Annotated in this window: 59 protein-coding genes (1 of these 59 cut by a window edge); 35 read left to right on the top strand and 24 right to left on the bottom strand. The window is 68.8% G+C overall.

The genetic code is table 11. The features are described from left to right. Window positions 1–118 carry the 3' portion of a glutathione S-transferase family protein gene (locus CJZ98_RS08090; RefSeq protein WP_390625505.1) on the top strand. Its footprint begins 1172 nt before the window's first position, so only the last 118 of its 1290 coding nucleotides appear in the window; its start codon lies off the left edge, out of view; its stop codon occupies window positions 116–118. Window positions 119–246: 128 nt separating this feature from the next. Then, window positions 247–984 (top strand): DedA family protein, encoded by a 738-nt coding sequence (locus tag CJZ98_RS08085; RefSeq protein WP_232756330.1) that lies wholly within the window; start codon window positions 247–249, stop codon window positions 982–984. Between the two features lie 82 nt (window positions 985–1066). On the opposite strand, the gene CJZ98_RS18765 is transcribed toward CJZ98_RS08085, so the two are convergent. Next, on the bottom strand, window positions 1067–1240 hold the full coding sequence (locus CJZ98_RS18765) for a hypothetical protein (RefSeq protein WP_198537580.1): 174 nt from the start codon (window positions 1238–1240) through the stop codon (window positions 1067–1069). Between the two features lie 102 nt (window positions 1241–1342). Between CJZ98_RS18765 and CJZ98_RS08080 the strand changes: the two genes are divergently transcribed. Continuing rightward, the gene (locus tag CJZ98_RS08080) at window positions 1343–1711 is read left to right on the top strand and encodes a hypothetical protein (protein WP_094590187.1); all 369 of its coding nucleotides are present in this window, start codon (window positions 1343–1345) and stop codon (window positions 1709–1711) included. Between the two features lie 83 nt (window positions 1712–1794). Next, window positions 1795–2322: a DUF2808 domain-containing protein gene (locus tag CJZ98_RS08075; protein ID WP_232756329.1), complete on the top strand. Its 528-nt coding sequence runs from the start codon at window positions 1795–1797 to the stop codon at window positions 2320–2322. Here CJZ98_RS08075 and CJZ98_RS08070 read toward each other — a convergent pair. Together CJZ98_RS08070 and CJZ98_RS08065 are read right to left on the bottom strand one after the other, a co-directional pair. Next, on the bottom strand, window positions 2301–3920 hold the full coding sequence (locus tag CJZ98_RS08070; protein WP_094590185.1) for a permease: 1620 nt from the start codon (window positions 3918–3920) through the stop codon (window positions 2301–2303). The two genes, CJZ98_RS08075 and CJZ98_RS08070, sit on opposite strands and share 22 nt — an antisense overlap. A 205-nt stretch (window positions 3921–4125) precedes the next feature. Further along, window positions 4126–4986: a class I SAM-dependent methyltransferase gene (locus CJZ98_RS08065; RefSeq protein ID WP_232756328.1), complete on the bottom strand. Its 861-nt coding sequence runs from the start codon at window positions 4984–4986 to the stop codon at window positions 4126–4128. 218 nt (window positions 4987–5204) lie between these two features. On the opposite strand from CJZ98_RS08065, the gene CJZ98_RS08060 reads away from it, so the two are divergent. Continuing rightward, window positions 5205–5543, top strand: a complete 339-nt coding sequence (locus tag CJZ98_RS08060; RefSeq protein ID WP_094590183.1) for a hypothetical protein — start codon at window positions 5205–5207, stop codon at window positions 5541–5543. 184 nt (window positions 5544–5727) lie between these two features. Here CJZ98_RS08060 and CJZ98_RS08055 read toward each other — a convergent pair whose 3' ends face one another. Further along, window positions 5728–6345 carry an SgcJ/EcaC family oxidoreductase gene (locus CJZ98_RS08055; protein WP_094590181.1) on the bottom strand — a complete coding sequence of 206 codons (618 nt, stop codon included), beginning with the start codon at window positions 6343–6345 and terminating at the stop codon, window positions 5728–5730. Between the two features lie 149 nt (window positions 6346–6494). Here CJZ98_RS08055 and CJZ98_RS08050 point away from each other — a divergent pair, with 149 nt between their 5' ends. The 3 genes from CJZ98_RS08050 to CJZ98_RS08040 all read left to right on the top strand — a co-directional run bounded on the left by CJZ98_RS08050 (window position 6495) and on the right by CJZ98_RS08040 (window position 8172). Continuing rightward, window positions 6495–7160 carry a ParB-like protein gene (locus CJZ98_RS08050; RefSeq protein ID WP_094590179.1) on the top strand — a complete coding sequence of 222 codons (666 nt, stop codon included), beginning with the start codon at window positions 6495–6497 and terminating at the stop codon, window positions 7158–7160. 65 nt (window positions 7161–7225) lie between these two features. Then, a complete protein-coding gene (locus CJZ98_RS08045) occupies window positions 7226–7582 on the top strand; it encodes a PilZ domain-containing protein (RefSeq protein ID WP_094590177.1) in 357 nt (118 codons plus the stop codon). A 101-nt stretch (window positions 7583–7683) separates the two neighbouring features. After that, window positions 7684–8172: a universal stress protein gene (locus CJZ98_RS08040; protein ID WP_094590175.1), complete on the top strand. Its 489-nt coding sequence runs from the start codon at window positions 7684–7686 to the stop codon at window positions 8170–8172. On the opposite strand, the gene def is transcribed toward CJZ98_RS08040, so the two are convergent. Both def and CJZ98_RS08030 read right to left on the bottom strand, forming a co-directional pair. Then, window positions 8169–8696, bottom strand: a complete 528-nt coding sequence (def, locus tag CJZ98_RS08035; RefSeq protein ID WP_094590173.1) for a peptide deformylase — start codon at window positions 8694–8696, stop codon at window positions 8169–8171. The genes CJZ98_RS08040 and def overlap by 4 nt on opposite strands. A gap of 53 nt (window positions 8697–8749) precedes the next feature. Then, window positions 8750–10264, bottom strand: a complete 1515-nt coding sequence (locus CJZ98_RS08030) for a peptide ligase PGM1-related protein (RefSeq protein ID WP_094590171.1) — start codon at window positions 10262–10264, stop codon at window positions 8750–8752. Window positions 10265–10536: 272 nt separating this feature from the next. Here CJZ98_RS08030 and CJZ98_RS08025 point away from each other — a divergent pair, with 272 nt between their 5' ends. Continuing rightward, the gene (locus CJZ98_RS08025) at window positions 10537–11133 is read left to right on the top strand and encodes a succinate dehydrogenase (protein ID WP_232756331.1); all 597 of its coding nucleotides are present in this window, start codon (window positions 10537–10539) and stop codon (window positions 11131–11133) included. After that, window positions 11123–13033, top strand: coding sequence for a fumarate reductase/succinate dehydrogenase flavoprotein subunit (locus CJZ98_RS08020; protein ID WP_094590169.1), 1911 nt, complete (start codon window positions 11123–11125; stop codon window positions 13031–13033). Before CJZ98_RS08025 ends, CJZ98_RS08020 begins: the two co-directional genes overlap by 11 nt. On the opposite strand, the gene CJZ98_RS08015 is transcribed toward CJZ98_RS08020, so the two are convergent. After that, window positions 13024–14859, bottom strand: a complete 1836-nt coding sequence (locus CJZ98_RS08015; protein WP_198537578.1) for a putative bifunctional diguanylate cyclase/phosphodiesterase — start codon at window positions 14857–14859, stop codon at window positions 13024–13026. The genes CJZ98_RS08020 and CJZ98_RS08015 overlap by 10 nt on opposite strands. Continuing rightward, a complete protein-coding gene (locus tag CJZ98_RS08010; protein WP_094590165.1) occupies window positions 14852–15247 on the bottom strand; it encodes a PAS domain S-box protein in 396 nt (131 codons plus the stop codon). The genes CJZ98_RS08015 and CJZ98_RS08010 overlap by 8 nt, the downstream gene beginning before the upstream one ends. Window positions 15248–15407: 160 nt before the next feature. Between CJZ98_RS08010 and CJZ98_RS08005 the strand changes: the two genes are divergently transcribed. Both CJZ98_RS08005 and CJZ98_RS08000 read left to right on the top strand, forming a co-directional pair. Next, the gene (locus CJZ98_RS08005; protein WP_094590163.1) at window positions 15408–16151 is read left to right on the top strand and encodes a succinate dehydrogenase/fumarate reductase iron-sulfur subunit; all 744 of its coding nucleotides are present in this window, start codon (window positions 15408–15410) and stop codon (window positions 16149–16151) included. 166 nt (window positions 16152–16317) lie between these two features. Next, window positions 16318–17850: a bifunctional orotidine-5'-phosphate decarboxylase/orotate phosphoribosyltransferase gene (locus tag CJZ98_RS08000; protein WP_094590161.1), complete on the top strand. Its 1533-nt coding sequence runs from the start codon at window positions 16318–16320 to the stop codon at window positions 17848–17850. Here CJZ98_RS08000 and CJZ98_RS19520 read toward each other — a convergent pair. After that, window positions 17780–18103 carry an FIST N-terminal domain-containing protein gene (locus CJZ98_RS19520; RefSeq protein WP_108723289.1) on the bottom strand — a complete coding sequence of 108 codons (324 nt, stop codon included), beginning with the start codon at window positions 18101–18103 and terminating at the stop codon, window positions 17780–17782. The two genes, CJZ98_RS08000 and CJZ98_RS19520, sit on opposite strands and share 71 nt — an antisense overlap. A 200-nt stretch (window positions 18104–18303) precedes the next feature. Here CJZ98_RS19520 and CJZ98_RS07995 point away from each other — a divergent pair, with 200 nt between their 5' ends. Next, window positions 18304–19626 carry a cation:proton antiporter domain-containing protein gene (locus CJZ98_RS07995; RefSeq protein ID WP_232756327.1) on the top strand — a complete coding sequence of 441 codons (1323 nt, stop codon included), beginning with the start codon at window positions 18304–18306 and terminating at the stop codon, window positions 19624–19626. A gap of 3 nt (window positions 19627–19629) precedes the next feature. On the opposite strand, the gene pyrC is transcribed toward CJZ98_RS07995, so the two are convergent. Further along, window positions 19630–20787 (bottom strand): dihydroorotase, encoded by a 1158-nt coding sequence (pyrC, locus tag CJZ98_RS07990; protein WP_094590157.1) that lies wholly within the window; start codon window positions 20785–20787, stop codon window positions 19630–19632. Continuing rightward, on the bottom strand, window positions 20784–21389 hold the full coding sequence (locus CJZ98_RS07985) for a YqhA family protein (protein WP_315855787.1): 606 nt from the start codon (window positions 21387–21389) through the stop codon (window positions 20784–20786). The genes pyrC and CJZ98_RS07985 overlap by 4 nt, the downstream gene beginning before the upstream one ends. Before the next feature lie 55 nt (window positions 21390–21444). Here CJZ98_RS07985 and CJZ98_RS07980 point away from each other — a divergent pair, with 55 nt between their 5' ends. From CJZ98_RS07980 to cpcA, 8 genes are all read left to right on the top strand, one after another. Beyond that, complete coding sequence (locus CJZ98_RS07980; protein WP_094590155.1) at window positions 21445–21711, top strand: DUF167 domain-containing protein; 267 nt, start codon at window positions 21445–21447, stop codon at window positions 21709–21711. A gap of 65 nt (window positions 21712–21776) precedes the next feature. Beyond that, window positions 21777–22478 carry a GAP family protein gene (locus tag CJZ98_RS07975; RefSeq protein WP_094590153.1) on the top strand — a complete coding sequence of 234 codons (702 nt, stop codon included), beginning with the start codon at window positions 21777–21779 and terminating at the stop codon, window positions 22476–22478. A 78-nt stretch (window positions 22479–22556) separates the two neighbouring features. After that, a complete protein-coding gene (locus tag CJZ98_RS07970; RefSeq protein ID WP_198537585.1) occupies window positions 22557–23609 on the top strand; it encodes an amino acid ABC transporter substrate-binding protein in 1053 nt (350 codons plus the stop codon). Further along, complete coding sequence (locus CJZ98_RS07965) at window positions 23609–24601, top strand: ABC transporter permease subunit (protein WP_094590149.1); 993 nt, start codon at window positions 23609–23611, stop codon at window positions 24599–24601. Before CJZ98_RS07970 ends, CJZ98_RS07965 begins: the two co-directional genes overlap by 1 nt. A 16-nt stretch (window positions 24602–24617) precedes the next feature. Continuing rightward, entirely contained in the window at window positions 24618–25895 is a 1278-nt protein-coding gene (locus CJZ98_RS07960) for an amino acid ABC transporter permease (protein WP_232756326.1), read from the top strand. A gap of 10 nt (window positions 25896–25905) precedes the next feature. Then, on the top strand, window positions 25906–26670 hold the full coding sequence (locus CJZ98_RS07955; protein ID WP_094590145.1) for an amino acid ABC transporter ATP-binding protein: 765 nt from the start codon (window positions 25906–25908) through the stop codon (window positions 26668–26670). Window positions 26671–27085: 415 nt separating this feature from the next. Next, the gene (locus tag CJZ98_RS07950; protein WP_094590143.1) at window positions 27086–27607 is read left to right on the top strand and encodes a phycocyanin subunit beta; all 522 of its coding nucleotides are present in this window, start codon (window positions 27086–27088) and stop codon (window positions 27605–27607) included. A gap of 41 nt (window positions 27608–27648) precedes the next feature. Beyond that, window positions 27649–28140 (top strand): phycocyanin subunit alpha, encoded by a 492-nt coding sequence (gene cpcA / locus CJZ98_RS07945; RefSeq protein ID WP_094590141.1) that lies wholly within the window; start codon window positions 27649–27651, stop codon window positions 28138–28140. 83 nt (window positions 28141–28223) lie between these two features. Here the strand turns inward: cpcA and CJZ98_RS07940 are convergent, their stop codons facing one another. Beyond that, on the bottom strand, window positions 28224–29612 hold the full coding sequence (locus CJZ98_RS07940) for a chromate transporter (protein WP_232756325.1): 1389 nt from the start codon (window positions 29610–29612) through the stop codon (window positions 28224–28226). Between the two features lie 268 nt (window positions 29613–29880). Between CJZ98_RS07940 and CJZ98_RS18250 the strand changes: the two genes are divergently transcribed. Then, a complete protein-coding gene (locus tag CJZ98_RS18250) occupies window positions 29881–30051 on the top strand; it encodes a hypothetical protein (protein WP_157910919.1) in 171 nt (56 codons plus the stop codon). A gap of 69 nt (window positions 30052–30120) precedes the next feature. On the opposite strand, the gene metX is transcribed toward CJZ98_RS18250, so the two are convergent. The 5 genes from metX to CJZ98_RS18245 all read right to left on the bottom strand — a co-directional run bounded on the left by metX (window position 30121) and on the right by CJZ98_RS18245 (window position 33989). Further along, window positions 30121–31233, bottom strand: coding sequence for a homoserine O-acetyltransferase MetX (gene metX / locus CJZ98_RS07935; protein ID WP_094590137.1), 1113 nt, complete (start codon window positions 31231–31233; stop codon window positions 30121–30123). After that, the gene (locus CJZ98_RS07930) at window positions 31230–32522 is read right to left on the bottom strand and encodes a bifunctional o-acetylhomoserine/o-acetylserine sulfhydrylase (protein ID WP_094590135.1); all 1293 of its coding nucleotides are present in this window, start codon (window positions 32520–32522) and stop codon (window positions 31230–31232) included. The genes metX and CJZ98_RS07930 overlap by 4 nt, the downstream gene beginning before the upstream one ends. A gap of 85 nt (window positions 32523–32607) precedes the next feature. Then, entirely contained in the window at window positions 32608–33195 is a 588-nt protein-coding gene (locus tag CJZ98_RS07925; protein WP_094590133.1) for a beta-class carbonic anhydrase, read from the bottom strand. A 42-nt stretch (window positions 33196–33237) separates the two neighbouring features. Next, window positions 33238–33756, bottom strand: a complete 519-nt coding sequence (locus CJZ98_RS07920) for a rhodanese-like domain-containing protein (RefSeq protein WP_157910918.1) — start codon at window positions 33754–33756, stop codon at window positions 33238–33240. After that, a complete protein-coding gene (locus CJZ98_RS18245) occupies window positions 33753–33989 on the bottom strand; it encodes a hypothetical protein (protein WP_157910917.1) in 237 nt (78 codons plus the stop codon). The genes CJZ98_RS07920 and CJZ98_RS18245 overlap by 4 nt, the downstream gene beginning before the upstream one ends. Before the next feature lie 422 nt (window positions 33990–34411). Between CJZ98_RS18245 and CJZ98_RS07915 the strand changes: the two genes are divergently transcribed. Further along, window positions 34412–34840, top strand: coding sequence for a rhodanese-like domain-containing protein (locus CJZ98_RS07915; RefSeq protein ID WP_157910916.1), 429 nt, complete (start codon window positions 34412–34414; stop codon window positions 34838–34840). A gap of 7 nt (window positions 34841–34847) precedes the next feature. Here the strand turns inward: CJZ98_RS07915 and CJZ98_RS07910 are convergent, their stop codons facing one another. After that, window positions 34848–35639, bottom strand: coding sequence for a class II glutamine amidotransferase (locus tag CJZ98_RS07910; protein ID WP_094590127.1), 792 nt, complete (start codon window positions 35637–35639; stop codon window positions 34848–34850). A gap of 197 nt (window positions 35640–35836) precedes the next feature. Further along, window positions 35837–36901, bottom strand: coding sequence for a sulfate ABC transporter substrate-binding protein (locus tag CJZ98_RS07905; protein ID WP_232756324.1), 1065 nt, complete (start codon window positions 36899–36901; stop codon window positions 35837–35839). 148 nt (window positions 36902–37049) lie between these two features. Here CJZ98_RS07905 and CJZ98_RS07900 point away from each other — a divergent pair, with 148 nt between their 5' ends. The 4 genes from CJZ98_RS07900 (at window position 37050) to CJZ98_RS07885 (ending at window position 39740) form a co-directional block, all read left to right on the top strand. Further along, window positions 37050–37481 (top strand): RrF2 family transcriptional regulator, encoded by a 432-nt coding sequence (locus CJZ98_RS07900; protein ID WP_094590123.1) that lies wholly within the window; start codon window positions 37050–37052, stop codon window positions 37479–37481. 227 nt (window positions 37482–37708) lie between these two features. Continuing rightward, window positions 37709–38281 carry a Crp/Fnr family transcriptional regulator gene (locus CJZ98_RS07895; protein WP_094590121.1) on the top strand — a complete coding sequence of 191 codons (573 nt, stop codon included), beginning with the start codon at window positions 37709–37711 and terminating at the stop codon, window positions 38279–38281. Between the two features lie 58 nt (window positions 38282–38339). Continuing rightward, window positions 38340–38567, top strand: a complete 228-nt coding sequence (locus CJZ98_RS07890; RefSeq protein WP_094590119.1) for a hypothetical protein — start codon at window positions 38340–38342, stop codon at window positions 38565–38567. 210 nt (window positions 38568–38777) lie between these two features. Beyond that, window positions 38778–39740, top strand: a complete 963-nt coding sequence (locus tag CJZ98_RS07885) for a sulfurtransferase (protein WP_232756323.1) — start codon at window positions 38778–38780, stop codon at window positions 39738–39740. 163 nt (window positions 39741–39903) lie between these two features. Here CJZ98_RS07885 and CJZ98_RS07880 read toward each other — a convergent pair whose 3' ends face one another. Then, window positions 39904–40578, bottom strand: a complete 675-nt coding sequence (locus tag CJZ98_RS07880; RefSeq protein WP_094590115.1) for a cadmium resistance transporter — start codon at window positions 40576–40578, stop codon at window positions 39904–39906. Between the two features lie 129 nt (window positions 40579–40707). On the opposite strand from CJZ98_RS07880, the gene CJZ98_RS07875 reads away from it, so the two are divergent. Continuing rightward, on the top strand, window positions 40708–41910 hold the full coding sequence (locus CJZ98_RS07875; protein ID WP_094590113.1) for an ABC transporter substrate-binding protein: 1203 nt from the start codon (window positions 40708–40710) through the stop codon (window positions 41908–41910). On the opposite strand, the gene CJZ98_RS07870 is transcribed toward CJZ98_RS07875, so the two are convergent. Continuing rightward, entirely contained in the window at window positions 41904–42353 is a 450-nt protein-coding gene (locus tag CJZ98_RS07870) for an RrF2 family transcriptional regulator (protein WP_157910915.1), read from the bottom strand. The genes CJZ98_RS07875 and CJZ98_RS07870 overlap by 7 nt on opposite strands. Before the next feature lie 193 nt (window positions 42354–42546). On the opposite strand from CJZ98_RS07870, the gene cysT reads away from it, so the two are divergent. Next, window positions 42547–43404, top strand: coding sequence for a sulfate ABC transporter permease subunit CysT (gene cysT / locus CJZ98_RS07865; protein ID WP_094590109.1), 858 nt, complete (start codon window positions 42547–42549; stop codon window positions 43402–43404). A gap of 94 nt (window positions 43405–43498) precedes the next feature. Beyond that, a complete protein-coding gene (gene cysW / locus CJZ98_RS07860; RefSeq protein WP_094590107.1) occupies window positions 43499–44398 on the top strand; it encodes a sulfate ABC transporter permease subunit CysW in 900 nt (299 codons plus the stop codon). 706 nt (window positions 44399–45104) lie between these two features. Here the strand turns inward: cysW and CJZ98_RS07855 are convergent. Both CJZ98_RS07855 and CJZ98_RS07850 read right to left on the bottom strand, forming a co-directional pair. Further along, window positions 45105–46877: an iron uptake porin gene (locus tag CJZ98_RS07855; RefSeq protein ID WP_094590105.1), complete on the bottom strand. Its 1773-nt coding sequence runs from the start codon at window positions 46875–46877 to the stop codon at window positions 45105–45107. 302 nt (window positions 46878–47179) lie between these two features. After that, complete coding sequence (locus CJZ98_RS07850) at window positions 47180–48097, bottom strand: prohibitin family protein (protein WP_094590104.1); 918 nt, start codon at window positions 48095–48097, stop codon at window positions 47180–47182. Between the two features lie 207 nt (window positions 48098–48304). Between CJZ98_RS07850 and CJZ98_RS07845 the strand changes: the two genes are divergently transcribed. The 4 genes from CJZ98_RS07845 to CJZ98_RS07830 all read left to right on the top strand — a co-directional run bounded on the left by CJZ98_RS07845 (window position 48305) and on the right by CJZ98_RS07830 (window position 51269). Next, a complete protein-coding gene (locus CJZ98_RS07845) occupies window positions 48305–49075 on the top strand; it encodes a cadmium resistance transporter (RefSeq protein ID WP_094590199.1) in 771 nt (256 codons plus the stop codon). A 94-nt stretch (window positions 49076–49169) separates the two neighbouring features. Then, entirely contained in the window at window positions 49170–50003 is an 834-nt protein-coding gene (locus tag CJZ98_RS07840) for a hypothetical protein (protein ID WP_094590102.1), read from the top strand. A gap of 21 nt (window positions 50004–50024) precedes the next feature. Beyond that, on the top strand, window positions 50025–50495 hold the full coding sequence (locus tag CJZ98_RS07835; RefSeq protein WP_094590101.1) for a YidH family protein: 471 nt from the start codon (window positions 50025–50027) through the stop codon (window positions 50493–50495). A 6-nt stretch (window positions 50496–50501) separates the two neighbouring features. Beyond that, complete coding sequence (locus CJZ98_RS07830; protein ID WP_094590100.1) at window positions 50502–51269, top strand: TerC family protein; 768 nt, start codon at window positions 50502–50504, stop codon at window positions 51267–51269. Here CJZ98_RS07830 and CJZ98_RS18240 read toward each other — a convergent pair. After that, a complete protein-coding gene (locus CJZ98_RS18240) occupies window positions 51236–51700 on the bottom strand; it encodes a hypothetical protein (RefSeq protein ID WP_157910914.1) in 465 nt (154 codons plus the stop codon). The two genes, CJZ98_RS07830 and CJZ98_RS18240, sit on opposite strands and share 34 nt — an antisense overlap. Before the next feature lie 121 nt (window positions 51701–51821). On the opposite strand from CJZ98_RS18240, the gene CJZ98_RS07820 reads away from it, so the two are divergent. Continuing rightward, the gene (locus CJZ98_RS07820) at window positions 51822–53366 is read left to right on the top strand and encodes an SLC13 family permease (protein WP_157910913.1); all 1545 of its coding nucleotides are present in this window, start codon (window positions 51822–51824) and stop codon (window positions 53364–53366) included. Window positions 53367–53458 lie beyond the last annotated feature (92 nt).

The raw sequence follows: 53458 nt of genomic DNA, 5'->3' as shown, positions 1-53458 counted from the left end.
GGAGACCACCGCCGCCCTCGATGGCCCGGCCCCCGGTCCGGCGATTCCCAGCCGCCACCGCCGCGACCAGGACCCCACCCCCTTCCGCGCCGCCCGCACCGCCAGCCTCCCCGCCTGATCCCGGGGCGGCCCAGCGGCCTGCCATGCTCCGGGATTGGCTTTCCTCCCTCGCCGCTCTGCGTTCCATTCGCTCTGGGTCCCATCGCTGCCGCCCTCCTCGCCCAGCTGCCCGCCCAGCTCGCCGTCGTGGCGCTCAGCGGGGCCCATGCTCCCCTGGCCTCGCTTGACGGCTTCAGCACCGCGGACCTCCAGGCCTTGGTTGGCCGCTGGGGCTATCTGGTGGTGTTCCTGGGCATGCTGCTGGAGAACGCCGGCCTGCCCCTGCCCGGTGAGACGCTCACCCTGCTGGGGGGCTACGCCGCCGGTAGCGGCCAGCTCAACCTGTTCGGCGTGATGGCCGCGGCGGCCGGTGGTGCCGTGCTCGGCGACAACCTGGGCTACTGGGTCGGGCGCCGGGCCGGCTGGGGCCTGCTGCTGCGGGTGGGCCGCTGGCTCGGGCAGGGGCCGGAGCAGATGGAGCGGCTGCGGTCCGGCTTTCTGCGCCGAGCCGGACTCTCGGTGCTGCTGGGGCGCTTCGTGGCGGTGCTGCGGGTGTTGGCCGGTCCCATGGCCGGTGCAGTGGGCATGCCCTACCGCCGCTTCGTGCTCTGCAACCTGGCCGGTGCCGTGCTCTGGTCGGCCTCGATGGTGAGCCTGGCCTGGTTGGGGGGGCGCTGGATCCCGATCGAGCGCATGCTCAGCGGGGTGATCCAGTTCGGCCTCGGCGCGCTGCTGCTGCTGGCCGTGGTGGTGCTGCTGCCGAGGTTGCTCTCCACCTGGGAGGGCCGACTTCTGGAGCGCAGTGAGCAGGCCGGACCCCCCGATGGCGGAGGCGATGCAGGCCCAGGGTCATCGGTCCACCACGACCAGCCCCGTCACCCCTGAGCCTGCTGGTTCGGCTGGCGGGTTCTTGGCTTAGGGCGTTCAGCTGAAGGCGTTCGGCCTGGTCTGCTGGGGTTGTGCTGGTTCAGCGGTTGGAGAGCCCCTCGCGCTTGCTCATCAGGTAGCGCACCAGTTCCTGCTGCAGGGCCAGCAGCTCGCGGGTGCAGCCGCGGAAGGCGGCCCGGTGGCGGATCTCGTCGTGGCGGGTGTGCAGGTCGCGCAGCATCAGTTCGATGGCATCGAGTTCAGCCCTGTTCATGGCCCCGGCCGGCGTTGGCGGAACCCTATCAACTCAGCGGCAGCCCCTCCTGTCTGCTCCAGGCAGCGTGGCTAGCTTTCGCGCAACGGCACCCAACCCGCCATGATCCGTTCCGATCGCTGCGCCGGTCTGTTGGTCCGCGCCGCCGGTGGCGGCCTCGCCCTGGTGCTGCTGGGGGCGCCGGCCTTGGCCCAGCAGGCTTGCAAGCCCGTCGATTCGCAGCAGCAACAGCGCTTTGACGCCTTCCTCAGCTCCCCCACCGAGCGAGAGGAGCTGGCGGCCAGCTGCGCCCGCCTGCAGGTGCGTGATCAGATCCTGGCCCAGCCCCCCGGCACCGCCCTGCGCTCCCCAGGCTTCCGCCGCTGGGTGCTGGACCGCATCGCGATCACCACCAACGGCACCCTCTGCCAGGCCGATCTCGATCGCCTGGCGGACACCTACATCCAGGCCGTGGGCAGGAGCTGCCGGTGACCGAAGCGCCGCTCGGGACGGGCAGATCCATCGGGGCTGCGGGGCCGGTTCGGGCCTTTGGCGCGGCCAGAGCGGCCGCCCTGGTGCTCGCTGCCCTGGTCTCGGCCCCCCTGGTGCTCGCGCCGGCCCCAGGGCGTGCGGTGGAGCTCGGCGGCCAGACCTGGTTCGCCTCGCCCCCCTGGAAGGTCGTGTTCCGCAGCTACAGCACCACGGTGGGTGACATGGGCGCCGAGTATTACTTCACGGTGGTTCTGCCGGCCGCCGCCGGGGTGGGACTGGCCGGCCTGCAGCTCGAGCAGACCCGTGGGGTGGATCGGAGCTTCGGCTTCGATGCGGGGCGTACCCGCGCCTTCCTGGGCTTACCCCGTCGTGAGGGGCCGGCTATCCCCGTGGAGGGGCTGTTCGATGAGAACACCCGCATCTTCCGGGCCCGGTTCCCCCAGCCGCCCCAGCCCGGCCAGACCATCACCCTGGTGCTGCGGCCCTGGCGCAATCCCCTCCAGAGCGACACCTACATGTTTGCGGTGCAGGCGATCCCTGCCGGTGTCAATCCGGTGCCCTCGGCCCTGGGCTTCGCCACGATGCCGATCTACGAGGTCTTCTCGCGCTGAAGGGCCGCCGCCAGGAACACCAGCGCCATCAGCAGATAGCCGAGGGCCCAGCTGCCGCCACTGCCCCAGCCCAGCTGCAGCACCGTGTCGGCCTGGGTGAACCGCCAGGCGTGGATCACCCCCAGCCAGGCCGCCGCCGCCGCCAGGCCCGCGCAGAGGGCCGCGGCCAGAAAGCGACGCTCGATCACATACACGAGCATGCCGGCCAGCAGCATGGCGGTGATGATCTGGCCCTGCTCCAGGGCAAAGGCCCCGCTGGCCCACACGTCGGCCCGCTGCAGGGGCGCCAGCAGCGCCGGACCGAAGGGCTGGCTGGCACTGCCTGCGCCGCCAGTCCGCAGGCCCGCCTTGAGCAGCAGGGCGCCCCAGCCTGCCAGGCCCGGCAGCAGCCCCAGCACAACGGCCGGAGCATGGGAGCGGGGTGTGGCCTGGAAGGCCTGGGCGGCGATCACCAGGCCGATGTAGAGCACGATTGCCATGCCGGCCTCGATCGGCACCAGCTGCCCCACCAGGCCGAACAGCCCCAGCAGGCAGAGGCCGCCCATCAGCAGTCCGTTGAGCCAGGAGTAGCCGATACGGGCCCCCATCGCCTTCCAGGCGGGATGGCCGATGTAGAGGGTGGTGGGGAAACAGGAGCCCAGGGCGGCGGCGGCGATCGTGCCCAGGCCGTTGATCAGCAGCGAACTCTTCACCGGGTAGGCGTCGCCGGCGGCCTCGGCGCTCTCGATGTTCTGCAGCGACCCGAGCACGTTGAACAGTCCCATCGGCACGATCACCCCCAGCCAGGGCACGAGCTGGGAGCGGGCCTCCCACAGGCTGGCCAACTGCAGCGCCGGCAGGTGCAGGCCCACCTGGCTGGCGTTGGCGCTCCAGCTTGCCGCGTCGATCCGGATCAGGCCGCTGCCCCAGGCCAGGGGGATGCCCACCAGCACAGCCAGCAGGCCGCCGGGGATCGGCAGGCGCAGGCGGCCGTAGTAGGTCACCAGGATCACCGCAAGCACCGCCAGGCCCACCACCGGCTGGGCGTAGGTGCGCAGCAGGAAGCCCAGGGCGATGTAGCCGAGGGCGATGCCGGCCAGGGTGGAGAGCAGGGCGGCCCGTGGCAGCCAGCGCCGCAGCCAGTGGGCCCACCAGGCGCCGCCCGCCTCGATCAACCCCGAGCCCAGGCAGGCCATCAGGCCCGCCTCCCAGGAGAGGCGCACGGCAGCGGCCTCTCCGAGGCCCTGGTCCAGGGCGGTGAGCTTCACCGGCAGCATCACCAGGAACACGTAGGCGAACAGGCTCACCGTGTTGATGCCGTAGGGCAGGGCGGTGCGGTCGTCGCGCTGCTCGCGCCGCGCGAGGCGATGGGCCTGCACGGCGTAGGCCAGGTTGCCCACCGCCAGGCTGATGCCGGTGGCCGGCAGGATGCTGCCGAAGATCAGTTCGTCGGGGTAGCCGAGCACGCCGCGGCAGAGGCTCAGGATCAGCAGGATCTGGATCAGGTTGTCGAGGCCGAGGCCCAGCAGGCCATCGATGTCGCCTGGGACGAACCAGCGGGGCCGGGCGCCTGGGCCGGGCCCCGGGCCGGGGACCAGGCTGGGGGAATGGGGAGGCATGGGGTCAGCTTGCTGGCGTGGGGTCCGGTCTGCCACTTCGCTGGGACGATGGGGCAGCCGCGGTCCTGAAGCCGTCCTGCTGTGCTGTCCGCCTGCCGCTACCAGCTGCAGGTCCATGCCCATGGCCTCTAGCGGATCGGCGTGGCCACCGACTGGACGGCCAAGCCCTGATCGGGCGGTGTTCCCCTGGGCCGGGCCGGCTGGCTTACGGGCTGGGCTCGAGCAGTAGCAGGGCCTCGGCCCCATGGCGACCGTTCCAGAGCCAGTGGCTCTGCCAGCCCGCCGCCGCCGCCAGCTGGCGGAACTGCTCCCGCTCGGCTGGAAAGTCGCTGGCGCTGAGGTGGTCGCCGACCAGCTGCCGCTCGGCGGCGGGCAGCTCCTGCCACTGGCTGGCGATGCGTTGCAGGTAGCGCTGGATGTAGGCCTGCCGATCCTCACCGTCGCCCCGGAACACGTCGGCCACCAGCAGGCAGCCATCGGGGGCCAGGCAGGGGCGCAAGGCCTCCAGAACGCGCTGCTTGTTGGAGTCGTCCAGGTGGTGCAGGGCGAACAGGCAGCTCACCAGGCTGAGGGGTTCGGGGCCAGGGCCGGGCGGATCCGATTCCCGTTGGGCCCGCCTCGCCTCGCTCCAATCCAGCAGGTCGGAGTCGATCCACTGGCAGGGGAAGGGGCTGCCCTCCATCCGGGCTGCGGCCAGGGGCAGCACCGCCGCGGTGGCATCGACGCCGATCAGGCCCGCCAGCGGCAGTCGCCGCAGGATCGGGGCCAGCAGACCGAGGTCGCCGCAGCCCAGATCCGCCATCCAGCCCAGGGGCGCTCCGCCGCCGCGTTCCAGCAGCAGGGCTTCCAGGGCCCGGGTCAGGGCCCGGTGTTCCATCAGATCCAGATCCACCACGTGGCGATAGGCCTGCCAGCTGCGGGTGAACAGCTCCAGGCTGCCCCGGGAGACGTTGCTGGCGGCGGGGGCGGTGAGCTCAGGGTCCTGGTCAGGGTCTGCGGCGCTGCGCTGGCTCGGTTGGCGGGTGGTTGCCTGGCTTGCGGCTGCCTGGTCGTTCGGAGTTGTCATGCCGCCTGCCACGGTCCGCGCGTCCATCCTGCCCGCCTGGAAAGGTCACCAGGGGAGGCCGCCGCGATCCAGGGGCAGGCCCATTGAAACGATTTGCACGGCCAGGCCCTGCCCAACCCTGGAGATCTCCTTACCATTCCCCAACGCGCAAGGCCGGCCAGGCGGGCCCGCATCACCCCCGGAAGCTGCCGCCTTCCCCAGGAACCTGCGACCAGTCCATGGGCAGTCCGATCAGCCTCGAAACCTTCCTGGCCCGGGCCATCGCCCGCTTCGGGAACCGCTACGACTACGGCGCCATCGTTTACAAGAGCTTCAAGACCCCGGTGACGATCCGCTGCACCATCCATCCGGTGCGCGATATCAAGATCACCCCGGAGAAGCATCTGCAGACCACGGGCGGCTGCAAATTCTGTCTGCGGGAGCGGCGGCTCCAGATCCTGGAGCGCGGCTTTGCGGCCGAGGCCGCCCCGGACCATCAGCTTGGCGAGCGCCCGGCTGCGGAGCTGCGTCCCACCACCCTCTCGGAATCCCTGCTCGATGCGGTGCGGCCGTCCTGAGCCTGGTGCGAGAGCTGCCCTGGCCCAGGGCCAGGCGCATGTGCGCGGGCTCATAGCCGATGGCATCAACTCGCGCTGGGGGCTGGCACGCCACTCCAGCCGGGAGCCCGCCTGCTGGCAAGGTCAGGACTTACGGATCTGCGTCCACTGACCGCCCCACCGGCTGGGTGACTCCCCACCCGGCTCAGGCCGCTGCAGGCGGCATCAGCGACGAGTGGTGGTGCTGGATGTGCCAGCCCGTCCCGTCGAAGGTGTAGACGAAGGAGTAGCGCGCCGCCACCCGCCGGGGCTCCTGGCCCGCCGGGTGGAGCAGGAAGCTGTAGGTGCCGGCATCGAGGGCCTCGTTGCAGCCCAGCCGCACCGTGCGGCTGTCGATCCGGCCTTCGGGGACCTGGGCCAGGAACTGCACGAAGTAGTCGGCGATGGCGGCGTGGTCGGCCCGGGGGATGGGCGAGAGGGTGGGCAGCAGCAGGGCATCGTCGCCGTAGAGGGCCGCCACCTGCTCTGGATCGCCGCTGGCCAGGGCTGCGTTCCAGCGATCGAACAGGCCGGCCACCTCGGCCGCATCGATCGGGGCACAGATGGCGCTGGCTGGCTCGGTCGGCTCCTGGCTGGCCTGGGCGGCCAAGGCCGCCGATCCAGCGGGCGCCAGCAGCAGCCCCAGGCCCAGAACCAGGCCGAGCAGCACGCCCTGGAGCCGCTGCCGCCACGCCCGCTGCCCCAGGCGTTGTTGCGGCCCCGCTTGCGCTGGCCCGGGCTGCCGACCGACGGTGGCTGAGCGGGGGGGAATGGGGGCTGCCATGGGCGCCGCGTTGTCCTCACTGGAAACACGCTTAGCCAGGCCCGGCCAGTGTTGCCACGGCCCCTCCAGGCGGCCCCTTGCTGCGGCCCAACGCCGTGCCCCATCGCCCTGCCCGTTGCCGGCTGCGGCTGCCGCCCTACCTTCCAACCATGGCCCTGCGACTTCCCCCCTACGAGCCCCTGCCGCCGCCGCCATCGGGCGAGACCGGGCTGCTGGAGGTTCCCCTGGCCCGGCTGCGGCCCACCCAGCTGTGTGTGGGGATGGCGGAGATCCGCAGCCGCCAGATCGACTTCGCCAAGGACACCCCCGAGCAGCGCCGCCAGTACCTGCGCAAGAAGCCCACTCCCCTGGTGCGCAGCGCCAGCGGCGAGTTCTGGATCGTGGATCGGCACCACCGGCTGCGGGGGCTGATGGAGCTGGACCCGCAGGCCACCTGCTTCGGTTACGTGGCCCTGCAGCTGGAGGTGAGCGAGCGGGAGCAGGTGCTGGAGCAGCTCCACCGCCGCGGCTGGCTCTACCTGTACGACGGTCGTGGGCTGGGGCCCTTGCCCCCCACCGCCCTGCCGGACTATCTCACCGGCACCCAGGACGACCCCTACCGCAGCCTGATCTGGAAGCTGAAGCGGGAGGGGGTTGTGGCGGCCGCCCCCCTGATCCCCTTCCATGAGTTCCGATGGGGTGCCTGGCTGCGCAGCCGCCAGTTGCCCCACTTCGGCTCCGATCGGCTGGAGGCCGCCTTGCCGGCCGCTCGGGCCCTGGCCCGCTCCGCCGCCGCCTCCCACCTGGCGGGCTGGCAGGGGATGCGGCGCCCGTGAATCCTGCCGTCTCACTCCAATTCAGTTAGGACTATCAGGACACAACCGCTTGCCCCGCCGCCCGCATGAAGCCGATCATCAGCCGCCGGGTCCATCCGCGCCATGAGGTGCCGAGCATGGTGGGGGCCGTGCGGGTGGAGCTGTTGCTGCCCGAGGCCCATCACCACGGCACCCTCTGGGATGTGGCCCGTGAGGGAACCTGTGTGCTGATCCACGGCGATCCGGGACTGGAGCTGGGTCAGTCCCTGGAGCTGCGCTTCCGCCACGATGTGGTGATCGAACCGATCTGTCTGCAGGCCGAGCTGCTCTGGCAGAAGCTCACCGGCGTGAACACCTTCGCCGGCTTCCGCTTCCTGGGGGGGGCCCTGCCGGAGGGCACCTTCCTCGACGATTACATGCGCATGAACTGGGCTGATCAGTAGGCCGATCACGCCTCCCGGCGTTCGCCCTATCGCCCACCTGCTCGAGGTGCTGGGCGCATGGGGCGACCGTTCCTAGCCTCGGGCCAGCAGCCCCCCAGGCCATGGCCAGCCCCCTGCCCTTTCGCCACCTGCTCGTTCCCATCGACGGTTCCGAGCTCTCGGATGCCGCCGTGCAGCAGGCTGTGGCCCTCGCTGAGGCCCTCGCGGCGCGGATCACCTTCTTCCACGCCCAGGAGAGCTTTTACGGGCGTCCGGACATGGCGATCTTCGGAGAGGGGCTGGCCGTGGACCCCAAGGTGGGCGAGCAGTTCGCCAAGGCCAGCGCCGTCTGGACCGAGGAGCTGCTGACCAAGGCCAGGGCCGTGGCCACAGCGGTGGGGCTGGAGTCCGACGCGGCGACCAGTGTGGATCCGGTGGTGTACGAGGCGATCCTGCGGGTGGCCAGCGAGCGCGCCTGCGACCTGATCGTGATGGCCTCCCATGGCCGCCGCGGCCTGGCTGGCCTGCTGCTGGGCAGTGAGACCCAGCGGGTGCTCACCCATGCGCCGATCCCGGTGCTCGTGGTGCCGGGCAGGCCGCAGCAGGGCTAGGGGATCAGGCCCGCTGCCTGCAGTTCCTCGGTGTAGCCGAGTTGCCGGGGATCCTCCAGTCGGTCGGGAAACAGCAGGCCGTCGAGGTGGTCGCACTCGTGCTGCACCACCCGGGCGTGGAAGCCTTCCGCCTCCACCTCCACCCGGCAGCCCCGGGGATCGAGGGCCGTGTAACGGATGTGCTCCCAGCGGGGCACTGCGCCGCGCAGTCCCGGCACGCTCAGGCAGCCTTCCCAGCCCAGTCCCCTGCCCTTGCCCAGGGGGGTGATCAGAGGGTTGATCAGCACCGTTTCCGGGATCGGTGGCGCCTCGGGGTAGCGCGGATTGCGGGTGATGCCGAAGATCACCACCCGCAGGGGCACCCCGATCTGGGGCGCCGCCAGTCCGGCACCATGGCGCGCGGCCATGGTGTCGCGCAGGTCGCTGATCAGCGCGGCGATGGCCGGTGCCGTGGGATCACCCACAGGGCTGGCCACCTCCCGCAGGCGGGGATCCCCCAGACGCAGCACCTCGCGCACCGCCATCGCCGTGATTGCCGTGGTGTTGACAGTCTCCCTGCCTCTGCCCGCGCCTGGCGTCAGCCCTGGCCCTGCAGGCCTGCGGCCCGGGCGATCAGCTGTTCTGCGGTGGCCTCGTACACAGCTCTGGCCTGGCCGTCGCTGCCTCCCACGCAGGTCATGCCGAGCTTGCCGTATTCCGACAGGCAGCCCAGCAGGTGGAAGACGCTGCCGCGCAGGCGTGCCGGGTCGTAGTGGAGGCCGGCGTCGGCCACGATGTCGATCAGATCCAATGGCAGCAGGCCCCGCAGGCGCTCATCGCAGAGGTTGTCGGTGGCCACGTAGTGCAGCGGCTGCCCCGTGGGCGAGAGGAACAGGCCGGTGGCGGGATCCAGTTCGCCGGTGGTGATGGCCCTCAGGGCCATCGTGGGATGGGTGGTGCCGCCCTGGCGCAGATTCACCTCGATCGCCTGCAGGTCCCAGTGGCCGTCGATGTGGCGGGCGATGAAGTCCACCGCGTAGCGCTCCAGGGCCCCCTCGGCTGCCAGGGCCTCGCCCACGGCCCGGCCGTGGCGCATCAGTTCCAGGCGGTAGGGCTCCTCGGCTGGGAAGCGGCAGCCCAGGTAGGTCTGGCCGCTGGGCCCCCCGAGGATCTGCTCGTGGGTGGAGAGCACCTCCACCGTGCCCGGGCGCCCGCCACCACCCGGGTGGATCGTGCCCTGCACGCTCGGCGAGCTGAGGGCATCGCCGCCTTCCAGCCAGGCCTCCACCAGGGCGCCCTGGTGGGTCACCAGCTCGCGCCACTGGGGCGGGGGCATCGCCAGATCCTCCAGGGCCTGGCGGATGCGGCCGCGACGCTGGGCGGCGCTGAGCCCATCCAGCAGCAGCGCCTCCAGATCCAGGGGGGCGTTGCCCTCGCCGCTGAAGCCCTCGTTGAGCTTGACCACGCAGCGCCGCAGGTGGGGGTGCGCCTCCCACAGCTCCGCCGTCACCTCGGCCAGGTCGTCGAGGTTGTGCACCAGGCCGCTGCCCGGTGGATGGGGCACGCCGCAGCGGGTGAACAGCTCCCGGCTGCCGGCCTTGCTGCCCCAGTAGTTCAGGGCCGGATCGGTGCCCAGTAGGGGTACCTGCAGCCGCTCGGAGAGCTGCTTCTCCAGCTCGGTCACCACGTAGCAGGCGATGAAGCTGCGCCCGGGCCGCAGCAACTCCTGGATCCGCGCCAGCAGCCGGGGACGTTCCAGCAGCTTGGCGGTGAGGGGCCGGTTGGAGGCGTCGTCGGCATCGAAGAGGTGCAGGCGACGGCGGGCGTGGGAGGTGGGCACGCCGGGCAGCAGCTCCAGAACCGCATCCACCACCAGCTCGGGCAGCAGCTTGCTGGTCACGTAGACGGCCCGCACGCCGGGATCCCGTAGCCGCACCAGCGAAAACAGCTGGCGCTCCTCGTAGTGGTGGGCGCCGGTCACCAGCTCCATCTGGGCCCGGTCCATCGTCAGCGAGGGCACCACCAGCAGGTCGAAGTCGGTGCCGTTGCGGCCCTGCTCGTCGCCCCAGTCCGGCAGCAGCTGGGCCTGGAGGTCGCGGAAACTGAGGGCCATGGCCGGTGGCCACCAACTGGCCCCATCCTGCTGGCTGTGGGGGCCGGGATCCAGCGGGTTGGACTCCGTAGGATTAGGGCCTGACAGTGGATGGTTGCGGCGTGCAGGTCACTCGCCCCTTGGCCACTGCCCAAGTCGCCACTGCCCAAGTCGCCACTTCCCAAGTCGACCCTGCCCAACGTGCCCCCGACAGGGACGCCAGCGGCCCGATCGCGCGTCCCATCGCCGCGCGCCACGCCTCTGGCTGGGTCGCTGCAACGGGCTTGAGCCTGGTGCTGTTTCTGGTGGCGCACCTGCTGGGGGTGGCCCTGGCACCCATGGATCCGGTGCGCTTTGAGGCCTACGCCGCTGCCCTGCACGCCAGCCCCTGGCTGCCGCTGGTGGAGCTCGCCCTGGTGGCGGCGGCCCTCACCCACCTGGCGCTGGCGCTGGCCAAGGTCCTCGCCAACCGTCGCGCCAAGATCGGTGGCGAGCCCCTTCCCCCCGGCTCGCCCGGCTTGGTGAGTCGCCGCGGCGACCCCGTGGCGGCGCTGGCGGCCCGCAGCGCCCCCCTTACCGGCGCATTGCTGCTGGCCTTTCTGGCCGTGCATCTGGCCCAGCTGCGCTGGCTGCGTCCGGCCGCCGGCCAGGAGCTGACGGCCCTGCAGGCGGCCCTGGCCTCCCCCGCCGCCCTGGCGCTTTACCTGGCGGCGGCGTTGGCGCTCGGGCTGCACCTGTTCCATGGGGCGGAGGCCGCCCACCGCAGCCTGGGGCTGCTGGATCCCGCCAACGGCGCCCGGATCCGCCGCTGGGGCCGGGTGCTGGCCGTTGCCCTCGGCGCCGGCTTCGCCCTGGTGCCCCTGCTGCTGGTGCTGGGCCATGACACTTGATCCCCGCATTCCCGCGGGGCCGGTGGCCCAGGCCTGGACGCACTGCCGCGAGGGGCTGCCGCTGATCAGTCCACTGCGCAAGCGGCAGTTCACCCTGGTGGTGGTGGGCAGCGGTCTGGCCGGGGCTTCGGCGGCCGCCGCCCTGGCGGAGCAGGGCTACCGGGTGCGGCTGGTGACCTATCACGACAGCCCGCGCCGGGCCCACTCGGTGGCGGCCCAGGGCGGCATCAATGCCGCCAAGAACTCCGCCAACGACGGCGACAGCATTGCCCGTCTGTTCGCCGACACCGTGCGCGGCGGTGACTTCCGCGCCCGTGAGGCCGGCTGTCACCGGCTGGCCGAGATCAGCTCCGCGATCATCAATCAGGCGGTGGCGCAGGGAGTTCCCTTCGCCCGGGAGTACGGCGGCACCCTGGCCACCCGCAGCTTCGGGGGCTCCCTGGTGAGCCGCACCTTCTACGCCCGCGGCCAGACCGGCCAGCAGCTGCTCTATGGGGCCTACCAGGCCCTGATGCGCCAGGTTGCCGCCGGGCGGGTGCAGCTGCTCTGCCGCCGCGACATGGTGGAACTGGTCACGGTGGATGGGGTTGCGCGCGGCGTGGTGTGCCGCCACCTGGTGAGCGGTGCCCTGGAGACGATCACAGGCCACGCCGTGCTGCTGGCCACGGGCGGCTATTCCAACGTCTACTACCTCTCCACCAACGCGCTCCAGTCCAACGCCAGCGCCATCTGGCGCGCCCACCGCCAGGGGGCCCTGTTCGCCAACCCCTGCTTCACCCAGATCCATCCCACCTGCATCCCCAGCGGCGATCCCCACCAGAGCAAGCTCACGCTGATGAGCGAGAGCCTGCGCAACGACGGCCGCCTGTGGCTGCCGTCCCACCCCGGCGACGCCCGCCCTCCCGACGCGATCCCCGAGGCGGAACGCGACTACTTCCTGGAGCGCCAGTACCCCGCCTACGGCAATATGGTGCCGCGGGATGTGGCCTCGCGTCGGGCCCGGGAGCTCTGCGCCGCCGGCCAGGGGGTGGGGCCCGGCGGACGCTCCGTCTACCTCGACCTGGCCGAGGCGATCGGCCGGGAGGGCCGCAGCGCCATTGAGGCCCGCTACGGCAATCTGCTGGCCATGTACGAGCGGATCACGGGCGACGACCCGCTGGCCGTGCCGATGCGGATCTACCCCGCCCCCCACTACACGATGGGGGGGCTCTGGGTCGACTACCACCTGATGAGCACGATCGCGGGGCTGTTCGTGCTCGGGGAGGCCAACTTCTCCGAGCACGGCGCCAACCGCCTCGGCGCCAGTGCCCTGATGCAGGGCCTGGCCGATGGGCTGTTCATCGCGCCGGCCACGGTCACCGCCTGGCTGACGGGCCAGCCCCTGCCGGAGGTGGGCCCCGATCACCCTGCCTGCCGCGCCGCCCTGGCCGCCGCCGAGGTCCGCATCGCGGCGCTGCTGGCGGTGGGGGGGCGGCGGCCGGTGGATGGCTTCCACCGCGAGCTGGGCCTGCTGCTCATCGACAGCTGTGGCATCAGCCGCAACGCCGAGGGCCTGCGCCGCGGCCTGGAGCAGGTGGCGGCGCTGGAGGCCTCCTTCCACGCCGATCTGCGGCTGCCCCAGCAGGTGAGTGGTCCGAACGCCGAACTGGAGAAGGCCCTGCGCCTGGCGGATTTCTTTTCCCTGGCCCAGCTGATGCTGCGCGATGCCCTGGCCCGCGAGGAGTCGTGCGGGGCCCACTTCCGCGAGGAGCACCAGACCCCCGAGGGGGAGGCCCTCCGCGACGACAACCACTTCGCCCACATCGCCGCCTGGGAGTTCCGCGAGGGCGGCGTCCCGCTGCGCCACACCGAGCCGCTCAGGTTCTCGCTGGTGCAGCCCAGCCAGCGCAGCTATGCCTGAACCGCCAGGTCAGAAGCGTTCGCAGCTCGGGCTCTGGGGCCGTCGGGACTGCTGCTCGGGCCCAGGGCGGCCGGTTCCGGCCTGCCGAACCAGTACCCCTGTCCAAGGCCGCAGCCCATGGCCAGCAGGCCCTGGTGCTGGCTCTCCGTCTCGATGCCCTCGGCGATCACCGTGAGGCTGAGATCCTGGGCGAGGGCGATCATCGACTGCAGCACCTTGGCCTTGCGGGGATCGATCAGGAAGTCGGCGATGAAGCTGCGGTCGATCTTGACGGCATCGATCGGCAGCTCCGCCAGGGACGACATGCTGGAAAATCCCGTGCCGAAGTCGTCGAGGTAGACCTGAACCCCCGCGCTGCGCAGTCGCCCTAGCTCGTGGCTGGTGTGCTCCAGCTGTTCGATGAACATGCCTTCGGTCACCTCCACCGCCGTCCGGCACAGATCCACTCCGTGGTGGCTGGCCTGGAGCAGGAACCAGTCGGCAAACCCCTCCTGTTTCAGCTGAAGGGGACTCACGTTGATGGAGGTCAGCAGCGGTTGGTCCCGGTCCTGGAGCCAGCGCTGGTGGGCCAGGGCCTCACTGATCACCCAGCGCCCCACCGGCAGGATCATCCCGGTGCGTTCGGCCAGGGGAATGAACTCATCGGGCGAGAGCACCGGGGCCTGCGGTGTGTGGATGCGCACCAGGCTTTCCTGTCCAACGGTCTCGCCGTTGTGGAGATTCACGATCGGCTGGAAGACCAGTGCCAGCTCCCCATTGTCGATCGCCTGGCGCACCCGACGCCGCAGCACGATCGTGTGCTTGACCTTCGTGTCGATGGACGTGTCATAGCTGGAGATGCTCAGCGCATCGCTGGCTTTGGCGTCGTACATCGCCAGGTCGGCGCGGCGCAGCAGTTCCTCGGGGGTCATGGCGGGGTCATCGGTGCTGGCGATTCCCACGCTCATCGACGGCCGAATTGCCTGGTCTTCGACGATCCAGGGCATCTGCAGGCGGCGCTGAAGACGTCTGGCGAGACGGAACGGGTCGCTGCTGACAGTGGTGCTGCGGGTCAGCACCACGAATTCGTCACCACCCAGCCGCGAGAGCATGTCGCCAGGGCGAAGAGCGCTCTGCAGCCGTTGGCCGATCTCCACCAGCAAGTCATCACCCACGTGGTGGCCGTAGAGGTCATTGATCTCCTTGAAGCCATTGAGGTCGCAGAACAGAATGGAAATCACCCCAGGCTGATCCTTGAGGATGGCCAGGGCTTCCGTCATGCGCCTCTGCAGGCCACGACGGTTGGGCAGGCCGGTGACAGGGCACTCCACAACTTTCGCCGCCAGCGTGAGCTGCTCTTCCTGCAATCTGGTATTGCGGATCTCGCTCTCCGTGCGCAGGCGCTCGGCAAGGTCGATCCTACGTTTGAGATTTTCGTTGCTCACCTGATCGGTGATGTCGCGGATCCAGAAGATCAGCGGGTTGGACCGGTCGGCCTCGAAGGCGTGCCACTCCAGCTCCAGAGCCCTCAGGGGCTCCTGGCTCAGCAGCACGGTCCTGGAACTGACGGCCGATGTCCCCAGCTCGCGGAGGTCGCTCGGCAACAGGGGCTGTCCCTGCGCGTCCAGGGGAAGGGTGGCGGCCATCGGTCGGCCCAGCAGCTGCAGTTTGCTGCTGGCGGCGAGGCGTTCGAAGCTCTGGTTGCACCAGAGGATGTGGCCATCGGCCGTGGTGATCACCAGGCTGTCCCGGATCATGGCCAGGGCCGCCTCCATGCGCCCCAGCACCTGGCGCATTTCATGGATCAGGGTGCGCTCCCGCGACTGGGCTCGCTCTGCATCAGGCATCGGGTTGCGTGCCCTCCGGCAGGGGGGTGAGGGTGGCACCGAACAGCCAGTTATCACCATATTTCTCGGCTACGATATAATGCTCCGAGACGCATACGCTCCCGTCCCGGCAGGCGGTCTTCAGGCGCAGGGGATGGGCCAGGATTGTGGAGAATTCCGTGGCCTGAAAGCGGGAGAAACCCAGATGATGAGACATCTGAAAGGCCTCCGGAAGAATCATGCTCAGAGGCTGATCCAACAGGTCCTTCTCCTCCCAGCCATAGGCCTCCTGGAAGGCCTGGTTGATCGCCAGTACAAGGCCGGCGTGGTCAACAAGCACGAAAGGGCGGTCACTGCGCTGCAGCTCCTCGATGCTGGGTGTGGAGTCGGCTGAGGAGGTGGCCTCCATGATGGTGTATCCAAGGCCTATACCTCGCCAAAAGTAGCGTTACCCAAGCCGCCATGCGGTTCCGAGGCTCGCCCCTCGCGGGTTCACTCATAGGGTCTTCTTCGGCGCGCTCCTCCAACTGGGCGGTCCCCCTTCGCACGGTTCCCCTCCGCACGGTTCCATGACCAGCCGCGTCCTCAGTCTGCACCTGCGTATCTGGCGCCAGCTGGGCCCGCAGTCGCCGGGCGCCTTCGAGAACCACCGGCTGGAGCGGGTGTCCGCCGATCTCTCCCTGCTGGAGGCCCTCGACCTGCTCAATGAGCGCCTGGTCGCCGCCGGCGAGCGGCCGGTGCACTTCGAGCACGACTGCCGCGAGGGCATCTGCGGCAGCTGCGGCTTCCTGGTGAATGGCCAGGCCCACGGCCCACGGCTGGCCACCACCGTCTGCCAGCTGTATCTGCGCCAGTTCGCCGATGGTGACTGCCTCGTGCTGGAGCCCTGGCGCGCCGCCGCCTTCCCCCTGATCCAGGACCTGGCGGTGGAGCGCGCGGCCCTCGATCGCCTGATCGCGGCGGGGGGCTACTGCTCGGTGCCCATCGGCAGCGCGCCGGAGGCCAATGGCCTGCTGGTGGGCCGTGAGCAAGCCCGCTCCGCCTTCGAGACCGCCGCCTGCATCGGCTGCGGCGCCTGCATCGCCAGTTGCCGCAACGCCTCCGCCAGCCTGTTCGTGGCCGCGAAGCTGGCCCACCTGGGCCAGCTGCCCCAGGGCCAGCCCGAGCGGGCCCGCCGGGCCGCCGCGATGCAGGAGCAGATGGCGGCCGAGGGCTTCGGCAGCTGCAGCAGCCAGTTGGAGTGCGAGGCCGTCTGCCCGCAGCAGATCTCCGCCGACTGGATCAGTTGGATGCACCGCGAGGCGCGGCCCTGAGGCTGTTGTGCGCTGTGGCGGTTCAGCTGCCCCTGGCTGCTCTGCACCGCCCAGAGGGCGAAGCCCGCCGGCAGACGGGGGACTTTCTTAAGAGCTGTGTGCTGAGCCACGCCCATCCCCGCTGGGGAGTTAGCAACGGCATCAGCAGCAGCGGCGGCGCCCGGCCGTGACCTTCTTTCTCAAGCTCACAGAGGCGATCGCCAGCCGCCAGTCGCTGCTGATCACCGGGCTGGATCCCAACCCGGAGATGCTGCACACCTGGAACCGCAGCCGCGGCGGCGGCACGGGCTCGTTCCTCTCCCAGGCGCGGCGCTGGATCAAGGCGGTGATCGAGGCCACCGCCGACCACGTCTGCGCCGTCAAGCCCAGCCTGGGCTTCTACCAGGCCTTGGGTGCCGTGGGCATCGACCTGCTGCGGGAGGTGCGGGAGCTGGTGCCGCCCGATCTGCCCCTGATCCTCGACGCCAAGCACGCCGATCTCAACTCCGCCTCGGCCCTGGCCCACTACCTGTTCCACGACCTGGGCGTCGATGCGGTGTCGCTCTCGCCCCTGGCCGGCCAGGACATTGCCGCCCCCTTTCTGCTGCACACCGACCGGGCCGTGGTGGTGACCTGCCACAGCTCCAGTCCGGCGGCGCGGGTGCTGCAGCACCACCCCGATGAGAGCGACCCCTTCTATCTGCGGGTGGTGCGCGAGAGCCAGCTGTGGGCCACCCCGGAGCAGCTGCTGCTGGAGGTGGGCACCAGCGATCCCCGCATCCTGGCGCGGGTGCGGGCCGCCGCCCCGGAGCACGTGCTCATCCTGCGCAGCCTCTGGGGCCGGGAGGAGCGGCTGGAGGCGCTGCTGCAGGCCGGCCTCACCAGCGCCGCCGATGGTCTGCTGTTGCCCCTGCCCCAGAACCTGCTGGTGGAGGAGGGGCTGGCGGAGGGGGCGGCGGCCCTCAAGCGTCAGATCAGCGCCGTGCGCGAGCGGGTGATCGCCGCCCGCAGCCCCGACGCCGATCGCTGCGACCTGTGGCTGCCCCAGCCGGCGGCTGCAGAGGGACGCCCCAAGGAGCCCGCCGCTGGCCCCTGTTCCGATCCACCGGCCGATCCAGCGGCCGACCCAGCGGCCGATCCCCTGGCCCCGCTGATCGTGGATCTGTTCGATATCGGCTGCCTGCTGTTCGGCGACTACGTGCAGGCCTCAGGTGCCGTGTTCAGCTATTACATCGACCTGCGCCGCATCATCTCCGATCCCAACCTGTTTCACCGGGTGCTGCACACCTACAGCGTGCTGCTGCAGGGGTTGAACTTCGATCGCATCGCCGGCATTCCCTACGGCTCGCTGCCCACCGCCACCGGCCTGTCGCTGCAGCTGCACAAGCCCCTGATCTATCCGCGCAAGGAGGTGAAGGCCCACGGCGCCCGCCGCCAGATCGAGGGCGATTTCCGCGAGGGCGAGACCGTGGTGGTGGTGGACGACATCCTGATCACGGGTGGCAGCGTGCTCGATGGCATCGCCAAGCTCGCCAGCTCGGGTCTGGTAGTGCGGGATGTGGTGGTGTTCATCGACCACGGTGGCCAGGCCAGAGCGCGCCTGGCCGCGGCCGGCTACCGCACCCACGCGGTGCTGGACATCGATCGCATCACGGCGGTGCTGCTGGCGGCCCGGCGATTGACCACCGAGCAGGCGGCCGAGCTGGGTGCCCATGCCTGAGGGCGGTGCGGCGATCGGATCGCGGCTCGCCGCGATGATGCGCTCGGCCAGATCGGTGGCGGCCTCCTCCGTGGCGGTCTGGGTGATCACGAAGCCCCTGGTCGTCGCCCTGGACCAAGGCGGTCGTCACGCGGATGCCCTCACCCCCCAGGGCCCAGAGCACCAGGGCCTGGCGCCGCGAGCCCGTGTTGGCGATCTCTCCGGAGGTCGTGCAGCCGATCACCGCGGTCCCTGGCGGGAGCCCCTCCCTCAGCCCTGCAGCGCTTCAGCTCATCAAGCTCTTCCTCAGACGGGTTAGGTGGCAGCGGCCTCCGGGCACGACGGGTCTACGGTCGCCTCACTCCCCTCGTCTGCCGAGCGATGCTTGCCGTTCCGTCCCTGCTCAGTGGCGTTCCGGTCACTGGCGGGGCGGTTCCAGACCTGGGGACAGGACCTGGAGGCAGCGTGGTCGGGGTGGGGCTCGACGCAGTGCCGATCCAGGGCCAGCTGCTGTTCGTGGGTGTGCTGTTCCTGGGCACCCTGGCCATCAGCCGCTTCTCGATCCGCATCGGCATCCCGGCGATCCTTGGGGTGCTGCTGCTGGGCCTGTTCATCAATGTCAACTACCTGAACCTCAACCACCATCAGGCTGAGAACCTGCACGTGTTCGGCCTGGCGCTGCTGCTGTTCTATGCGGGCCTGAAGACCGACCTGGCCGCGATCCGCGGCTTCCTGGAATACGGCCTGGTGCTGGCCGTCGGCGGCGTGATCGCCTCCTCCACCGTGCTGGGGCTGCTGATCTGGTGGTTCGCCTCCGACACCGGCGCGGCCCTGGCCCCGGGCCTGGCCGACGCGATGCCCCTGGCGGCGGCGCTGCTGATCGCCGCCTGCCTGGGCTCCACCGATGCCGGCGCCACCTTGAGCGTGCTGGCCCAGGTGCGCCATCGGATCCCGGTGCGGCTGCGCCACCTGCTGGAGTTCGAGTCGGCGGTGAACGATCCGGCCGCCCTGCTGGTGTACGGCCTGATCGTGGGGATCTTCGTGGTGAGTGGCACCGATCCGCTCAGCGCCGCCGGCCCGGGCCTGGAGCGCACCGTGCTCGAGGGGCTGCGCGGCTTTGTGCAGCAGATCGGCGCCGGGATGATCGTGGGGGTGGCCTTCGGCTACGTGGCCAAGCTCGTGATCGACCTGCTGGTGCACGAGAAGGCCCAGCTGCTGGTCGTCGCGATGTCGATCGCCTTCGTCGACTACGGCTGCACCCACTTCCTGGGCGGCTCGGGCTTTGTGGCCGTCTACGTGACGGGCTTGTTCATGACCAACCTGCGCTATCGCCGCACCGACGTGAATCACGAGTCGATCCAGGAGGTGCTGCTGCCCTTCAACACCATGACCGAGATCACGATCTTCCTGCTCTTCGGCCTGCTGGTCAGCCCCAGCGACCTGATCCCATCGCTGCCGATGGGCCTGGTGAGCGCGGCGGCCCTGATGCTGGTGGCCCGGCCCCTGAGCGTGCTGCTCTGCCAGCCCGTTTCGCCCTTCAGCTTCAGGGAGGGGCTGCTGATCTCCTGGTGCGGCCTGCGCGGCGCCGTGCCCCTGGCCCTCTCCTACAACGTGGTCACGGCCATCCCCCGCATCCGCGGTGTTGACCCCTCCAGCGTGGAGGCCCTGGCCCGCAACGCCCAGAGCATCGTGTTTGTTGTGGTGGTGCTCAACCTGCTGCTGCAGGGCCTCACCCTGCCGCGGCTGGCGCGAGCCCTGGGGCTGCAGCCGGAGCCACCGGTCGAGCTGCAGGCCTGAGCCTCAGGCCAGCCGCCAGGGCAGCGCCTCGCCAGCATGGAAGGGCACCAGGTGGGTGGGGCTGGTGCTGCCGTTAGCGAGTTCAAGGCCAATGGGCACCGCTTCCGCCCCATCGTCGTCGGGGTCCTGGCGCTCGAGGGTGAGGGTGTCGCCGTTGAGGGGCAGGCCGTAGAAGCGCGGGCCGTATGTGCTGGCGAAGGCCTCAAGCCTGTCCAGGGCGCCCTCCTGCTCGAACACCGCCGCGTAGCTCTCGATCGCGTAGGGGGCGTTGTAGATCCCCGCGCAGCCGCAGGCCGATTCCTTGGCCTCGCGGCTGTGGGGGGCCGAGTCGGTGCCGAGGAAGAACTTGGGATTGCCGGAGGTGGCCGCCGCCCGCAGGGCCAGCCGGTGCCGTTCACGCTTGGCCACCGGCAGGCAGTAGAAGTCCGGCCGCAGGCCGCCGGCGAACAGGGCGTTGCGGTTGATGTGCAGGTGGTGGGGCGTGATCGTGGCCGCCAGGTTGGGCCCGGCCTCGGCCACGAAGGTCGCGGCGTCGGCGGTGGTGATGTGCTCCAGCACCACCTTCAGGCCCGGATGGCTTGCCAGCAGTGGGATCAGCTGCCGCTCGATGAACACGGCCTCGCGATCGAAGATGTCCACCGACGGATCGGTCACCTCGCCGTGGATCAGCAGCGGCAGGCCGATCCGCTCCATCGTTTCCAGCACCGGCGCGATATGGGCCAGATCGCGTACCCCGGCATCGGAATTGGTGGTGGCCCCGGCGGGATAGAGCTTGGCGGCCGTGAGGATCCCCTCGGCCTGGCCCCGTTCGAGCTCGGCCGGATCCAGGCTCTCGGTGAGGTAGGCCGTCATCAGCGGCGTGAAATCCTGCCCGGAGTGGCTGTCTGTGTCCCCAGCCCTGGCGCCCGCCGCCCCGCTCTCCCGCAGCGCCGCCAGGATCCGCTGCCGGTAGGCCGCCGCCGCCGCCGCGGTGGTGATCGGTGGCCGCAGGTTGGGCATCACGATCGCCCGGGCGAACTGGCGGGCCGTGTGTCCCACCACCGCCCGCAGCATCGCTCCATCGCGCAGGTGCACGTGCCAGTCGTCCGGGCGCCGGATCGTGAGTCGGGTGCCGGGCGCGACGGCGCCAGAGCTGTCGGCGGCCGTGGGGGTGGCGCTCATTCGCCCGACCTCCGGGCGTGGGGACCACCGGCCACCAGCCAGGCGCTCAGCGCCAGCAGCAGCACGCTGCCGCTGAACATCAGCAGACTGGTGGGGCCGGCGATCGGAAAGTCGAGCATCGACTTGAATGCCGCCACGATCAGCGCCACCACGATCACCTTCACCAGCTTTTCTTTGAGGGCATCCAGGGTGCGGATGTCGAGTAGGCCGCTGCCGCCATCCTGGCCGGGAATTCGTGCCGCCTCGATGTCGGAGATCAGCAGTTCATACACGCCATAGCCAAAGATGAGCAGGGCGATGCCGATCAGGTAGAGGTCGATTCCTCCCACGAGCTCACCCAGCAGCTTGGCCATGATGGCGCTCTCCTTGCCTCCGGCCATCAGCAGCTTAAGGGCCGAGAGAATGATGCGGGTGCCGCAGATGAAGGCGGTGGCGCTGCTCAGCAGGCTCATCACCACCGGCAGGATGGCGATCAGCCGGATGCGCCACAGCCAGCGCTCGAAGGCCATCTCCAGGCGCGACCGCCTGGCTGGAACACGGTCGCCGTGCTGGGGGCCCTCGGAGTGGGGCTCGCCCTGGCGGCTGGAGGAGTGGGAGGCCAAGAACCCCGGAGCGGTTCGCTCCTTGACCCTAGGAGCCGGCCCCTAGCCTTCCACCATGGCCCAGGACGCCGTCGCCATCCGCCTGCAGCCCCGCTCCAGCCGCGACCAGGTGCTCGGCGAGCGGGATGGGGCTATCGCCATCAAGCTGCAGGCGCCGCCGGTGGACGGCGAGGCCAACGCCGCCCTGCTGCGCTTCGTGGCCCAGCGCCTGGGGGTTCCCCCCCGCGACGTGACGCTGGTAAGGGGCGCCACCTCCCGCAGCAAGTGGATCGCGGTGCAGGGCCGCTCCGCGGCGGAAGTGCGCGCGGCGCTGCTGGGCTGAGCTCCAGAATCCAGGCCAGTGCCGAGCCGGCCCAGCCGTGCGCCGCGCGTCTCCCGCCACCCCGCATGCTGCCGTTCCACTGGCTTACCCAGACCGTTGCCCTCGGCCTGGGGATCGCCTTCAGCCCGATCAACATCGCCCTGGTGGCCCTGCTGCTGCTGGGACGCCAACCGCTGCGCCGCTGCGCCACCTACCTGGCCGGCTGGGCCATGGCCAACGGTGGTGCCCTCTGCGCGGTGGTGCTGGTGGGTCAGCGCTTCAGCTGGGCCATGCACCTGGGCTCCCGCGGCCAGGTGCTGATCGACCTGATCGGGGCCGGCGCCCTGGTGGGCCTGGGCCTGTTCCAGCTCACCCCGGCGGTGACCCTGGGGGAGGAGGGCTGGGCCATGCAGCTGATGGGCCAGCTGCCCGAGCTGGAGTGGGTTCCGCTGCTGGGCCTGGGGGCCGGCTGCGCCCTGATCAGCCCCGAAAACCTGGTGTTCTATGTGAAGGAGGGCGGCATGCTGCTGGCCAACCACACCAGCTGGCGCGGCGATCTGGAGGTGGGGGTGGTGTTCGTGGCCATGGCCACCTCGCTGCTGCTGCTGCCACCCCTGCTCTGGCTGCTGAGCGGCGGACGCCTGCGGGAGCCGCTTACCCGTCTCAACGACTGGCTGGTGCACCGGGCTGAGTGGCTGGTGGGGGTGTTTGCGCTGCTACTGGGCCTCTACCTGGGCTGGCAGGGGCTCGATGGCCTGCACCAGATGACCCTGCTCGTCGGTGCCTGATTCCATACCCAAGGGGCTGGCCATTCCTGGCAAACTGCGCCGACATCCCGCCGCCGTCTGCCGCCGCCCATGGCCCCAATGCGCAAGCTCCTTTCCGCCGCCTCCCTGCTGGCGGCCCTGGCTCTGGTGGGCTGTGCCTCCGAGGAGGGCGGCCTCCAGAGCCAGAAGCTGGCCACCCTCAAGGGCCGCGGCAAGTTGATCTGCGGGGTGGACGGCAAGCTGCCCGGCTTCAGCTTCGTGGCGCCCGACGGCCAGTACACCGGCCTGGACGTGGATGTCTGCAAGGCCGTGGCCGCGGCCACCCTCGGCGATCCCAGCAAGGTGGACTACCGGGACCTCAACTCCAGCGAGCGTTTTGCGGCCCTGGCCAGCGGCGAGGTGGACCTGCTCTCGCGCAACACCACCGTGACCCTCAGCCGCGACGCGGCCGGCGGCAACGGCCTGAACTTCGCGCCGCCCGTCTTCTATGACGGCCAGGGCGTGATGGTGCCCGTGGCCAGTGGCATCAAGGCGCTCAAGGATCTGGCCGGCAAGCCGATCTGCGTCGAGACCGGCACCACCACCGAGCTCAACCTGGCCGACCGCATGCGCGAGCTCAAGGCGGCCTACACGCCCCTGAAGTTCCAGACCGGCGACCAGACCTATGCCGCCTACCTTCAGGGCCGCTGCGTGGCCGTCACCAGCGACCGTTCCCAGCTGGCCGGCAAGCGCACCAACTTCCCCGACCCCGCCGCCCACACCCTGCTGCCGGAGGTGCTGAGCAAGGAGCCCCTGGCGCCGGCCACGGTGAACGCCGATCCGGCCTGGAGCGATGCGGTCCGCTGGATCGTCTATGCCCTGATGCAGGCCGAGGAGCTGGGCATCACCCAGGCCAACATCGACGCCAAGCTGGCCGAGGCCAAGGCCAAGACCAACCTGGCTGACCTGCGTCGCTTCCTGGGGGTCGAGGGCGAATTCGGCAAGCAGCTGGGCCTGGCTCCCGATTTCGTGGCCAAGGCGGTGAAGGCCGTGGGCAACTACGGCGAGATCTTTGAGCGCAACGTGGGCACCGGCTCCAAGCTCAAGCTGGAGCGCGGCCTCAACCGCCAGTGGCAGCAGGGTGGCCTGATCTACTCGCCCCCGTTCCGCTGATGGGCGAGCCCTTGTCCGGGCCCCTGCCCTGGTGGCGTGATCGGCGCGTGCTGCCCTGGCTGGTCCAGGGCGCCGTTGCCCTGGTGGTGCTGCTGCTGATCGCCTTCCTGCTGGGCAACCTGGTGCGCAACCTCAGCGCCGCCGGCATGTTGCTGAGCTACCGCTGGCTGCAGCAGCCCGCTGGCTTCGACATCTCCGAGACCCTGCTTCCCTTCGATGCGGGGCTGCCCTACTGGCGTGCCCTGGTGGCGGGGCTGGTGAACACCCTGCGGGCGGTGCTGGTGGGCCTGGTGGGCGCCACGGCCCTGGGCACAGTGGTGGGCCTGGCCTCCTTCAGCCCCAACGCCCTGCTGCGAGGCCTGGCCCGCTCCTACGTGGAACTGATCCGCAACATTCCGCTGCTGCTGCAGCTGGTGTTCTGGTACTTCGTGGTGTTCCTGGCTTTGCCGAACGGCGAGGCGGCCCTGCAGCTCCCGGGAGTGGTACTGGCCAAGTCTGGGTTGTTCCTGGCCTGGTTCGGCGAGGGGCTGCGCTGGAGCGGGCCCACCCTGGTGGATGGGGTGTGGCGGGCGCCGCTGCGGCTCACGGTGGAGTTCTCCGCCCTGGTGACAGGGCTGGTCGTGTACACCGGCGCCTTCATCTCCGAGGTGGTGCGCGGCGGCATCACGGCGGTGCCCAAGGGCCAGTGGGAGGCGGCGGCCTCCCTGGGCCTCGGGCCACTGGTCACCCTGCGCCGGGTCGTGCTGCCCCAGGCCCTGCGGGTGATCGTGCCGGGGCTGAACACTCAGTACATCTCCCTGGCCAAGAACTCCGCCCTGGCGGTGGCCGTGGGCTACACCGACCTCTATTCCGTGGCCGAAACCACCCTCAACCAGACGGGCCGTGCCGTGGAGGTGATCCTGATCCTGCTGGGGGCCTATCTGGTGATCGATCTGGTGATCTCGGCGCTGATGGGCTGGCTCAACCGCCTGGTGCGGATCCGGGAGCGCTGAACCCATGCCGTCTTCCTTGTCGTCTTCATCCCCAGCCCCGGACCCTGCGCCCGCCGCTGGATCCGGCCCTGGCACCTCGCCCCCAGCCCTGCGGCCGCCCCGGGGCTCCCGGTTGCGGGCGGAGCTGTTCGGCAGCCCCGGCAATTCCGCCCTCACCCTGGCGCTGCTGGCCGCCCTTGGGTCCGCCGCCTTCGGGCTGCTGCACTGGGGCCTGGTCCAGGCCCGCTGGGCGGTGGTGCGGGCCAACAGCACCCTCTTCGCCGTGGGCCGCTATCCCCAGGAGCAGCAGTGGCGCCTCTGGCTGCTCACCGCGCTCCTGGCGGCGGCCGCCGGCCTGGCCTGGGGCCTGCTGCGCTCCCATCCGCGCCGGGATCGGGGTGGTGATCTCTGGCCCCAAAACGACTGGATCGCCGTCGGTCTGCTGGCGGCCATTGCCCTGGCGGTGCCCTGGTGGCTGCGGCTGGACCCGCTGATCCAGGGGCGCTGGTGGGGCATCACGGCCCTGCTGCTGCTGGTGCGCTGGGCTGCTGGCCACTGGGGTCGGCGGCTGCCGGCGCGGGTCCTGGCCCTGCTGCCGCTGCTATGGCCCCTGCTCTACCTGGTGGGCATGCTGCTGATCAACGGCGGCCTGGGTCTGCTGCCGGTACCCCCCGGCGACTGGGGCGGGCTGCTGCTCACCTTGATCGCCGCCAGCTTCGCGATCCTGCTCTGCTTCCCCCTGGGGGTGCTGCTGGCCCTAGGGCGCCGCAGTGACCTGCCACTGCTGCGCTGGGGCTCGGTGCTCTACATCGAGTTCATCCGAGGTGCCCCGCTGATCACCCTGCTCTTCCTGGGCCAGAACATGATCGGCTTTCTGCTGCCGGGAGGACTGGCGCCCGATCGGGTCTGGCGGGCCGCCTGGGTGCTCACCTTCTTCGCGGCGGCCTATCTGGCTGAAGCTGTGCGGGCCGGCCTGGTGGCGATCCCCCCCGGCCAGCTGGAGGCGGCCCGCTCCCTGGGCCTCACCATTCCCCAGGCCCTGCGCACCGTGGTGCTGCCCCAGGCCCTGCGGGTGGCCCTGCCCACGATGGTGGGCCAGTTCATCTCCCTGCTCCAGGACACCACCATGCTCTCGCTGGTGGGACTGATGGAGCTGATGGGCACCGCCCGCACGGTGATGGCCAATCCGGCCTTCCTGGGCCGCAATGCCGAGGTGTACCTCACCCTGGCGGTGCTGTTCTGGTGCTGCTGTGCGGCCCTGGGCCTGGGCAGCCGGGCCCTGGAGCGCCGCCTCGATCCCAACCCCGCGTCCTGAACACCGAGACATGAGTTCCGCCCTGCAGCCCCCCACGGCCCACCGGATGATTGAGGCGAGTGGCGTGCACAAGTGGTACCCCAACGGCTTCCACGCCCTGCGCGGCGCCAGCCTCAGCGTGCACCGCGGTGAGGTGGTCGTGATCATGGGTCCCTCGGGTTCGGGCAAGAGCACCTTCATCCGCACCTTCAACGCCCTGGAGGATTTCCAGCAGGGCACGATCACGGTGGATGGCATCGCGCTCTCCAACGACCTGCGCCAGATCGACGCGATCCGCCGCGAGGTGGGCATGGTGTTCCAGCAGTTCAACCTGTTTCCCCACCTCACGGTGCTGGAGAACCTCACCCTGGCGCCGGTGCTGGTGCGACGCCGCGACCGCGCCGAGGTGGAGGCCCAGGCCAGGGCCCTTCTGCAGCGGGTGAACATCGCCGAGCAGGCCGACAAGTTCCCCGGCCAGCTCTCCGGCGGCCAGCAGCAGCGGGTGGCGATCGCCCGCTCCCTCTGCATGGAGCCGAAGATCCTGTTGTTCGATGAACCCACCAGCGCCCTGGACCCGGAGATGGTGCGCGAGGTGCTGGAGGTGATGCAGGACCTGGCCCGCGACGAGGGCATGACGATGGTGGTGGTGACCCACGAGGTCCGCTTCGCCCGCGAGGTGGCGCACCGGGTGGTGCTGATGGACCACGGCGAGGTGGTGGAGGAGGCGCCGCCCGAGCTGTTCTTCACCAACCCCTCGCACCGGCGGACCCGCGCCTTCCTGGACCAGATCCTCTGAGGCGCAGGCCGTCTGCCCGCCTGTCGCCCCCTGCACCCACGGGCTCAGCAGCAGCCGCGCCAGAGCCTGCGGCCCTGTTGGTGTGCCTGGAACTATTTCGCGATGTGCCCCGGGGCACATCGTCCTGGCGACTTGAAAGTCTCCAGAGGGCTTGATCTTCCCGTTTTGAGTGAGTTAAACCCAGGCAATGTTGCCGCCGCTACATTGCCTCGCGCTGGCAATGACTCTTTGTGAAGTCGGTGATTGTTGCGTCGGGTTCTTTTGAAGAATGACGCGGTGCGAGGCACGCAAGCGCCAGCAGCTGATTCCCTTCCCAGAGCGTCAATGCGATCTGGTTGGGCAGCGAGTCGGTGCTCTGTTTCTCCTTTCACCCCTACCCACCGATTCTCCTTGTCGAGAACAGGAGTCTGTTTCTATGACTTTTGACGTCTTCACCAAGGTCATCGCCCAGGCCGATACCCGGGGCGAATTCCTGAACGCCGGTCAGCTCGACGCCCTGCAGGGCGTGGTTGCCGACAGCTTCAAGCGTCTGGATGCCGTGAACCGCATCACCTCCAACGCCTCCGCCCTGGTGACCAATGGCGCCCGCGCCCTGTTCGAGCAGCAGCCCGCCCTGATCGCTCCCGGTGGCAACGCCTACACCCACCGCCGCATCGCCGCCTGCCTGCGCGACCTGGACATCATCCTGCGCTACATCACCTACGCGATCTACCTGGGTGATTCCTCCGTGCTGGAAGATCGTGCCCTGAACGGCCTGCGCGAGACCTATCTGGCCCTGGGCGTGCCTGGTGCTTCCGTGGCGGAAGGCATCCGCAACATCAAGGCCGCCGCCATCGACCTGGTGAACGACCGCAACGGCATCACCCCCGGTGACTGCTCGGCTCTGGTGGCTGAGATCGGCACCTACTTCGACCGCGCCGCCGCCGCAGTCGGCTGAGCGCTGACTCTGTTCCGTCCCTTCACCCCATCCTTCACGTCATGTCGAAGACTCCCCTCACCGAAGCCGTTGCCGCCGCTGACTCCCAGGGCCGCTACCTGAGCAACAGCGAACTCGTGGCCGCCTTCGGTCGCTACGAGCGCGCCAAGAACGCCCTCGATGCCGCCCGTCAGCTCACCGCCAAGGCCGACGAACTCGTCAACGGCGCCGCCCAGGCTGTCTACAACAAGTTCCCCTACACCACCCAGCTGCAGGGCCCCAACTACGCCTCCGATGCCCGCGGCAAGGCCAAGTGCAGCCGTGACATCGGCTACTACCTGCGCCACATCACCTACTCCCTGGTGGCTGGTGGCACCGGCCCCCTGGACGACTACCTGATCGCCGGTCTCGATGAGATCAACCGCGCCTTCGAACTGTCCCCCTCCTGGTACGTCGAAGCGCTGACCTACATCAAGAACAACCACGGCATCGCTGGCGATCCCGGTGTGATCGCCAACAACTACATCGACTACGCCATCAACGCCCTGGTCTGAGACGCTTCGGCGTTTCGATCGAGCAGCTCGGGGGGCCTTGGCCCCCCTTTTTCATGCCGCTCCACAGCCCTGAACCCGTTGCCTCAGCCCAGCAGGGCCAGGCCGAGACCCAGGAGCCAGCGGGCGGCCCCCACGGCGGCGGCGGCGCCGATCAGCGGCATCACCCGCCAGCGCCAGCGCAGCAGCGCCAGGGCCGACAGCACCAGGATCGCCAGGGCGCCCCAGTCGAGGCCGGCGCCGGCCTGGGGCCAGAGCACCGGGCCCGTGAACAGCAGGGCCAGCGTGGCGATCACCCCGACCACCGCGGCCGTGATCGCCGTGAGTGGGGCCCCCAGGCGCAGGTCGTTGCGGCTGGCCTCCACCAGGGGCGCCCCGGCCAGGATGAAGCTGAAGGAGGGCAGGAAGGTGAACCACACCACCGTGAGCGCCGCCGCCGCCGCCGCCCACCAGCTGCCCGGCTCCAGACCCAGCACGCTGCCCTGCCAGCCCCCCAGGAAGCCCACGAACGCCACCACGAGGATCAACGGACCCGGGGTGGTCTCCCCCAGGGCCAGGCCATCCACCATCTGGGCGGCACTGAGCCAGCCGTAGTTCTCCACAGCCCCCTGGGCCACGTAGGGCAGCACGGCGTAGGCGCCGCCGAAGCTGAGCAGGGCCACCTTGGTGAAGAAGCGGGCCATGGTGGCGAGCACCCCATCCCAGCCATCGGCCCAGCTGAGCAGGGCCAGGGGCAGGCCCAGGGCCAGGCCGCTGACCAGCAGCGTCACCGCCAGGCTGCGACGACTGAAGCGCCCGTGGGCCGGGGTGGGGGTGTGGTCGTCGTGCAGGGCCGGGGCCGGGGCGCTGGAGGGTGCGGCGGCTGGCGCGGCTTCCGCTGCCTGGACCGCGGCACCCCCGCCCCCATGGCCGCCATGGCCGGAGCCACCGGGTTTGGTGATCAGGGCCGGTCGCCAGTGGCCCAGCAGGGCGCCGCTCAGGGCTGCCGTTGCCACGATCAACGGGTAGGGGAGCTTCAGCAGGCTGAGGCCGAGAAAGGCCGCCAGGGCGATCAGGCGCAGGGCCGGCGTGTGCAGGGTGCGGCTGCCCACCCGCCAGGCGGCCTGCAGCACGATCGCCACCACGGCCGGCTTGAGGGCCCAGAACACCGCCGCCAGCAGCGGCAACTGGCCCCAGAGCACGTAGATCGTCGAGAGGCCGATCAGGACGGCCACCCCCGGCAGCACGAACAGTGCCCCGGCCACCAGGCCGCCCCAGGTGCCGTGCATCAGCCAGCCGATGTAAGCCGCCAGCTGGGTGGCCTCCGGCCCGGGCAGCAGCATGCAGTAGTTGAGGGCATGCAGGTAGCGGCGCTCCGAGAGCCAGCGGCGCCGCTCCACCAGCTCGCTGTAGATCGTCGCGACCTGGCCTGCCGGGCCGCCAAAGCTGGTGAAGCCCAGCTGCAGCCAGTAGCGGGCTGCGGCCCTGAAGCTCACGGGCGCTGTCATCGACGACTCAAGCGGGGTGGCGCCCATAATCCCCTGCACCCCGGGCGATCTCGGGGCTTCCAATGTGGCCGTGGCTACACGGACTCGCCGCGATCCGGATGGCGTTCACTGGGGACGGGCCGCGCCAGATCGGTAGCGCCAGACGGCAGCCCACGTGGCCGCAGGCACATCGGGCGCACTCCGCGGGCTTCAGGCTGAGATGTCGTGCCTGGCCGTCGGCTGCGCTGTGATGGATGCCGCTTCGCTCCCGGTTCGGTTGAAGCCCGGGGCCGTCCCCAACAACCTGCGCCCCACCTTCCTGATCATTGCCGGCTGCTTCCTGGCGCCGTTCCTGCTGGGGTTGCCGCTGATCCTGCTCGGCCTCTCCCAGCTGCGCAGGCCGGACGGCACCCGCACCTACGGCTTCCTGCTGCCGCCCCTCTTCTGATCTGCCCAGGGGTTCAGGCGACTTGCTCAGGCCAACCGCTCAGCCCAGCAGCGCTCAGGCCAACAGTTCTCAGCCCAGCAGCTCCCTCACGATCGGCTCCAGCTGCTCCACTTCCGTCAGAAAGCCATCGTGGCCGCCGATCGAGTCCAGGTTGTGGTGGCCGATCAGGCTGCGGAGGCCCCGGCTGATCTGTCGCTGCTGCTCCGGCGGAAACAGCCGGTCTGAGCGGATCGACACCACGCTGGTGCGGGCCGTGATCCGCTCCAGGGCCGCCGCCATGCCGCCTCGTTCCCGGCCGATGTCGTGGTGGTTCATCGCCTGGCTCAGGGCGATGTAGCTGTTGGCATCGAACCGCCGCGCCAGGGCTTCGCCCTCCTGGCGCAGGTAGGTGTTGATCGCGAAGCACCCCGCCGGCTCCTGCTGCCGCCCGAACTGCTGCTCCAGGGCCTCGCGGCTGCTGTAGCCAAGGGTCGCCAGTCCGCGGGCCAGCAGCAGACCGCGTAGGGGTGGTGTGGCGTTGGTGTCGTAATCGCCGCCGTTGAACAGCGGATCCAGCCGGATCGCCTCGATCTGGGCCTGGTGCTGGGCGATCTGGTCGGCGCCGGTGGCAGCGGCTGTAGCCATCAGCAGCAGGTTCGCGACCCGCTGCGGGGCCGTCACCGCCCACTCCAGGGCCCGCATGCCCCCCATCGAGCCACCGATCACCCCATGCCAGCGGGCGATGCCGAGCTGGTCTGCCAGGGCGAGTTCGGCCGCCACAAGATCTCTGATCGTGAGTGCGGGGAGACGGCTGCCATAGGGCCGTCCGTCCGGCGCCGCCGCACTGGGGCCCGTGGAGCCCTGGCAGCCGCCGAGGGCGTTGGGGCAGACCACGAAGAAGCGCTGTGTGTCCACCGGCCGGCCGGGGCCCACCATCGCGTCCCACCAGCCGGGGCTGGGGTGGCCGGCTTCGGCGGGCCCGGCGGCGTGGCTGTCGCCGCTGAAGCCGTGCAGCAGCAGTACGCCATTGCTGCGCTGGCTATTGAGCTGGCCCCAGCTCTCGTAGGCCAGGGTGATCGGCCCGAGCTGGCCGCCCAGGTCCAGCTGCAGGGGCCGGTCGGTGAACAGCTGGGCAAACTGGCGCCGGCCCGGCGGATCCCCCGGCAGCCAGGCCCCAGTGGCGCGCCGGCCTCCACCACTCATCCGTTGGCGGCGGCGAAGCCCAGCTCCAGGTCCGCCAGGATGTCCTCCAGGCTCTCCAGCCCCACCGACAGGCGCACCAGGCCCTGGGTCACGCCGGACTGGCCCAGTTCTGCGTCGTTGAGCTGGCTGTGGGTGGTGCTGGCCGGATGGATGATCAGGCTGCGCACGTCGCCCACGTTGGCCAGGTGGCTGAACAGCTGGGTGGCCTCCACGAAGCGCTTGCCCGCTTCGAGGCCGCCGGGCAACTCGAAGCTCACGATGGCGCCCTGGCCTTTGGGCAGGTAGCGCTGGGCCCGCCCATGCCAGGGGCTGCTGGCCAGGCCCGGGTAGACCACCCGCGCCACATCGCCGCGCCCCTCCAGCCATTGGGCCACGGCCAGGGCGTTGCTGGAGTGGCGCTCCAGCCGCAGCGATAGCGTTTCCAACCCCTGCAGGAACAGGAAGGCGTTGAAGGGGGCCACCGCGTTGCCCAGATCCCGCAGCAGCGTCACCCGCGCCCGCAGGGCGAAGCGGGCCGGGAACAGGGCCTCCGGCAGCTGGCTGAACACCAGACCGTGGTAGCTGGGATCCGGCTCGCTGAACTGGGGGAAGCGGCCGCTGGCCTCGTAGTTGAAGTGCCCGCCATCGACGATGACGCCACCGATCGAGGTGCCGTGGCCGCCGATGAACTTGGTGGCCGAGTGGATCACGATGTCGGCGCCGTGCTCCAGGGGCCGCAGCAGGTAGGGCGTCGCCAGGGTGTTGTCGATCACCAGGGGGATGCCGGCGGCGTGGGCCACGGCGCTCACCCCCTCGAAATCGAACACGTCGCCCTTGGGGTTGCCGATGCTCTCGCCGAAGAAGGCTTTGGTGTTGGGCCGGATCTCGCGGCGCCAGGCCTCGGGGTCATCGGGGTTGTCCACGAAGCTCACCTGGATCCCGAGCTTCGGGAAGGTGTAGTGGAACAGGTTGAAGGTGCCGCCGTACAGGGAGGAGCTGGCCACGATGTGGCCACCGCTCTCCGCCAGGTTGAGCAGGGCCAGCGTCTCGGCCGACTGGCCGCTGGAGGTGGCCAGGGCCGCCACGCCCCCCTCCAGATCCGCCACCCGCTGCTCGAAGGCCGCCTGGGTGGGATTCATGATCCGCGTGTAGATGTTGCCCAGCTCCCGCAGCCCGAACAGGTTGGCGGCGTGCTCCGTGTCGCGGAACACGTAGCTGCTGGTCTGGTAGATCGGCACCGCCCGCGCTCCGGTGGCCGGATCGGGTTGGGTGCCTGCGTGGATCTGCCGCGTTTCGAAGCCGTGGGCCATGGGGGGGCGAGGTTTAGGGCGGGGAGGATCGTGGGGGTAACAGGGGCGGCAGGTGACGCTGGCGCCGCCCTGGTGGTTGGCTGGATCAGCGGGCGGCGCCGATCTCACTGGCTTCGAGGACCTCGCGCAGCTCGCCGGTTTCCACCTGGTAGATGAAGCCGTGGATGGGAATGCGGCCCGGCACCAGCGGGTGCTCGCGAATGCGTCGCACGTCGTCCACCACGCTCTGCTCCAGGTTCTCGATCGTCAGCCAGTCGATGGCCTCACCGGCGCTGGAGCCCGGGCCTGCGCCCACGTCCTCAAAGCCGCTGGGGCCGAGTACCGCGGTATCGAGACTCCGGTGGAGCAGGCCGCGGATCGTGTCGTTGGTGAAGAACTCCATGCCGCAGTTGGTGTGGTGGATCACGAACCACTCCTGGGTGCCCAGCAGCTTGTAAGAGATCACCAGCGAGCGGATCGCGTCGTCGCTGGCGCGGCCGCCGGCATTGCGGATCACGTGGGCATCCCCCTCCACCAGGCCGGCATAGCGGGCCGGATCGAGGCGGGCGTCCATGCAGGTGAGGATGGCGATCCGCTTGGCGGGGGGCAGGGGCAGCTTGCCCCTGTCGCCGAAGCCCTCGGCATAGGCGCGGTTCGCTTCGAGGATCGAGGGGCGGAGGCTGGTCGCCGTCATTGGGGAAGTCGTGGGTGGTGACGCGGAGGGGCTGGTCCCGGTTCAGGCCGAGCGGCGCAGCAGGCGACGCCCCAGCCGCTGGCTGAGGGCCAGCACCGTCAGCGGGCTGAGCACCACGGCCAGGGCCGTGGCGAACAGGGGCAGGGGCAGGTGCTGAATGCCCAGCAGCACGGCGCCGAGCAGCAGCACCGGAATCCAGGGCAGCTGCTCCGGGCTGGGGCTTGCGCTCGGGCTGTTCGCCAGGGGCAAGCCTTCGGACTGCCAGCGGCTGAAGCCCCCCTCCAGCCGCTGGATGCGGCGGTGATAGCCGGAGCCGTGCAGGGCCTCGGCCACTGTCTGGCTGTCGCGATCGTCCTGGCCGATCAGGATCAGGTCGGCTTCGGGCGGGTCACTGCTCACCAGGAGGCCGGCGGGGATGTTGTGGCTGCCGGGGATGTGGGCGCGCCGGAAGCGGCCGGGACGGCGGATGTCCACCAGCAGGGGGGCGTGGCTGCCGGCGGGACGCTGTTGGAGGGCCTGCAGGTCCTGGCTGCTCAGCAGTTCGGGGTTGGGGCTGGTCATGGCGCGGTGGGGGCGTGGGACGGGATCAGAGACTTGGTGGCCTGCGGACGGGCCGCATCCGGCTGACGACATCGCGCGTCGCCCCAGGGCGCTGGCTCCAGGTGCTCCAGCGGCAGCAGGGCCTGCAGCACGGCCAGATCGAGCCCGAAGGCAAGACTGCCGCTCCACTCCCAGCGTTGGCCGGCCGGCCAGGGGCCCTGTGCGTGAGCCGCGTCGGGAGTGAACCAGGCCATGGAGTGGGCTGTCACGGTGAACGCATCCTGCTGGCCCCGACGCTTAAACAGCGGTATCCCGAGCCACATACCGTTCTTTGCGGGGTGACTTGGGTCGGGGCCCGGGACTGCTGCCGAGCAGGAGCGGCGCCTGGATCTGGCCTCAGTCCACGCACAACAAAGCCACGCACAAAAAAGGGCCGCAGCAGGAGCGCTGCGACCCTCGGGGATCTCCCTCCCGGTCGGAGCAGGGGGTGCCTGGCTCGTTCCCGGAACTCCGTCACTCTGCGGGCCGCAGGTCCAATCCGATGTAGTCGTCACCACCTGGCCAGGGCAGTCCATGCACAGCGTGTCGCCTCGATCCGCCGCGTGTGGCAGTGGCTACATGGGCAGATTTTGCCGCCCATAAAGTTGGTCTCAACAAGCCATCATCGCGCGTCGCCGTGGTCTACGAACTTCCCTCCAGGGGTGATGCCGTTGGCGACGATCTGCGCCTCGGAACCGTGGCTCCCAGCCTGGAGGTGCGCTGTCTCACCCCCCTGGAGGTGCGCCGGCTGGTGTGGGAGGGTGTGCCCCTGCTGGATGCCCGCTCAAGCCGCGAGTATCAGCGCTGCCACCTGCATCACGCGATCCATCTGGCCACACCTGCGCCAGCCCAAGCCAAAGCACTGACCGCTTCCCTGGAGCCGTTGCCCTGGGAGGCGTCGCTGCTGCGAGCCCGCTTCCCCGATCGGCGCGCCCCGCTCATCTGCTACAGCAACGCAGAGGGCCGTTCTCACCAGCTCGTGCTGCGTCTGCAGCAGCTCGACTATCTCCACGTCTATGCCCTCGCGGGCGGCCTGAACCGATTCCTGGCCCCGCAGGACGCCTAGGCCGGCGCTAGTGCTGGTCTCCCTGGAGGTGGCGCCGCACCACCTCGCCTGAGCGCAGCAACAGCGCCTCCCCTCGCTCCAGCGCCCGCCACGACTCATTGCAGGTCAGGGGCTCGGTGCTCACGATCGTCACCACGTCCTTCTCGGTGGTCACCTGGGAGAAGTCCACGCTCACGTCGTCGTCCGCGAGGGTGGCGGTGGTGAAGGGATAGCGGCGGGTGATCGTGTGCAGGCGCGTGCCGCCATAGGCGTAGAGCCAGCGGCCATTGCTGATCAGGCAGTTGAAGATGCCCTGGTGGGCCAGCTGATCCGAGCAGCGCACCAGGGTGCGGAAGATCGCGGCCTCGTTGCCCGGATCGACTCCGGCCTCGTTGAGGCTGTTGAGGAACCAGCAGAAGGCGGCTTCGCTGTCGGTGTTGCCCACCGGGGTGTAGTCACCGGCGGCCGGGATCACGCCCTGGATGTCGCCGTTGTGGGCAAACACCCAGTCCTGGCCGCGCCAGCGGCTGTGGAAGGGGTGGCAGTTCTCCAGCGCCACCAGCCCCTGGGTGGCCTTGCGGATGTGGGCCAGCGAGTAGAGCGCCTTGAGATCCAGCTCCGCCAGCTGGGCCGCCACGGGCGAGAAGGCGGCGGGGGCCTCCTCCCGGTAGATGGTGAGGGCACCGCCGGCCGGATCGAAGCTGGCCAGGCCCCAGCCATCACCGTGCACGCTGGTGTCACCCCCCCGCCGGGCCAGGCCCCGGAAGGAGAACTGCATGTCGGTGGGGGTGTTGGCGCTGAGGGCCAGGAGTTCGCACATGGCGGATCAGGGGGGGCGTGGGTACCCCCGGGCTCGGGAAGCGGCGGCGCGGGCCTAGGCCACGGCTGAAGGACGCAACATGGATAGACAACTGGGGATGAGCCTACGGGCTGGCTTCCGCCGGGCCTTTGGCCCATGAAAAAACCCCGGCCGCAGGGCCGGGGTTGCCACGGACCCCACGGGATCCCGAACCAGGATCAGCGGGTCTGGCTGAAGATCTGGTCCCAAACACCGCCCTTGGAGAAGTGCTTTTTATCGACGGTGGGCCAGCCGCCCAGATCGCCGATGCGGAAGAACTTCACATCCTGGAAGCGGCCCTTGGCGTAGGCCTTGCCCTCGGCGGTCACCGGGCGGAAGCCGTTGTCGGCGAAGGCCTTCTGGGCTGGGGCCGTGAACAGGAAGCGGGCAAAGGCCTCGGCCACCTTGCGGGTGCCCTTCTTGTCCACGTTCTTGTCCACGACGGCGATCGGCATCTCCGTCAGCACGTTGGGGCTGAAGATCTTGTAGGGAGTTTTCCACTCGCCGTTGCGCTTGGCCAGGATGGCCTCGGTCTCCCAGTTCAGCAGCACGTCGCCCTTCTTGCGCTTCACGAAGGTGTCGGTGGCCTCGCGGGCGTCCTTGGGCAGCACTTCGGCGTTCTTGTAGACGCCGGTGATCAGCTTCTTGGCTGCGGCCTCATTGCCCCCCTGCTCGGTCACTGAACCCCAGAGGGCCACGTAGTTCCAGCGGGCGCCACCGGAGGTTTTGGGGTTGGCCAGAACGTTGTCCACGTCCTTGTTGTCCAGGTCTTTCCAGCCGTTGATCTTCTTGGGGTTGCCCGGGCGGATGAAGGCCACCACGGTGGAGTTGGTCGCCACCGCGTTGTTGGGCAGCCGGCTCTCCCAGCCGGGGTTGATCAGGCCGGCCTGCTGGATCTTGGACACGTCGGCCGCCATGGCCAGGCCCACGAGGTCAGCTTCCAGTCCGTCGATCACGGCGCGCGTCTGGGAGCCGGAGCCGCCGTAGCTGCCCTTGATGGTCACCGTCTGGCCGGTTTTCTTCTTCCAGTCGGCCGCGAACAGGGGGATGATCTTGTCGTAGGCGGCCTTGGTGACCGCGTAGCTCACCAGCAGGATCTCCTGGGGCGCGGGGGCGGCAGCCGGCTTCTTGGCTTGGGCCTGCACAGGGCTGCTGATGAGGCCGGAGGCGCCAGTGACGGTCAGGGCGGCGACGGCGAGGCCCGCACCGAGACGGCGGGACAGGGAGGATGGGAGGTAAACCACGCAAATCCGATGGGACACAACCCCAACATAGGTGCTGGTGGGGTCGGCGCCAGTATTCCCGACTACATCCATCGGGAACTCCGCGGAACCGCCGAATCCCGCGTGGCTGCTGTCACAATCGGCCCAGACCCTGCGCCCGCGCCAGCCCGTGGCCTTCAGCTCCAAGACCGAGTACGGCCTGGTGGCCCTGATTGAGCTGGCCGCCATCTATTCCAGTGGCGCGGTGCTGCAGGTGGCCGAGATCGCTTCCCGCCAGTCGATCCCCGACCGCTACCTGGAGCAGATGCTCACCAGCCTGCGCCGCGGCGGCATCCTGCGCAGCATCCGCGGTCCCAAGGGCGGGTATCAGCTGGTCAGGCCCCCGGCGGACGTGTTGGTGTCGGAAGTGGTGAGCTGCCTGGAGGGCGATGCCGCTTCCCGCGATGCGGCCGAGCGCAGCACGCCGGAATTCCAAGTTCTCCATGGTCTTGCCGGCCAATTGGAGCGGGCCCGGCTGGACCTGCTGGAGGGCACCACCCTGCAGCAGCTGCTGGAGCGGCGCGACGCCCTGCTCCAGGCCCAGGCCATGTACTTCATCTGAGCCCAGCGCTCGCAGCTGGCAGGTCAGGTGTCTGCGGGTCCAGGACCCGTGGACCGGGCAGGCGGTGCTTGGTTCTGATTTCAAAACCCGCTTGGCCGATTGGGTATGCGTGCTATGGTTTGACCATCACGCGGAGCGCCCCATGCGCTGTTGTTGTTTCCGAATGTGTCCCGCCGACCCGCTGTCGGCCCCCGAATTCCCCATGCACCTCTCGCCTCGACACCGCCATGGCCACCACCACCACCGCTCAAGCCCTCCGCCTCACCCTGCAGCCCAATGACGTGCTGCCGGAGAACCTGAACTGGAAGATCCAGGAGGGTTACATCCGCACCGCCACCTGGGACGAAGAAGGCGAAACCATCACCCTCGGAGTCTGGGGCCCCGGTGACTGGGTCACCGCCGCCTACTCCGCCCTCAAGCCCGTTGAAATCCAGTGCCTCACCACCGTGGTGGTGGAGCAGTTCCAGCCCGAGCCGGCTGACATCGAGGCGCTGCTCCTGCAGCAGATCAAGAACCTCGAGGAGATCTTCCAGGTCAACCGCATCCGCTCCGCCGACCAGCGCCTGCTGGCCCTTCTGGCCTGGATCGGCCGTCGCTTCGGCCAAGTGAGCAGCCGCGGTTACCGCCTGTCGTTGAAGGATATGAACCTCACCCACAAGTCACTTGCCGATCTGTGCGGCCTGACCCGGGTGACCGTCACCAAGATGCTCAATCGCTACAAGGGCGAGGGTGTGTTGCAGCAGATCAGCAAGGACGACCTGTTCATCCCCTCGGTGGCCCTCGTGCCCAGCGTCATCTGACCTCAGCCTGACTTTCTATTGATTCCACGCGTCCCTTCACCCCTTTCCTCTGCCTGCCATGGCACTCCGTGCTCCCAGGCCCACCGGTCGCTCCGGTGCTGAGCCCCAACGCTTCACCCTGCGCTTCAAGAACGGTCAGCTCCTGCGCCATCAGGATGGGCTGACCCTCGCCCAGTTCCGCTCCGACGGACGCCTGGCCGCCTTCTGGCCTGAAACCAGTGAGACGCCAACCCCGCGCCAGCGACCGGTTTTCGATCCCACGGTGCATCCGCTGGTGTACGGCTGAATCCGTTGCCGTTTGGCCAAGTCAACAGGGGTGGTCCATCGCGACCACCTTTTCTGTTGCTATGGGGCAAGCAAGGATTGGACGGAGCCCGATGGGCTGAGGGGCGCTGCTTTTGTGCCCTGTCAGCGTGTGGCAGCGTTTACACAACGCGGCCAAGTCCATTCCTAAGATAAAGGGCGTAATTTCGCTCGGGATAACCGGGTAACGCTGGTGCTTCGCCAACTCACCTCCCGCCGCCGCCTGCTGGCAGGCTTCGCTGCCGCCGCGGCCGTGTCGGTTCTGCCCCTGCAGGCCGGGGCCGCCTCCGCCAATACCACGATTCAGCTGGCCACCCCCGCGGAGGCCGCCCAGGCCTCCCGCTCGGGTCAGTGGAAGATCCTTGATGTGCGCCCCGTGCCGCCGCTCGACTACGTCGCTGGCCACGTTCCCAATGCGGTGCATATCTCCGAGCAGGCCTTCCGGGGCTCCAATGGTCGGCTGCCCTATCAGATCTGGCCCGCCGCTGATCTGGCCAATCTGCTGAGCAAATCTGGGATCTCCAACAGGGATTCGGTGCTCGTCTACTCCGACGGCACCAACGTGCTCGGCGCCACCCTGGTGGCCTACATCCTCGAGAAGAGCGGTGTGCCCCGTGTCGCCGTGCTCGACGGTGGCCTGAGTGGCTACAAGGCCGCCGGCTCCCCCACCACCAAGGCGTTCCCCACCTACCGCCCCGGCACCTTCAAGACCACCGATGTGAAGGGCCTGAACATCACCCTCAAGGACCTGCTTCCCCTGGTGGGCAAGCCCAATGTGGTGATCGTGGATCCGCGCCCCAAGGCCCAGTTTGAGGGCACCGACCAGACCTTCATCCGCAATGGTCACATCCCCGGGGCCATCAACATCCCCTGGCAGGCAGCCACCGAGGCCAACAACGCCGAAGAGGCCCTCAAGAACCCCCATAAGTTCAAGTCGGTCGAGGCCCTGCGCAAGCTGTTTGTGTCGCGCGGCGTGACGCCCGACAAGACCGTGATCATCTCCTGCAGCACCGGCCGTGAGGCCAGCCTGCAGTACATCGTGCTCAAGCACCTGCTGGGCTATCCCAACGTGCGTGTCTACGAGGGCTCCTGGACGGAATACAGCGCCACCTCCAACCCACTGAGCACCGGCCCCGATCCCACGGCGCCCAAGTGAATGAGTCGGTCAGGCCAGCGAAACCCGCTGGCCTGGCTTGAACCACCAAGGGCAAGCGCATCACATACACGCACCCGAGTAGCGCAACCAAACATCCGGAGGCGTGGGCTGCAAGGTCCACGCCTTTTTCATGCGGATTCATGCGAGCTGATTTAGGCCTTTATCAGGCCGCTTTCCCCAGCAGAGCAAGGGCGCCGCTGTCGTTGAGGATGCGGAATCCCAGCCACATCAGCACGAAGGGGAATACGTGGTTGGCGTAGCGGCTCAGCACCACGGCGATGCCTGGCAGCCGGGTGAGCCGGTAGGAGAGGAACAGCCAGGTCAATACCGCCAGATAGCAGATCGGCACGATCAGCGCCAGTTGCCCCAGGGTGCTGCTGGTGAACAGGGGGATGTAGATGGCCAGATTGTTGCCGCCGTTGGAGATCGTCACCGCCGACACCGAGTAGGTCTTGCGGTCACGCAGCACCTCCAGCAAGCCCACGCGCCTTGAGCGGAAGCCGTGGTAGGCGGCGAAGCGCTGGCGGTAGTCGCGTTCCTCGCTGTCGCTGCTGTCCCGGGCCTGCCACAGGCTCACCAGATTGCGCACACCCATCAAGATCGGCACCGCCCCCAGCCAGCCGGTCACCTCACCGGGGACCTGGGTGGCCAGGGCGAAGCAGAGCAGGCTGATGGCCATCAGCACGCTGAACCCCACCAGCTCCCCCACCACCACGTGCAGGGGCCGAAAACGACGGTTCACCTCACTGAAGAAGCCTGTGAGGTAGATGTTGTCGTCGAATGTGGTGGCGATGGCTACGGCCACGCCTGTCTGCAGGGTGCCGAGGAGACTCGCCATGCCGCGAATCTATGGGCTGATGGGCCTACTCCCTGTAATGCCCACCACACCCCTTGCGCCTGCCCTGGCTCAGGATCGTTCCAGCCTGTGGTTGGGTTGAATGGGTCTGGTACCGGCGGCAGACCACCCATGCTGAGGCCCTGGCTGACGCGCCTTCCCCTGCGGCGTTGGCTGCGAGTTCTGCTGGTCGCCAGCCTGGCCCTGGCGGTGAGCCTGTCCCTGGGCGCCGGCCTGGGAGCCCTGCCGCTGGCGGTCCCCGCCCTGCCCCCGGCCCAGAGCGCCCCTCCGCCCAGCCGTTTGGCCGAGACGGTGCTGCTGTTCGCCGTGTTCCTGGCGGGCTGCGTGGTCGTCGATCGGCTGCTGGCGCGAGGTTCCGGCCGCAACCAGCGCCAGGGCCTGGCGGCCCAGGCCCGTCGCCTCAAGCAGCTCAGCATCGGTGTGCCCGAGGGCATGGTGCACCTGGAGGTGCTGAGGGATCGCCATCTGCTGGAGCAACGGCTCGCTCCCCTCGGTGTCGCCCTGCAATGGCGCAGCTTCGCGGCGGCCTCCTCAATGCTGGAGGCCCTCAGCAACGGCGAGATCGACTTCTGCGGCGGCGGCGGCACCGCCAGCCTGTTCTCCCAGGCCGCCGATCACCTGTTCATGAGGGTGGCCCGCGACAAATACACCAACCCCAACCAGGACGCGATCCTGGTGCCCAACCTCTCGGCGATCCAGGGCGTGGCCGAGCTGCGCGGCCGCACCATCGCCGTGGACCAGGGCTCCAGCGCCCACTTCGTGCTGATCGAGGCCCTGCGCCAGGCGCAGCTGGGCCTCGACGACGTGGAGATCGTCTACCTGCCCCAGCCGGATGCCTTGCCCCGCTTTCGTCGCGGTGAACTGGATGCCTGGGCCATCTGGATGCCCTATGCCGTGACCGAAACGCGCAAGGCCTACCCGGGCCGCCCGATTGCCACGGTGCGCTCGGTGTTCGGTGGCGATGCCACCGAGCAGTTGCCCACCCTCTATTACGCCGTTCCCGAACTGGTGCGCGACTACCCCGCGGTGCTCAAGCTGCTTCTGGAGGAGGTGAACGAGGCCGGCGCCCTGGCGGCCCGGGAGGAGCTGGACGCCCTGGAGCGGCTCACGGCCCGGGTGTCGATCGACCCGGCGGCCCTCGATCACCTGCGCTCGCTGGCGGCCCAGCGGGCGGTGATCCCCCTCGACCCGGACTCCCTGCATGCCCTCCAGCACCAGGCCAACATCCTGCGGGACCTGCACCTGATTCCCCGGCGCATCAACTTGTTCGATGGCACCTACAGCCTCATGACCCGCCAGAACTGGTCCTACTGAGCCTGCCTGAGTCCATCGTCCGAGCTGGGGCTGGGCTCCAGGTTCAGGCTGCGGTCCACGTCAGCCAGGTTGGTATTGCCCAGCTCCTCGCGCCAGCGCCGCTCCACCGCCCGCAGCCACTGGTCCGCCCGGCAGGATTCGGTCCCATCGGGACCCTGCTCGCCGCTCCCCTCGGCTCCTGCGCCCGCCAGGCCCTGATACAGCAGCAGCAGGTTGATGTCATGGGCGGGCCGGGCCAGCTGGTAGCCGCCCTTGCGGCCCTTCTGGCTGGTGACCAGCCCGAGGCGCTTGAGGTCGCTGAGCACGTTGGAGAGGTAGCGGCCCGAGAGGTTGTGACGCGAGGCGATCACGCCGGCCTGCAGCCCTTCGCTCGCTGCCGCGATCTCCAGCAGGCTGATCAGGGCGTAGCGGAAGGTGACCGAGAACACCGAATGGCGCGACACAACCCGGCGAATCTATGACGATAAGCCGATCGAGAATGTGTTCTAAGTGCTTGCCCGAGTGGGCCGTCGCGGGTTCGGCTGGAGCGTCGGTTGTCGCGGGCACAGCTGCGGGAGATTCTCAAAAAGCGCGTTGGAGAACCGTTGTTTAAGCTGAGGCCCAGTCATCTGGCCTTGCAAGGTCCTTCCCGGCGCCATGGTCTCCGTCCCGTCCCGTCCCAGGCGTCTGCCGAGGTTGAAGCTGCCGAGCTGGTCCTGGCGCATCACCTGGACCTACCTCGGCCTGATCCTGTTCCTGCCCCTGATCGGCATGTTCCTCAAGGCCGGCCAGGTGAGCCCACCCGAGTTCTGGGCCGCCGCGACCAGCTCTGAAGCGGTGGCCAGTTACAAGGTGAGTTTCGGGGTTGCCTTCGTGGCCAGCCTGATCAATGGATTTTTTGGCCTGGTGGTGGCCTGGGCGTTGATCCGCTGCCGTTTTCCCGGCCAGCGCCTGCTCGACGCCCTGATCGACCTGCCCTTCGCCCTGCCCACCGCCGTGGCGGGTCTGGCCCTCTCCTACGTGTACAGCGAGGAGGGCTGGATGGGCAAGCCGCTCTACGACCTGTTCGGACTCAAGGTGTCGTTCACCATCTACGGCGTAGCCGTGGCCATGGTGTTCATCTCCCTGCCCTTCGTGGTGCGCACGGTGGAGCCGGTGCTGCGCTCCCTGGAGAAAGAGCAGGAGGAGGCCTCCGCCTGCCTGGGGGCCAACCAGCTGCAGACGTTCTTCCTGGTGATCCTGCCCCAGCTGTTCCCCGCCATCCTGGCGGGCATTGCCCAGGGGTTCAGCCGGGCGGTGGGGGAATACGGATCGGTGGTGATGATCGCCAGCAACGTGCCATTCAAGGATCTGATCACCCCCACCTTGATCATCCAGAAGCTTGAGGAATACGACTTCAATTCCGCCACGGTGATTGGCAGCGTGATGCTGCTCTTCTCGCTGGTGAGCCTGGCCGTGATCAACTTCATCCAGGTCTGGGGCCAGCGCTATCAAGGCTCCGAGAGCGCCAATTGAGTGCGGGGTTCCGTACTGCCCTCCATCCCCTATTGATCATCAGACCCAGCAATCGTCCGTTTCCAGTCCGTTCCTTGTCCTGCCCGTCCTTGTCATGACCATTGTTGTTCCACCTCTTGAGGACATTCAGCCCCCCCAGTGGGTGAAGCCCACGTTCAGCGATCGGGCCAAGTCTGCAGTTCCTGCCCTCATCGTGGTTGTGGCCTGCCTCTACGTGGGCACGGTGATTCTGCTGCCGGCCCTCTCGGTGGTGGTGCAGGCCTTTGCCAAGGGTCTGCAGCCCTTTCTCGACAACCTCACCAACGAGGATTTGCTCCACGCCCTGCGGCTCACCCTGTTCGCCACGGCGATTGCCGTTCCGGCCAATACGATCTTCGGCCTGGCGGCAGCCACCGCCATTGCCCGCCGCAAGTTCCGCGGCAAGGCCCTGCTGCTCAGCATCATTGACCTGCCGTTCTCGATCTCACCGGTGGTGGTGGGCCTGATGCTGGTGCTGCTCTACAGCCCCAACCACGGCCTGTTTGCCGGGGTGATCAACAGCCTGGGATGGAAGATCATCTTCTCCTGGCCGGGCATCGTGCTGGCCACCATTCTGGTGACCTTCCCCTTCATGGCCCGCGAAGTGATCCCCCTGCTGGAGGAGGAGGGCTGGGACCAGGAGGAGGCCGCCAAGACCCTGGGTGCCAGCGATTGGCAGGTGTTCTGGAAGGTAACCCTGCCCTCGGTGCGCTGGGCTGCCCTCTACGGCCTGATCCTCACCACGGCCCGCGCCCTTGGTGAATTCGGTGCGGTGTCGGTCGTGAGTGGCAACGTTGCTGGCCAGACCCAGACCTTGCCCCTGTTCGTGGAAGATGCCTACAAGCAGTACCACACGGAATTGGCCTTTGGGGCTGCCCTGGTGCTGGCTGGTGTGGCGATCGTTTCGCTGCTGCTCAAGATCTTGGTGGAGCAGATCCTTGAGAAGGAGAAGCGGGCCCTCAGGGCTGATTCCTGAGGACTCTCTGGCTGCGATTCAGTCTGTGACTGATTTACGGAGATCAGGCTCTCACTGGCTTCCTTGGTGGCTCTCAGGCATATCTTCTCTTCATCATTACAAACGGATGTCCTCCTGGGGAGTAGCTGTAGCTGCTCCCCTTTTTTCTTGTGCTGACAGGCGCATGGGAGCGCTGGTGGGGATGCTTCCAGTGGTCCAGTAGCGGAGACTTAGTCGGTTGGCCTAGCCGCACTGTCCCCGGGCCAGGGGATCGATGCGGTGCTTTGTCGCTTCATCGGGCGTGGTTTGCTCACCAGAGCGAGACTGGCCCCTATTGGCTCACCTTCTGGGCGGACTTCCTTGGCTGCTGTGGGCCGTTGACGCTGGGCTGGTCTGCATCTCGCCTCGATGTGGTCTGGGCCACATGGCCATTGCGCTCGTTGGAGGATGATCCCACCGCGACTCTCAGCACGGGTCGTTCGTCACACGTGGGCGGGCCTAGGGGGTCCGCCTTTTTTGTGAGTGGCTGTCTGTCCGCTGTTACCTGTGCGGCCTCTTCCGCAGGCCCAGGGCTGGCACGGCTGCCCATGTCGGCCGCCCATTTCGGCTGCCCGTATCGGCCCGCCCATGAAAAAGCCCCCCGTTGCCGGGGGGCTGGAGAGCGTGGGAGTGAGGTCGAGGTCGCTGGTGTGTGAGGTGTGCGACCAGGTTCTGGATCCTGGAGGGATCAGAACTTGAAGCGGGTGGTCAGCACCCAGCCCAGGTTGTCAAACGTGTTGTTGCGCTTGACGGAACCATCGGAGTTGATGCTGTTGCTCAGCTGGCCCAGGGGATTGCTGAGGTAGAAGATCGCCGGGGTGATCGAGATGTTGTCGGTCACCTGGAACTTGTACCACCATTCCCAAACGTAGTTGCCGTCGTTGGAGAAGGTGCTCGCGTTCTTGTTGGTGCCACGGTTCAGGTTGGTGGCGAAGGTGGGTTGACCCACGGCGGCACCCAGGGAATTGCCCTTCTGGAAGGCATCATCCCACTGCAGGCCCACGAACCAGCTCTGGCTCTGGGTCACGTAGGGAGTGGCGAACTCGGCGCCCGTGCTGCGGACTTCGTTGTTGGTGAGGCTGTTCAGACCCCAGCCAGCGCTGATCGAGGGGAACCAGCCATTGCTCTTGGGCTGCCACCAGCCGTTGAGGGCCACGCTGTTGGAGTTCCCGTTAGCCAGGAACCAGCTGTTGGAGGCCACAAACTCAGTGCCGCGACGGAAGTTGGAGCCGGCCTGACCGAAGCGGTAGGCGGCAGCCACACCCCACTGGGGAGCAGAGTAGGCCAGCTGAGCCAGGAAGCTGGCGCGGGCAGCGTCGGTGCCGATGCCACCCTCATCAGCCGAGTTGGCATAGGGGTTGCCGTCGTAGGCCTGGCCGATGTTGCCTTGGGGGGCAACGTAGCTAGCCGAGAAGCTGAAGCGGCCCTGGCCCTTCTTCACGTTCTGCTTCCACACACCAGCCAGGGTGGAGCCGGTGGCACGGTTGTAGGTGCCGGGGGCGCCGTAGGTGTGGAAGAATTCCAGCACTTCAGAGCCCTTGCCGCGGCCGTAGGCGGTGGGGATGACGCCCAGGAACTCGGTGTTACGAGCCCGGGGACCAACCGTGAAGTTGAACTCCTTGCCGACGGGGAAGCTGTAGTACAGACGGTCAATGATGACGCTGTCGTTGCTGTTACTGGAGTACGACAGCTTCGTCAGGTTGAGGCCGTTGCCGTCGAAGGCATTGTTGAAGTTGCCCGAGCGCAGACGGGTGTAGAGAAGGTCCTTACCCGTGAAGCTGGTCAGGAAGTTCAGCCGGACGTCGTAGCTGAAGGTGGTGGCGCCGTAGAGGGCGTTGTATTTCTTCGCAGCGCCGCGGCTGTTCAGGAAGTTGGCGCGATCAATCGCGCGCTGGTTGGTGACGTTGCCAGCGCTGTTGCGCACCGCAGAGGGAACGGGCACATTCCAGGCGGAGGGGCTGGTGGCCGAGCGGTTGCCGTTGGCCTTCACGCCGCCGAGGGTGAAGTAGGCCTCACCCTGCAGCTTGGTGGTGGTGGAGAACTGGGTGGCTTCCAGCTCGCCCACCTTGGCCTCCAGGCCGTCCACGCGGCCCTTGAGAACGGCGAGTTCCTTCTCGAATTCCTTGAGCAGGCGCTTCAGCTCGTCGGTCACCTCGGTGATCCGATCAAGGCAGGCGTTCAGCAGGGCGGCCGCTTCATAGCGGGTGAGTGCCTGCCGGCCCTTGAAGGTGCCGTTGGGGTAGCCGGCCACGCAGCCGTAGCGCTCGATCAGGTTGCTGAGCGCCTGGAAGGCCCAGTCAGTCGGCTGCACGTCCGAGAACTGGGTGATCGAAGTCACCTGCTCGTCGGTGGTGGCGTATTGGTTGACGCCGGCAATGTTGAGATCAGCGGCGGACGCAGCCACCGGAGCCAGAAGGCCCAGGGCGGCAGGCGCCAGCAGCAGCAGCTGGAAAAGTTTCATGACCCTCACACGAATAGGGGCTCCCCCAAGGGGAGTGCCATGAAAGTAGGGGCCCGTCTGGCCCCTAAGCCGTTGCTGGAGTACAGGTCGATGTATCTGACGATACCCGCGCATTCTTTTTCGCTTTGATCTCCTTGGTTTTGGCTCGGCGTTCGACCGGCCAATAAAAAAAGCGGCCTCTCGGCCGCCAGAGGTGGTGTGAGAACTTCCTTGAAAGCTCTGTAGCCCTTGCTACAGGGCGGAGCGCCAGCTGGGTTGTAACTCCGGGCACAGGGTCTGGTTCGCAGGGGTGGGGGCCATGGTCAGCGGCCGCCGCGTTCCAGCTTCCGATCGGCCTTCAGCAGGGATTTGAAATCGAAGCGGCCTATCGCATCGCCGCCGATCACCAGTGGCAGATGGCCGTTCCACTTCTCGATCGCCTCGTGCTCCAGCACCTCGGGCGTCAGCCCTGCCTGCAGGAGCTGCTGGGCCTGGGCCTCGCCCCGGGCCGTAAACACCCGTGCTTCTGCCATGTGTTGGGCCTTCACGGCCTCGAACTGGGCCCGGCGGGCCTCCTGTTCGGCCACCTGTTTGGCTTCCACGGCCTCGCGGAACTGTTGGGAGAAGGTCACCTGCAGCAGGTCCACGTCGTCGAGGCCCAGGTCGTACGGGGCCAGGCGGCTGGCCAGCAACTGCTCCAGGGCCTGTTTCAGTCGGGGGCGCTCGGTGACGATCTCCGCCGCCGTGAAGCCCGCCACCACCTCCTTGAGGCTGTCTTCGATGGCCGGGCGGATCACCGAGGCGGCCACCTGCTGTTCATCCCCCAACCGCTGAAAGATCCGGTTCACCTTCTCGGGGTCCAGGTGCCAGTTCAGGGCGATATCCACGCTCACGTCCTGCAGGTCCCGGGCGGCGGCATCGGCGCGCATGCTGAGGGTCTGCACCCGCACAGTCAGAGGCCGCACCGAGAACACCAGGGGCAGCAGGGGATGCAGACCCTCCGGCAGGATCTGCTCCTGCACGGCCCCGAAGCGCAGCAGCACGCCCCGCTCGCCCGCCGGCACCACCACGAAGAAGCGGCTCACCAGCACCAGGGCCAGCATCAGCACGAACAGGCGCAAGGCCGAGAGGGTGTTCTGGGCGCGGGCCGGAGCGCTGCCCCTGGCGCTTGAGGGGCTGCTGCTGCTGTCGGCTGGAGCCTCGGGCCCGCTGCCGGCTTCGGGGGTCAGAAAACCTTGCATCGCGACAGTCCCTGTGGTGCCTGGCGGGAGGCTCCAGGGCGAACCATAGGGGCGTGGCCTGGGCCCGCCCGGTATTCCCAGGCCCATGTTGATAACCCTGGCTGATCCATACGACAAGACATCGCGTTTGCTTTGATCCAGCGCCGCTGCGACTGTTGGGTTGTGAACCAGCGGTGCGCCCAGCGGGCGTCCAACTTGATGGGCCTGATGCTCCTCCCGGAAGTCGGACAGACGATTGCCACCTCGGTGTCGGCGTTCTGCGCCAGCAACCTCGACGACATCGTTCTGCTGATGCTGTTCTTTTCCCCCCTCGGGGATCAGCGCCGCGGAGTTCATGTGGTGGCCGGCCAATACCTGGGCTTTTCGTTATTGGTGCTCGCCAGCCTGGTGGGCTATCTCGGTGGCCAGATCCTGCCCACCCCCTGGATCGGCCTGTTGGGCCTGCTGCCGATCAGCCTGGGTGTATCCCAGTTGATCGACAGCCTGAATTCGGTTGCCGACCCTGCCGATGGCGATGCCTTGGAGGGGCCCCCCGTGATGCCGTCCTCCCTGCCCTCCTGGCTGGGCCGCTGGGCCGTGCCCGCGGCCGAGGTGGGCGCCATCGCCGCCATCACGGTGGCCAACGGCGGCGACAACGTGGGGCTTTACCTCCCCCTGTTCGCCCGCTGCAGCACCCCCCAGCTGCTGCTCACCCTCGGGGTGTTCTTCGTGATGGTGGGGCTGTGGTGTGGCCTGGCCTGGCGCCTTGTCCAGGTGCCCCGGCTGGCTGATGTCCTGCGCCAGTACGGCGCCCAGGGGGTGCCCTTTGTGCTGATCGGCCTGGGGGTGCTGATCCTGATGGACAGCCACACGCTCCAGCACCGCGGCCTCGCCACCCTGGCCCTGGCCTGCATCGGTGTCATGGCCCTCTCCCTGCTCCAGCAGCTCAGCCAGACCGTGAGCCCGACCCTGCTGCCCCTGCTCTCCCGCAGCCGCTGAGCCCCCTTCCGACCCCTCCCTCCCCATCGGCGATCTCCCCCCGGCGGGCCCTGCTCCCCGACCCCTTGCCCCCAACCCCATGACATCAGCCCCCATGACCTCTCTGCTCCATCGCCTGCGGAGCGGTCTGCGCGCAGCCCTGCAGGTCGGTCTGCGCCGCGCCGCCGCCCTGGTGGCGGTGCTCGGCCTGGCGGTGGCCGGGCTCGCCGCCGCGGCCCCGGCCCAGGCCAGCAGCGCCGGTCGCTACCTCAGCAGCGACTCCTACCAGGAACTCGCCTCCGCCATCAAGACCACCACCGACAAGGAGCGCCTGGCGGATCTGCAGGCCCTCGAACAGGCCGTGGCCAGCTCCAGCGACCGCGCCCAGGTGAGCAACAAGTCGAGCCACAGCGTGGGCGTCTTCGCCCGCTACAAGAAGCTGCCAGCCACCCAGCCCGCCAGCTTCTACGTGCTCGGCCCCGGCCACAAGACGGACGACGACTTTGAGCTGGTGGGTGTCTATGTGCCGGCCGACGTGAGCCTGGGCTGGGGCAGTGGTGGTGTCAAAGCCGGCAGCAGCCCCCGGGTGGCCCGCATCCTCGAGGGCCAGCAGCTGAAGATCAGCGATCCGGTGCTGGAAGTCAGCCAGCCTGAGGTCACCGCCCCCGCCGCAACCGCCGCCGCAACCCCTGCCGCCCCTGCCGCTGCCCCCGCCAAGCCCGGTCTGAGCTTCGGCGCTCCTGCCGCCAAGGCCCCCACCATCACCCCGGCCCCCGCTCCCACGGCCGCTGCCACCAAGGCCCCCGAGGCGAAGGCTGCGGAAGCCGTCAGCTACGAGCTGAGCCTGCCGGTGTTCGCCGTCACGGCCAAGGCCAATGGCATTCCCGAGCTGCCTGTCCTGACCCAGAGTCAGCTGGATCTGGAGCCTGAAACCGCTCCCGTCGACTGATCACCTGACCTGAGGAACGGCATGACCACCGCCCTGCCCGGAGACTCCCAGCCCACCCCCTCAGCTCCTGACTCCGCCGTCAAGCTGGCGGAGTCCGTGGCGGGGCGCCGCACCCATCTCAATCCCAACCGGATCCGCGACCACCTGGCGAATGAGCGCACCTACCTCTCGTGGATGCGCAGCGGTATCTCCCTGCTCGGCTTCGGCGTGCTGATCGTGCGGATCCGCTGGTTGCGCCCGCCCCTGGCCCCCCAGGGGCCTGGCAACGGCTGGAAGCTCGGCCTGGCCTTCTCGGTGGTGGGTCTGATCAGCGTCGCTCTTTCCGCCTGGCACTACTTCGCCGTTCGGGACGACATCGAGCGCGACACCTACGAGCCGTCCGATCGCTGGGTGCTGCTCTCGAGCCTGGTGCTGGTGGTTCTCGGGGCCTGCGTGGTGGTCTACGTCTTCAACGTTCCCTTCGATGTCTTCAATGTTGTTCTGGTGGAGTGAGTCGTGATGGTTCCCGCAGTTCTGCTCCACACCGCCGGCACCCTCGGCGCCTTGGCCCTGCTCGAGGCGGTGCTCTCCGCCGATAACGCCGTGGCCATCGCCGCCCTGGTGCGGGACCTGGAGCCCTCACACCTGCGCACCAAGGCCCTCAACTGGGGCCTGGTGGCCGCCTTCCTGCTGCGGGCCCTGCTGATCTGCCTGGCTGTCTGGGTGGTGCGCTACCCGCAGGTGCAGGTGTTGGGGGGCCTCTACCTGATCTGGCTGGCGGCCCGCCATTTCCAGGCCCAGCTCAACGGCGAAGCCGACGATGACGCCCTGGATCCCGACCGGCCGCGCCTGCCATTCGCCAGCGTGATCGGCCTGGTGGCCCTCACCGATCTGGCCTTCTCCCTCGACAGCGTGACCGCCGCGGTGGCCGTGACCGATGAGATCTGGCTGGTGATCGCTGGCGGCGCCATGGGGGTGGCCATGCTGCGGCTGCTGGCCGGCCTGGTGATGGGCTGGATGGAGCGCTTTGTGAACCTGCAGAACGCGGCCTATCTGACCGTGCTGGCGGTGGGTCTGAGGCTCACGGCCAAGGTGCTGGCGCCGGCCCTGGCGCCGTCGGAGGCGGCGGTTCTGGTGATGATGCTGGTGTTCTTCGCCTGGGGCTTCAGCCGCCGGCGGGAAGACCAGCTCGAGGAGGTGGTTCCGCTGGTGCCGCCACTGGTTCCGCCACTGGTGCCGCCGGTGGCGGCCGTTCAGGTGAGCTCCAGTTCCGGCAGTGGGGTGTGAAGCACCCCGAAGTGCACCAGGGCGAACACCGCCACGGTATAGACGCTGGAGGTGAGCAGGCCCATCAGCAGCTCGCGTCGCAGGTTGCCAGGATTTTCGGGGTCCTGGAACACCTCCATGGCACTGGTCTGCATCAGCACGATGCCCACCACGTTGCTCAGCCAGTAGCCCGCCACCAGGCCTCCGGCGAACCACTCGGGCCGCCAGTGCCCCACCAACACACCCACGCCGTAGGCGATGGGCAGGTTGATCACCAGATCGTTCCACCAGCACAGCGGCGAGAGCAGCCAGCCCACGGCCAGCAGCACCAGCACCCGCAGCTGCACCAGGGGATGGCCAGCCGCCAGGAACGCCCGCACCCGCTGCCAGAGCAGGGTGAGGCGGCTGCCGGCCTGGGGCTGACCCGGTGCCGGGGGAGGGGGGAGCTGCATGGGCGGGCCGCGTCCAGGGCGAGATCGTCAACCTTAGCTCCCCTGAAACCACGTAAGACCGATCGGGATTTGCCTTAACCGCTGCTCCCATGTTTCCCTCTCGGGGCTTCCCTCCGTGCTGATGCCGTTGCCGATTGAGCTGCTGGCCCTGCTGGCCGTGCTGGTGGCCGCCCTGGTGGGCTGGCTCACCCCCGCCCAGGCCCTGGCCGGCTTCGGCAATCCCGCCACCCTCACGGTGGTGGCCATGTTTGTGCTCAGCGCCGCCGTGGTGCGCACCGGCGCCCTGGCCCCCGTGCAGAGTTTCCTGGAGCGCCACGGCGGCAACTCCCTGTCCCGCCAGCTGCTGCTGCTGGCGGCCGTGGTGGGCCCGTTGAGCGCCGTGATCAACAACACCGCCGTGGTGGCGATGTTCATCCCCGTGGTGGAGCGCTGGTGCCGCCGCCTCGGTGTGGCCCCGGCCCGGATGCTGATGCCCCTCTCGTTCATGACCGTGATGGCGGGGGTGGCCACGTTGCTGGGCACCTCCACCAATCTGGTGGCCAGCAGCCTCTCCGAGCAGCTGGGCTACGGCAGCTTCGCCCTGCTGCAGTTCACCCCGATGGCCCTGCTCACCTACGGCTGCGGGGTGTTGCTTCTGGCCCTGCTCGCCCCCTGGCTGCTGCCCCGGGGCGAGGCGGCCGAGCGGGCGCAGCAGCTCGAAGCCGGCTACGCCATCCACGACTACCTCAGTGAGCTGCTGGTCGCGGACTCCTCGCCGCTGGTGGGCCAGCGCCTCGACGACACCCTGCTGCAGCACACCTTCGATGTGCGCCTGCTGGCCCTGATCCGCGATGGCGAGCGCTTCTCACTGCCCCTTGGCGGCCAGGTGCTGCGGGGAGGCGACCTGCTGGTGGTGAAGGGGCGGGGCGATCGGCTGCTGGCCCTGCGGGACCAGGAGGGGCTGGAGCTGGTGCCCGAGCTGGGGGCTCCGGCCCCGCTGGATCTGGAGCTCGACGCCATCGCCGAGGTGCTGGTGCCGGCGGGCTCGCGGCTGATCGGCCTCAGCCTGCGGGAGATCCGCTTCTCCCAGCGCTTCACCAGCACCGTGCTGGCGATCCGCCGCGGCGAGGATCTGCTGCGTGACCGGCTCGGCCAGGTGAAGCTGCGGCTCGGCGATGCCCTGCTGCTGCAGACCCCCCGCGCCACCCTGCCGGCCCTGCAGGTGAGCCGCGACCTGCTGTTGCTCGATGGGGCGGTGGAGCAGGACGACCGCCGCGACCGCCTGCCCTGGGCCCTGGGGGTGACCGCCGCCATGCTGGTGCTCACCCTGCTGCGCAGCGACCTACTGGCGGTGTGGGCCCTGCTGGCGGTGACGGTGCTGGTGATGGGCCGGGTGCTGACCCCCCAGGAGGTCTATGCGTCGGTGCGCTGGGATGTGGTGGTGCTGCTGGCCGCGCTGCTGCCCCTGGCCCAGCTGTTCAGTGGCTCGGGGGCCGACCGCTGGCTGGTGAGCCTGCTGGCGGAGCAGGTGGCCACCTGGCCGCCCTACGCCCTGCTCACCGCCCTTTACCTCACCACGGCCCTGGTGACGGAGCTGGTGTCCAACCAGGCGGCGGTGAGCCTGATGCTGCCCCTGGGGCTCTCGATCAGCCATGGCCTGGGGGTGCATCCCTTTGCCGCCACTTGATTACCCATAAGGCTCCGCGACCCTGAGATCCCTTTCGGTGCAAGGCATACAGCAACAGACTGCATTGGCGATCCGTTCGGTCATCGCCGCCA

Source organism: Vulcanococcus limneticus LL (genome assembly GCF_002252705.1).
Classification (GTDB): Bacteria; Cyanobacteriota; Cyanobacteriia; order PCC-6307; family Cyanobiaceae; genus Vulcanococcus; species Vulcanococcus limneticus.
The sequence above is the reverse complement of the archived record's forward strand: the minus strand, read 5'-3'. Positions and strand labels throughout refer to the sequence as shown.

Excerpts from the sequence above, each read along its gene's own strand:
- CJZ98_RS18765 (WP_198537580.1), bottom strand. The coding sequence starts at position 1,240 with ATGAACAGGGCTGAACTCGATGCCATCGAACTGATGCTGCGCGACCTG.
- CJZ98_RS08080 (WP_094590187.1), top strand. The coding sequence starts at position 1,343 with ATGATCCGTTCCGATCGCTGCGCCGGTCTGTTGGTCCGCGCCGCCGGT.
- CJZ98_RS08070 (WP_094590185.1), bottom strand. The coding sequence starts at position 3,920 with ATGCCTCCCCATTCCCCCAGCCTGGTCCCCGGCCCGGGGCCCGGCCCA.
- CJZ98_RS08065 (WP_232756328.1), bottom strand. The coding sequence starts at position 4,986 with ATGACAACTCCGAACGACCAGGCAGCCGCAAGCCAGGCAACCACCCGC.
- CJZ98_RS08060 (WP_094590183.1), top strand. The coding sequence starts at position 5,205 with ATGGGCAGTCCGATCAGCCTCGAAACCTTCCTGGCCCGGGCCATCGCC.
- CJZ98_RS08055 (WP_094590181.1), bottom strand. The coding sequence starts at position 6,345 with ATGGCAGCCCCCATTCCCCCCCGCTCAGCCACCGTCGGTCGGCAGCCC.
- CJZ98_RS08050 (WP_094590179.1), top strand. The coding sequence starts at position 6,495 with ATGGCCCTGCGACTTCCCCCCTACGAGCCCCTGCCGCCGCCGCCATCG.
- CJZ98_RS08045 (WP_094590177.1), top strand. The coding sequence starts at position 7,226 with ATGAAGCCGATCATCAGCCGCCGGGTCCATCCGCGCCATGAGGTGCCG.
- CJZ98_RS08040 (WP_094590175.1), top strand. The coding sequence starts at position 7,684 with ATGGCCAGCCCCCTGCCCTTTCGCCACCTGCTCGTTCCCATCGACGGT.
- def (WP_094590173.1), bottom strand. The coding sequence starts at position 8,696 with ATGGCGGTGCGCGAGGTGCTGCGTCTGGGGGATCCCCGCCTGCGGGAG.
- CJZ98_RS08030 (WP_094590171.1), bottom strand. The coding sequence starts at position 10,264 with ATGGCCCTCAGTTTCCGCGACCTCCAGGCCCAGCTGCTGCCGGACTGG.
- CJZ98_RS08020 (WP_094590169.1), top strand. The coding sequence starts at position 11,123 with ATGACACTTGATCCCCGCATTCCCGCGGGGCCGGTGGCCCAGGCCTGG.
- CJZ98_RS08015 (WP_198537578.1), bottom strand. The coding sequence starts at position 14,859 with ATGCCTGATGCAGAGCGAGCCCAGTCGCGGGAGCGCACCCTGATCCAT.
- CJZ98_RS08010 (WP_094590165.1), bottom strand. The coding sequence starts at position 15,247 with ATGGAGGCCACCTCCTCAGCCGACTCCACACCCAGCATCGAGGAGCTG.
- CJZ98_RS08005 (WP_094590163.1), top strand. The coding sequence starts at position 15,408 with ATGACCAGCCGCGTCCTCAGTCTGCACCTGCGTATCTGGCGCCAGCTG.
- pyrC (WP_094590157.1), bottom strand. The coding sequence starts at position 20,787 with ATGAGCGCCACCCCCACGGCCGCCGACAGCTCTGGCGCCGTCGCGCCC.
- CJZ98_RS07980 (WP_094590155.1), top strand. The coding sequence starts at position 21,445 with ATGGCCCAGGACGCCGTCGCCATCCGCCTGCAGCCCCGCTCCAGCCGC.
- CJZ98_RS07975 (WP_094590153.1), top strand. The coding sequence starts at position 21,777 with ATGCTGCCGTTCCACTGGCTTACCCAGACCGTTGCCCTCGGCCTGGGG.
- CJZ98_RS07970 (WP_198537585.1), top strand. The coding sequence starts at position 22,557 with ATGCGCAAGCTCCTTTCCGCCGCCTCCCTGCTGGCGGCCCTGGCTCTG.
- CJZ98_RS07965 (WP_094590149.1), top strand. The coding sequence starts at position 23,609 with ATGGGCGAGCCCTTGTCCGGGCCCCTGCCCTGGTGGCGTGATCGGCGC.
- CJZ98_RS07955 (WP_094590145.1), top strand. The coding sequence starts at position 25,906 with ATGAGTTCCGCCCTGCAGCCCCCCACGGCCCACCGGATGATTGAGGCG.
- CJZ98_RS07950 (WP_094590143.1), top strand. The coding sequence starts at position 27,086 with ATGACTTTTGACGTCTTCACCAAGGTCATCGCCCAGGCCGATACCCGG.
- cpcA (WP_094590141.1), top strand. The coding sequence starts at position 27,649 with ATGTCGAAGACTCCCCTCACCGAAGCCGTTGCCGCCGCTGACTCCCAG.
- metX (WP_094590137.1), bottom strand. The coding sequence starts at position 31,233 with ATGAGTGGTGGAGGCCGGCGCGCCACTGGGGCCTGGCTGCCGGGGGAT.
- CJZ98_RS07930 (WP_094590135.1), bottom strand. The coding sequence starts at position 32,522 with ATGGCCCACGGCTTCGAAACGCGGCAGATCCACGCAGGCACCCAACCC.
- CJZ98_RS07925 (WP_094590133.1), bottom strand. The coding sequence starts at position 33,195 with ATGACGGCGACCAGCCTCCGCCCCTCGATCCTCGAAGCGAACCGCGCC.
- CJZ98_RS07920 (WP_157910918.1), bottom strand. The coding sequence starts at position 33,756 with ATGACCAGCCCCAACCCCGAACTGCTGAGCAGCCAGGACCTGCAGGCC.
- CJZ98_RS18245 (WP_157910917.1), bottom strand. The coding sequence starts at position 33,989 with ATGGCCTGGTTCACTCCCGACGCGGCTCACGCACAGGGCCCCTGGCCG.
- CJZ98_RS07910 (WP_094590127.1), bottom strand. The coding sequence starts at position 35,639 with ATGTGCGAACTCCTGGCCCTCAGCGCCAACACCCCCACCGACATGCAG.
- CJZ98_RS07895 (WP_094590121.1), top strand. The coding sequence starts at position 37,709 with ATGGCCACCACCACCACCGCTCAAGCCCTCCGCCTCACCCTGCAGCCC.
- CJZ98_RS07890 (WP_094590119.1), top strand. The coding sequence starts at position 38,340 with ATGGCACTCCGTGCTCCCAGGCCCACCGGTCGCTCCGGTGCTGAGCCC.
- CJZ98_RS07880 (WP_094590115.1), bottom strand. The coding sequence starts at position 40,578 with ATGGCGAGTCTCCTCGGCACCCTGCAGACAGGCGTGGCCGTAGCCATC.
- CJZ98_RS07875 (WP_094590113.1), top strand. The coding sequence starts at position 40,708 with ATGCTGAGGCCCTGGCTGACGCGCCTTCCCCTGCGGCGTTGGCTGCGA.
- cysT (WP_094590109.1), top strand. The coding sequence starts at position 42,547 with ATGGTCTCCGTCCCGTCCCGTCCCAGGCGTCTGCCGAGGTTGAAGCTG.
- cysW (WP_094590107.1), top strand. The coding sequence starts at position 43,499 with ATGACCATTGTTGTTCCACCTCTTGAGGACATTCAGCCCCCCCAGTGG.
- CJZ98_RS07855 (WP_094590105.1), bottom strand. The coding sequence starts at position 46,877 with ATGAAACTTTTCCAGCTGCTGCTGCTGGCGCCTGCCGCCCTGGGCCTT.
- CJZ98_RS07850 (WP_094590104.1), bottom strand. The coding sequence starts at position 48,097 with ATGCAAGGTTTTCTGACCCCCGAAGCCGGCAGCGGGCCCGAGGCTCCA.
- CJZ98_RS07845 (WP_094590199.1), top strand. The coding sequence starts at position 48,305 with ATGCTCCTCCCGGAAGTCGGACAGACGATTGCCACCTCGGTGTCGGCG.
- CJZ98_RS07840 (WP_094590102.1), top strand. The coding sequence starts at position 49,170 with ATGACCTCTCTGCTCCATCGCCTGCGGAGCGGTCTGCGCGCAGCCCTG.
- CJZ98_RS07835 (WP_094590101.1), top strand. The coding sequence starts at position 50,025 with ATGACCACCGCCCTGCCCGGAGACTCCCAGCCCACCCCCTCAGCTCCT.
- CJZ98_RS07830 (WP_094590100.1), top strand. The coding sequence starts at position 50,502 with ATGGTTCCCGCAGTTCTGCTCCACACCGCCGGCACCCTCGGCGCCTTG.
- CJZ98_RS18240 (WP_157910914.1), bottom strand. The coding sequence starts at position 51,700 with ATGCAGCTCCCCCCTCCCCCGGCACCGGGTCAGCCCCAGGCCGGCAGC.
- CJZ98_RS07820 (WP_157910913.1), top strand. The coding sequence starts at position 51,822 with ATGCCGTTGCCGATTGAGCTGCTGGCCCTGCTGGCCGTGCTGGTGGCC.